Origin of the sequence: Streptomyces sp. NPDC002669 (assembly GCF_042889165.1) — a bacterium.
In the GTDB taxonomy this organism is placed as follows: domain Bacteria; phylum Actinomycetota; class Actinomycetes; order Streptomycetales; family Streptomycetaceae; genus Streptomyces.
Genome location: NZ_JBIAQQ010000010.1, coordinates 169,697 through 224,663 on the forward strand (window position 1 = coordinate 169,697; position 54,967 = coordinate 224,663).

The following is a 54,967-nucleotide window of genomic DNA, read 5'->3' on the forward strand; positions in this document are numbered from 1 at the left end:
CGCCAGGTCGTGCCGGGCGTACTCGGCGACCCGCTCCGGGTCGGTCTCCTCCGCCTGCGTCGTCACCAGGAGGAAGGTCGACGCCGCCGTGTCGTGCAGCAGCGCGAGGTACTCGCGTTCCTGCCGGTGCCGCGCCAGGGCGGCGGCCTCCGCGCGCACCAGCGCCGACCGGCGTTTCCGCAATTCGTCCACCCGCCTGCCCGACCGGCGGAGCAGTACGAAACCCAGTCGCGCCAGCAGGCACTCGAACACCAGGCGCGGCAAGAGGGTGCCGACGACGCCGGTCCCCGCCGCGGCCAGGTCGACGGCGAGCAGCCCGGCCGTGACGGGCACGGAGACCGCCGGGGACCACTCCCACTGGAGTGTGATCGCCGTTGTGGTCAGCACGTTCAGCGCCCACGGGTTCAGCGGTCCGCCGGTCCACTCCTGGGTCGCGCAGACCGCCACCACCCGCAGCACGGCGAACACCAGCGACCACGCCGCGCCCCGCCCCGTGAGCCCCGCCCAGCAGTCCACTCCGGCCCCCACGAGCACCAGCCCGAACAGGGCGAATCCCAACGGCAGGGCCCGGTCGGGCACCGCGAGGAGACCGAAGACACTGATGACGGCCACCGCGACGCCGCGGACGGGAGGGGCCAACTGGTGGGCGGACGCCAGGAACCGCGTCTCGACACCGCAGGATGACGGTCCGGGCATCGGATCACCGCCCTCCCGGATCGAGCCGGTCATCTCGCCTGCCGGGCACGGACCCGGCGACGCGGGACTATACCGAAGCCGTACGACGAATCCTCACGCCGGACGCACGAAGTGCCGCACGCACGAAGCGCCGGATGCGCGGAATGTCAGGCGCACGAAACGGCGAACACGCGAAACGGCGGACATGTCGCATCCCGTACGTCGGTCGAACGTCCGATGCCGAACGGGCCGTCCGTTGCTACTTTTCGGCGCGCAATGCTCCTCGGCGCGGGAGCCGGGTCGACAGTGGGAGTCGGGTTGATATCAGCAACGGGAATCAGTCGTGCATGGATCGCGATCGTCACGGTATGCGCGGCCCTGGTGGTCTCACTCGGCCTCGTGAGTCCGGCCACCGCCGCTCCGGCCTGGCCCGTCCTCGACAACGGCACGACCGGGGCCAACGTGGCCACCGCCCAGTACCTGCTGCGCGGTCACGGTTACGACATCTCGGTCGACAGCGACTTCGGCCCGGCGACCGAGAACACGGTGGTCGCCTTCCAGGAGTCCAAGGGATACGCCGCGGACGGTGTCATCGGGGCGGAGACCTGGCCGGGCCTGATCGTCACGGTTCGCGAGGGCGAGAGCGGCGACGTGGTCGCGGCGGCGCAGACCGCCCTGAACAAGTACGGGTACGGACTCGTCGTGGACGGGCAGTTCGGGCCGGCCACCGCCTCCGCGGTCACCTCCTTCCAGAGCGACAAGGGGCTGGCCGTGGACGGTGTCGTCGGCCCCGAGACCTGGCGGAACCTCGTCGGTCTGGGCGGCGGCGGTGGCGACGGGGGCTGCACGGTGCCGGACGACCCCGACCCCGAGGTGCTCCGGATCGTCTACCGGACCGGCGTCGAACTCGGCGTCAGCGACAAGGTGCTGCTCGCCGGGTTCGAGGCGGGCGTGGTCGAGTCGAACATGAACAACCTGGACTGCGGCGACCGGGACTCGCTCGGGGTGTTCCAGCAGCGCCCGTCGCAGGGCTGGGGCACGCCGGAACAGATCATGGACGTGTCGTACGCGTCGAACGCGTTCTTCACCCCCGCCATCCGGGTGGCGGCGAACAACCCGGACCTGTCCGCGGGCGAGGTGGCGCAGACCGTGCAGGTCTCGGCCTACCCGGACCGCTACGACGCCGTGGAAGGCACCGCCCGCGCCCTGATCGAACGTGCCAAGGAACTCTTCGGCCGGCCGTAGGCGGCACGGGACGGCACCGGAACGGTACGAGGACGGCACCGGAACGACATGGGAGCTGCGACATGACAGGATTCCGGTCCCGATCCCCGGGCGTCACGACCGGGGGCGGCCGCACGGCGCGCCCCCACGGCCCGGGGCCGGGCGGTGCACGGTCAGGCAGGCGTCGCCACGGCGACGGCCGGCCGAGGTACGGACCCGGTGCCGTCCCAGGACAGCACCGGCCGCTCCTCGTACCCCTCGGGCCGGGCGATGGGATGGTCGAGGAGGACGCCCTCGACGACGGCGAACGCGGCCACCAGCGTTTCGGCGTGCGGCACGAGGGCTGTGACGACGCCTTCGGAGGCGTCCTGCAAATCCCTCACCTGCGCGCCGGTCAGATGCCCGTCGGCGAGCAGATCACCACTGTGCGCCATGACCTGACGCAATGCGAACAGCCGGTGAAGCAAGGCGAGTTGCTGCCGCGCATCGTCGTCGGTGGCTTCCGCCGCCGCGTCCAGGAGGGCCTGGCCGGCCTGGCGCACCGCATGGGCGTCGACCAGCTTCAGGGCCGAGTTGACGGTGTTGTTCCACCGGTTGAGCGGATCTCCCGGCGGGCTGCTGCGCAGGCGTCTGCGCGCCCGCTGGTGCCAGATGCGCTCGATGTCGCCCAACAGGTCCTGGAGGAAATCGTTGTCGGCGAGGTCCCGGGCCCCGGGGTCCCGGTCGCAGGGCTGCTTCGGGGTGAAGTGGCCCAGGAGCATCTCGCCGGCCGCCTTCACCCAGATCACCAGGTTGTCGCCCTCCGCGGTGATCGTCCCCTCGTTGGCGGCGAGCTGGCCGGCGATGCCGTTGGCGAGGAAGAGCCCCTGGGCGCCGCAGCGTTCCCGGCACTCGGTCATGACCTCTCGCGCCTGCCAGGTGATCCAGCCCTTCGTTATCGCCGTGAACCGCTCGCTGTCTTCCCGCTCCGACTCCTGCCCGTGCTCCGCCGCCTCGACCCAACGCCGGACCGCGGCCCGGTGCAGCAGCGTCGCCGCGTAGGTGGTGGCGACGGATTCGAGGAGCGGGGTGTGATGGCTCCGGTGGGCGAACAGCGGCACGCTGCCACCGGACGTCACCCCGGCCGTCCGCCGGTTGAAGGCGTGCCGGACCGCCACCGCGACCGCGTGCCGGGTGACCCCGAGGCTGTAGCCGCTCATGCACAACTTGCCGACCGTCACGCGGCCGATGGACTTCAGGAAGCGCCTGCGGGGGCTGCCGATCGAGCTGACGAAGGCGCCCTCCGGAGTGAGGCGCCCGTACTCCGACTCCAGCAGCGCCTCGCGCGGCAGCCGCACGTGGTCGAACGAGGTGATGCAGTGGTCGACCGGCGCCGTGGCCGTCTGCGGCAGCCTGCGTATCTCCACGCCGGGCAACGCGAGCCCGTTCTCGTCGCTGAGCGGGGTCAGGAACAGGAAGACGCCCCGGTCCCTGCCGTCCACGATCAGCCGGGCGGCGACCACGGCGGACTTGGCACCGCCCGTGGAGCTGGTGTTGGGCATGAACTTCCGTGCGTCCGCGTGGGGAGTGTGCAGCACGAACTCACCGGCGGCGTGGTCGTACGTGGCGGTGGTCTCCAGCTGTGAGGCGCTGTTGCCGTGTCCGGCCTCCGTGCACAGGAACGTCCCCGTCCGCCGCAGTTCGGCGAACTCCCGCAGGTCGTGCTCCGGTTGACCGAGGGAGTGGTCGAAGAAGCTTCCGAGGAACAGGTTGTAGTGGATGCTCGCCACCGTCCCCAGCCCCGGATCCACGGGGCCCACCCACTCGTGGAGCGCCGTCAGCCGCTGCACGTCACCGGCGAAGTCGACGGGATCGTCGAGGGCGGCATTGACTAACCCCAGCCGCTCGTACGACAGAGCGGAACGCTCCTCGGGCGACAGACCTTCCCGGAAGCGGAATGGTTCCGTGCCGAACAGTTTGCGCCACGGCTCGTGATGCCGATCCAGTTGTTCGCCGAACAGCGCCCGGGTGAGCGCTGCCGTCGTCGTGATGGCCCGGCCGGAAGGAGGGCAGGAGATGATCATGACTGGGAACGGTAGTCCATGGGATTGACCGGTCCGGAGTGATGATCGACACGATTGAGAGTGCTCCGATCACGGTACGTGCTCACTTCTGCGTGCCCGTAACCCTGCTTCGGACGATCTTTTTGGATCAGGTGCCACCGGCCGGGTGGCACCCCCGTGCGGCGGGAAGCGGAAGAGGAAAACCCGTACCGGCCGACCGGTCTTTCGGAATCCGGGAACGGCCCGGCCCGGACGGTCGGCCAACGGTGAACGGCTGTCAGGAAGGTTCCGTCCCGAGGTCATCGCGGTGGCGGGACCGTGCGTACGGAGCCTGCGCGACCACGGCCCCGGCACGGCCTGACAGCTTCCGGCCACACCATTTCTTGACTGGACATTGACAGCGATTTGGTCGACTCGCGAGGCTGCGTCCCTGACCATGTCGCCCGTTCGAACAGAGGCCCCCACATGACATCGCGTTCATCCCTGTTGCTCGCGTCGGCCCTGGCCGGCGTCAGCTTGCTGTTCACCGTTCCGGCGTCCGCCTCCGCGAGCCCCGCGCCCGCCTCGGCCTCCGCCGGTGTCGCACCCGCCAACTCCTGCTTCAGCTGGGGCAGGTCCCTCAGCGAAGGGACGTCCGGCGAGGACGTACGACAGCTCCAGATCCGGGTCGCCGGCTACCCCGGATTCGGCGGAGAACTGGCCATCGACGGCGAGTTCGGCCCGGCCACGAGAGCCGCGGTGGAGCGCTTCCAGGCGGCGTACGGCCTGGAGGCCGACGGCATCGCCGGCCCGCTCACCTTCGGCAAGATCTACGAACTCCAGAAGGGCGACTGCTCCCCGGCCAACTTCGACTGGTCGGAACTCAACCAGTGCGGCACCGACTGGTCGGGCGGCCAGGTCGACGCCGCCACCGTCCAGGCCAACGTCCTGGTCACCATGTGGAAGCTCCAGGCCCTGCGGCACGCGATGGGCGACCGGCCCATCGGCATCAACGACGGCTTCCGCGACCACGCCTGCAACGACGCCGTCGGCGGCGCTTCCGACAGCCTCCACATGTACGGCCTCGCCGCCGACATGAGCGCCGGCTCCCAAGGCTTCTGCGCCCTGGCCTTCGAGGCCCGCGAACACGGCTTCACCCAGATCCTGGGCCCCGGCTACCCGGGCCACGACGACCACGTCCACGTCGCGGGCGGCACCGGCCGGTACTGGTCCGCACCCAGCTGCGGCCTCTGACCCCACACCCCCACACCCCACCCCACGTCACGCGGATACCGAAACCCCACCGCGCGACGGAAACACAACGGGCGGGCCTGGCCGGGCCGTACGCCGGGAAAGCCACCCCGGCACCCCGGCACCCCGGCCGCACCCCACCCCGCGCCCGCCACGGCAGGCCCGCCCGCCCGTAGAGAAAGGGACACCACCCATGCTTTCCAGAACATCCGTGAGGACCGCCCTCGCGGCCCTCGCCGTCACCGGGCTGCTCGTCGCCGCCCCCTCGGCGACGGCGGCCACCCGGGACTCGGCCACGACGCCGGCGAGCACCGCCCAGCCGCCGTCCGCCGGGGTCACCGTGAAGATGCCGTCCGCGGTCGCCGACCGCCTCGGCACCGACCGCCGGGCGCTGGTGGACGCCGTCTCCGCCGACGTCCTCTCCCGGTCCCACGACGCCAAGGGCCTCGCCCCGAAGGCCGCCGTCGACAAGCTCGCCGACGAGGGCCGCAAGGTGGTCGTCGACGTCCGCACCGTCTCGCGCGACTGGGCCCGGGGCGTCGCCTACGTCGAGGCGTCGCGCACCCAGCACGGCGAGCCGGAGGGCTGGCTCTACATCGCCCACCGCGAGGCCGGCCGCTGGGTCTCCGGCCTCGAGGGCGACCGCGAGTTCGCCGACCACGTGGCGAAGTCCCCCCTGGTCGGCAAGACGGAGCGGCAGACCATGACGGCGTACGCGCAACGCAAGGCGACGCCGCAGACGCAGACGTCGTCGGTGGGGGTCCTGGCCAACACCAACGGGCTGCTGCTGCCCTGGATGCCCGACTACTACATGACCCTGACCGGTGGTGCGCACTCCAGCTCCGGAGGGACCGGCTACTGGAGCAGCCTCGACTTCGCCGGTGGCAACGCAAGCGGCCGGGTCCGTTCGTCCCGTGAGGGCACGGCGACCTCGATGTGCGGCGCCGGCGGCGGCTGGACCAGGGTGATCCACCCGGGCGGCTTCTCCACGGACTACTACCACATGTGGAACGCCACCTACTACAACGGGACGTCGATCGCCCGCAGCGCCCTGCTCGGCAACATCGGCACCGACACCTGCGCCGGCGGTTCCGCGACCGGAGCCCACGTGCACTGGAGCCTGCGCACGTACGACGCCAACTACAACGGCCAGTACACCTGGCTGAACGGCCGCACCATCGGCGGCTGGGCCTGGTGGAACGGCTCCAGCCAGTACACCGGCTGTGCCACCCGCCTCGGCGTCACCGCCTGCCCCGGCACGGCGATCTACAACCGCACCAGCTGACCCCGCCCCGAGCCTTCGCACCCGGTCCCCCCACCGGGTGCGAAGGCGCACGGACACCGCACCGCCGGGCCCGTACGGTCGCGGCGGTCAGGCGGGCCAGCCCCCGGTGCGCCACTCCTGGCGCCCCTCGGCCGCTTTGCCCCGCGAGGTGCGGGCGGCGAGTGCGGCGGCCAGGTCGCAGTGGACGGGAACGGCCGGGTCGTCGTCGCCCGGCACGAGCGAGCCGTCCGCCGGGATCGCGGCCAGCTCCATGGGACGCCCGGCGGCGGCGAGACGGCGAGCGGCCTCGGCGACGGCGAGCCGGCCCTCCGTGGACCAGCCGCGCAACTCGGTCAGGTCGACGACGACCGGCCCGGTGCCACGGGCCAGCACCCAGCCGACAGCACCGATGAAGCGGTGGGCGGCGTCGGGGCCGAGGTGACCCGCGACGGAGAGGATGCCGAGATCCTGCTCGATGCGGTAACGCCACTCAATGGTCACGGTCGTCAACTGCCTTTCGTACGCGGTCGTTTCCGCGGAGACGGACCCGGAAACGGAGACGGGAGCGGATACGGACGCAGGCGCGGGTCACGGGGAGCGGCGGTCACCGGGCCCCTCTTTCGGTCCGCGCCGCCCGGAAGCCGCTCACCGACTGCGGGCTGATCCACAACAGCGTGTCGTGCGGGCCGTGCGCCCAGCCGGGCAGAGTGCGCCGGTAGTGGGCCGCCTCGTCCGGATCGGTGACCGGTTCGGCGGGACCCGTCGCGGTGACGCTCCAGCCGGGACCGGCCGGGGCGGGGAGCCCGTCCACGTGGTACGTCACCGTCACCCGGCCGCACAACGCGGCCTCCTGCACGGGACTTCGTACGATCAGCCGGCCGTGGGCGAGGACGTGAACGGCCGGGCGGACGACGGGAGCGCCCCTGGACACGTGGACGAGCCGGCCTGTGCGGCTGCCCTCCAGCAGGTACAGGGCCTCGGCCCCGGAGACCTCGACCAGGTGGTGCGGGGCGAAACCCCCGGTGCCGTCCGTGCGGGCGTCGGTCATCGGGCGGATTCCTCGTGTGCGGCGGTCCCGGTGGGGCCCGGCTTCCGGGAGGAGTCCGGGGGCAGGACACCCGCGCGCTCCAGATGGCTCCGGGCGCCGGCGATGGCCTCGGGGGTGGTGGCGTACTCGCGGCCCTCGTGACGCAGCAGGGCGAGCGCACCGACGGAGTCGAGGACCTGGCGCTGGCCCGGCCGTATCCCGGAGGACATGACGACGATCCCGCGCCGGTTCAGCTTCTCGATCGCGTCCTTGAGGACGAGCGCACCGGTCGCGTCCATCGTCATCACCCGGGACATGCGCAGGATGACGACGCGGACGTCGGCGACCTCGGTCAGTTCGAGCAGGAAGCGGTGGGCCCCCGCGAAGAACAGCGGCCCGTCCATGCGGTAGGCGACGATGTGCTCGGCCAGCAGCGCGTGCTCCTCCGCGCTGTGCTCGCCCTGATCGAGCGGCACCCGGTCCGTGCGGGTCTGCTTGGCGATGGCGCGCAGGGCGAGGGCACCGGCCACGACGAGCCCGATGACGACCGCGTAGACGAGATCGAGGCAGACCGTCGCCACCGCGGTGAGGACCAGGATCAGGGCGTCGGAACGGGTGGCCCCCACCATGGCGCGCAGCGAGCCGACCTCGACCATCCGGATCGCGGTCGCGATCAGTACGCCGGCCAGCGCCGCGAGCGGGATCCTCGACACCAGCGGGGCGGCGGCGAACACGATGGCCGCGAGGACGGCGGCGTGGGTGAGGGAGGCCAGGCGGGAGGAGGCGCCGGTGCGCACGTTGACGGCGGTACGGGCGATGGCACCGGTCGCGGGTACGCCGCCGAACAGCGGGGCGGCGATGTTGGCCAGGCCCTGTCCGAACAGTTCCCGGTCCGGATCGTGCTTCTGCCCCACCGTCATGCCGTCGGCGACGGACGCGGACAACAACGACTCCAGCGCGGCCAGTGCCGCCACCGCGACGGCGGGTGCGAGCAGCGAACCGAGCGTCCCGGGATCGAGGAAAGCCGGAGAGGGCGCGGGCAGGCCCGCGGGCAGGTCCCCGATGGGCGCGGCCGCGTCCAGGTGGAAGACCTGCGCCACGACGGTGGCGGCGATCACCGCGACGATCGAGACGGGGACCGTCGGGCGCAGCCGCGCGCCGACGAGCATCACCGCGGCGACCGCGAGGGCGAAGGCGACCGCCGTCCAGTTCGGTGCCCTCACGAACTCCTCCACGGCCCGCCAGGTGACCACGAGGACCTTGTCGCCCTCCGGCTTGGCCACCCCGAACGCGTTCGGGACCTGTTGCAGCCCGATCACGCAGGCGATGCCGAGCGTGAAGCCCTCGACCACCGGTGCGGGTACGTACTGCATGTACTTGCCCGCACGCAGCGCCGCGAGCGCCACCAGCATGAAACCGGCCATGAGGCCGACGGTCAGGACACCGCCGGGGCCGTACTGGGCGACGATCGGCACCAGGACGACGGTCATCGCACCGGTCGGCCCGGACACCTGCAGGTTCGATCCGCCGAAGACGGCCGCCAGGGCTCCCGCCACGACCGCCGTCGCGAGGCCCGCCTCCGCGCCGAGCCCGGAGGTGACACCGAAGCCGAGGGCGAGCGGCAGCGCCACGATCGCCACCGTCAGACCGGCGAGCAGGTCATGACGCGGATCACGGCCCATCTGCGCCAGATCGGCGCGGGTGGGCAGGAGGGAACGCACGGAACTCAGGGCCCGGCCCAGCAGGGAACTCATGTGGCCGCGACCTCCGCGGTCCGGCCTTCCCCGGCCCGGTCCTGCTCGGACCGGATCGGGGTGGCCCGGTCCTGTTCGCTCTCGCGCAATTCGGCGAGGAGCTCGTTCTGTCCGGCGAGCATCTCGGTCAGGATCCGCCGGGCGGCCCGCATCAGATCGGCCACATCGCCCCCGGCCAGGGCGTACACCACGGTGGAGCCCTCGCGCCGCGAGGCCACGATCCCGGAGCGGCGCAACACCGCGAGCTGCTGGGACAGCGCGGAGGGTTCCACCTCGATCCGGGCCAGCAGGTCCCGCACCGGGGTCGGCCCCTCCTGGAGCAGTTCGAGCACGCGTATGCGTACGGGGTGGCCGAGCATCCGGAAGAATTCGGCCTTGGCCTGATACAGCGGAACCGACACGGAATCCTCTCCTGGATCGGCGCCCGCGAGGGCGCGCGCACGACGGGCAGCCGCGTCTCCGTGCGAACGGCACCGGGTGAGGAGGCAGGGGCGCGACCGTCTTCAGCTTCTAACGACTTGCGAAATTTCGCAATTCACTAGTCGATTCATAGACTACGGCCGTGAGCGAAAATCTTCCCCCCTGCCCCGAGTGCACGAGCGTCCACACCTACGAGATGGGCGCCCTCCTGGTCTGCCCCGAGTGCGGGCACGAATGGTCCCCGGCGTCCGCCGGGGCCGCGCCCGCCGACGCCGGTGCGCACGTCATCAAGGACGCGGTCGGCAATGTCCTCGCCGACGGCGACACCGTGACCGTCATCAAGGCCCTCAAGGTCAAGGGGCACCCCACCGGCATCAAGGCCGGCACCAAGGTCCGGGGCATCCGCCTCATCGAGGACGGCGTCGCCGGCCACGACATCGACTGCAAGATCGACGGCTTCGGCGCGATGCAGCTCAAGTCCAGCGTGGTCAAGAAGGCCTGATCGCGGGCCGGACGGCGCCGCGGAACGACGAAGCTCCCGGTGGCGGGGCGCCCGGCAGGAGCCGCGCACACCCACCGGGAGCTTCGCGCGTTCCCGGTCCTGCGGCGCGTCGGCCGGTCTCATAACCCGGCGACAGCGCCCTCGGCCTCCCCGCACCGGATCCGAGAGGCCGTGAACCGGGGCCGAGGGGCCGTGAACCGGGGCCGAGGGGCCGTGAACCGGGGCCGAGGGGCGATGGCGAGCCGGCCGTCGTTCAGCTGGGGCGGTTCCGGATGCTCGTGAGCAGTACGGAAAGGCGCTTGAGACCCGGACCGCCGTCCTCGTCCCGGTGGGCGCCGTGAGGGGCGAGGGCGGGTTCGGCGGGGACACCCTGCGGGCCCCGCGAAACCGCCTCGTCGGCCGGGGCGGCCCGCAGGAAGGCGTCCCCGGGAGGCCGTCCGGGAAGTACGGCGTGTGACTGCTGCTCCGAGGCCCTCTGCTCGCGCCGGGCGCGCACCGCCGCCCCGATGATCCACGAGCCCGCCACCGGGGAGATCCGGGACGGGGCGTCCTCCCGCGCGGGCACGGGCGCGGGGCGGTGGACGAGTGCCGCGGCGCCGTGGTCGCCGTCGGCCTCCACACTGGCCGGCGGTGCGTGGACGGCGAACCGGGCCGCGCCGGGGCCCACGAGTTCGACGGCCCTCCCGGCACCGGCTCCGGCGACCGCACCAACCCCGGCGACCGCACCGGGAACCGCGCCGTTCCGGACCGGGGCGTCGGCACCGGTGCTCCCCGTCAAGCCCCTGTCACCGGCGCCCCCGGCCTGTTCTTGGCGCAGTTGCTCCCGCAGCGCCGCGAACGCGGACTCCAGCCGCCGGTGCCGCTCGGCGAGGGCCTCGTACTTCTCGTTCTGCCGCGCCATCTCGACGGCGTGCTCGCCGATCAGCTTCTCCACCGGGCCGCGGTCGGTGAACGCCATGATGGTGCCCACGAGCCGCTCGCCGTCCCACACCGGAACGGTGGTCACATCGGCGGACACCCGGTCACCGTCCTTCGTCCACAACACCTGGTCGTGGGCCCGGCACTTGAGCCCGGAGACGAGCGTGGCGGCCAGGGGCGTCTCCAGGTACGGGTTCGGCTCGCCGTTCGCCCGCGAGTGCAGCACCAGCGGATGCAGCTTTCTGCCGTCGAGGTCGCTCGCGCGGAAGCCGAGGATGCGCGCGGCTGCCGGATTGACGAGGACCACCCGCCCCTCGGTGTCGGTGCCGATCAGCCCCTCGGTCGCCGCACGGAGGATCACCTCGGTCCGCCGCTGGGAACGGACCAGGGCGGCTTCCGCGTCGTGCGCGTCGGTGAGATCGCGGACCACGAGCAGCAGCGCCCCGCCGTCGGAGCGGTCCCGGCCGGGACCGTGCGGCTCGCGCCCGCTCCCGAGGTCCGTGGTGACCACCTCGGCGGGGAACTCGCCGCCGTCCAGCCGACGGGCCGTCATCCGGAGCGGGGCCCCGCGCCCCCGCCGGACGGTGCGGCCGTCGGCGGCGCGCGGCGTCCCCGGGGCCGCGCACGATCCGTGGTCCGGCAGCAGACCGGGCAGTCCGTGTCCGACGAGCGGGGTCCCGGGCGCCCCGAACATGTCCTGGGCGGCGTCGTTCGCACTGACGACGGTCCCGTTCCGGTCGATGAGCACGATGCCGTCGGGAAGGGCGTCGAGTACGGCGGCGAGTCGGGCGCCGCCTTGGAATGACCTGCTGTTCACGACAGATACTCCTCCCCGGGCCCGTGTGCCCGGCACCCGTTGTGGACACGCCTTCGTGCGCCGGTGGACACGGGTGTGGAAACACAACGGTGACGTGACCGGCAGGCTCTGACAGCAACAACCTAACCCCGTCGCACACCCCGGAAAGGCGGCTCGGACGCCGCCCGGAGCATTCTTACGGCTGCCTTAATCATCGGATCAGGTTGGGCTAACGAGGCCGGTATGTCCGCCCTTCCGGTGTCAGTCGTCGCCGCGCAGACTCCCGGTGGGAAGGCCGAGTTCACGCTCGGCCGTCGCGACCACGAGGGTGTCGAGCACGGGATGGGCGAACGATTCGTCCCCGTTCGCGTACGAATCGAGCCCGTCGATCGCCACCAGGATCACCACGCACGCCCCCAGCGGGTCGTCGGTGGTGAAATCGCCGGTGCGCACGCCCTCCTCGATCACCGAGGTCAGCGCGTCGCGCATGACTGCCTCCTGCTCGCCGACGACGCGCCGGAGGTTCGGGCGGTAGCGCGAGAGGTGACGGGCGTTCAGCCAGAGCCTGCCGAGGTCGGCGAAGTCCTCGTCGCCGATCCGGCGCAGGAACCGGCTCAGCCGCCGCGCCGGAGGCAACCCGGCCTCGCCGTCCGGCAGGAGCGCTTCGCGCTCACGGGCGGCCGCGCGGGCGAACGCCTCGCACAGGAGGAGATCCGCCGAGGCGAAGTAGTGGCTGATCAGCCCCGGCCGCACGCCGAGCTCCTCGGCCACGAGCTGCATGGTCACCCGCTCCAGTCCGCGCTCCAGGGCGAGGCGGGCGGCGGTCCGGAGGATCTCCGCCCGCCGTTCCGCGGGGGACTTGCGCGCTCGGGGACTCCGGGGGGTTGACGTCATGGGGATCACGCTATTGGATACGGCACCAACAGGGTATTGGTGTCGACACCAATAAGCCTGGTCGTTCCGGCTGCGTGTCGTCGGTCACCGCAGCGTCGAGGATCTCTCGCCCTTTCGCCCTGCTCGAAGGAACCAACACCCATGAAGCGTCCTCCCGCGGTCGTCGTCGTGACCGTCCAGGCTGCTGAGCCCGATCGCACCGGTGGCATCGAGACCCGGGGCATCGACCGCGTGCCCGACGACGAACGGCACGGGTCGCCACGTGAGCTCTTCGCGATCTGGGCCGCGCCGAACGTGAGTTACCTCAGCTTCGTGGTCGGAGGCACACTCATCCTGCTGGGACTGTCACTTGCCGAGGCGATCGGCGTCATCGTCGCGGGCAACCTGCTCTGGCTCCTGACCGGTTTCATGGCCGTCAGCGGCCCCGTCACCGGAACGTCGAGCTCGGTGATCTCCCGGGCCATGTACGGCGTGATCGGCAACAGGGTGATCGTCGCGGTCACGGGATGGCTGCTCTCCGCGCTCTACCTGGCGCTCAACTGGTCGGCGGCCTCCGTGGCCGCCCTCGGCATGGCGGGCCAGCTCGGCCTGCCCGACACACCCGTTCTCGGCGCCGGAGTCATCTGCCTGATCGCCGGCCTCACCGTCCTCATCGCGATCTACGGCCACGGCACCATCGTGCGCCTGTACATGACCCTGACGATCCTGCTCACCCTCGTGTTCCTCGCCGTCTCGGTGTGGACGCTCGGCCATGTGAACTGGTCCTACGCACCCGCGGAGCCGCCGACCGGGTACGAGCACCTCGTCGTGCTGGTCGCGGGCTTCACCATCGTCGCCTCGACCCCGTTGTCGTACGGCAACAGCCCGGACCTGACGCGCTACCTCCCGAAGGACACCAGTGGGCGGGCCGTCGCACTGTGGACGGCGTCCGGGGCCTTCCTGCCGAGCGTCGTGTTCACCACGGTCGGGGCGCTCGCGGCCACGACCCTCGACATGAGCGATCCGCAGGCCGCGCTGGAGAGCATCATGCCCGTCTGGTTCGTGCCCACCTTCGTCGCCGCGGTGGTCGTGAACACCATCGCGAACAACGGCATGACGGCCTACAGCGCCGGCCTGTCGATGCAGTCGATCGGAGTGCGCCTCCCGCGAGTGTCCGCCGTGCTCGTCGTCGGCGTCGTGGGTACGGTCATGACGCTGTTCGCGATCCTGGTCTTCGACTTCCTCTCCTCGGTCAAGGCCATGATGGAACTGGTCGTGGTCGTCACCGGACCCGTCGTGGCCGTCTACGCCACTGATGTCGCCCTGCGGCGCAACCGCTACGACGGGCACGCCCTGCACGACCAGAGCCGCACCGGCCCGTTCTGGTACCGCGGCGGGGTCAACTGGGCCGGTGTGCTCGCCGTCTGCCTCGGCGCCTCCGCGGCAGCCGCGTGCGCGAGCTCCAGCTTCTGGGCCGGGCCGGTCTCCGACGCCATGGGCGGCCTCAACCTCGCCGTTCCCGTCGGCGTCCTCGGCTCGGCGGCCCTGTACTGGGCACTGTCCCGGGCCCTTCGCACCCTCCCCGCCGTCGCGGCCCGCCGCTGAGGGAACGCCGCGCGATCACGCCCGTGCGCCATGACGAAGCTCCGGACCGGCCCGACGGACAGGCCCCTCCCGCGTCCGAACCCCCTCGCGCGAAGGGACGTCGGCATGCGCCGAAGCCCTTCGACCGGATCATCCGGTGAAGGCGAACGGGTTGCCGTCCAGCGTCCAGTGGGGGTCGGGAGTGATGCCCAGGGCGGTGTAGACGTGGGCGGCGACATCGGCGTGGTGGAGGGCCGACGGAGTCCTGCCCGGGGACAGACCGGGGCCGCACGCGGCGATCCAGGCCGTGCGCTCCAGTGAGCTGCGGCCACCGTGACCTCCTTCGTCGCGGTGGCCGTGATCCGTCACCACGATGATCGTCCACCGCTCGTGCCGCGGGCGCTGTCGCACGGCGGCGACGAGCCGGCCGAGGCGCCGGTCCGCCGCCTCGATCGAGCGGCGGTACTCCTCCCCGCATCCGAGGAAGTGGGCGGTCTCGTCGACGGCGCCCAGATAGACGAAGCCGGCGTGGAGTTCCTCGTCCAGGCCCAGGATGTGTTCCGCCTCGACACCCACCCGGTCGTCCACCTCCTCCCACGCCTCGGGCGTGTCCGCGCGCGGAGCGACGTGACCGAGCCGGGTGGGGGCGACGAAGAGCGGGCCACCCTCCCGGGCGAGGAAGAGCGGTGCCCAGCCACCGACGGCGAAGGTCCGCCGCCCGCAGTCGGCCGCGAGGCGGGTCGTGAAGTCGGGGAAGACGTCGAGGCGGTTGCCGTCCAGACGATTGGCCCACACCCCGTGCTTGGCGACCCCGACGCCGGTGACGATGGTGGTCCAGCACGGGCCGGACATCGTCGGGGTGTCGGCGTCCACCTCGACGGGAGCGAGGAAGCCCGCGCGGGCGATCCCGTCGAGGTGGGGCGTGTCGAGCTCGGGGAGCAGATCGAGGCGTACGCCGTCGATGCCGATCACCAGTACGCAGGAGGTGTCCATGGAGGGTCCAGAGGTGTTGTGGGCGGGAGGGGGAAGGCAAGCCCGGCGGAGGCCGGGCCCGGGGCGCGGAGGCCGCTCGGCGGGCTCTCAGGGCCCGACACGGCGCAGGCGTATCAGACTGCTGGCGTGGTCGCCGTCCGGGAGGCGCGGGTCGATGCCCCGGGCGACCAGGACGGCCCCGCTGTACTCCTGCTTCAGGTCCGGGTCCAGATAGCGCGCCCCGGGGTCGAGCGCGGGCAGCCGGACCGGGGCGGGGCGGTGACCGAAGCGGGTGGTGGGGCGCCAGACGAGGAGCACGTGCTCGCTGTCGTCGGGGGCCGCGTAGTGGACGGCGGCCATCGGCCCGGGTACGACGACGCGGTGCTGGACGCCCCGCTGCACGAGCGGGCGGACCCGCTTGTAGTGGGCGACGAGTTCGGCGGCCTCCGCGAGTTCCTCCTCGGACCAGGACGTCAGGTCCCCGCCGATCCCCAGCGCCCCGGCCATGGCGACGTGGAAGCGGAAGCGCAGCGGGGTGCGCCGACCGGTGGTGGTGTTGGGGCTGTCGGTGACCCACGCGGCCATGGTCTGGGCGGGGAAGAGCTGGGAGAAGCCGTGCTGGATGCCGATCCGGTCGACCGGATCGGTGTTGTCCGAGGTCCAGGCCTGGTCGGTACGGGCGAGCATGCCGAGGTCGACGCGGCCGCCACCGCCCGCGCACGCCTCGATGCGCAGTCCGGGATGGTCGGCGCGGAGCCGGTCCATGATCCGGTGGACGGCGCGGGTGTGACCGATCCACAGGCGGTCCGGGTCGGGGTGACCGTCCCAACCGGCCTCGGTGAAGGGACGGTTGGCATCCCACTTGAGCCAGTCGACGTCGTGTTCACGGACCAGGTGGCCGAGGGTTTCGTAAGCCCATGCCTCGACCTCGGGCCGGGCGAAGTTCAGCACCAGCTGGTTGCGGAGCTCGGTGGCGTCGTGGTGAGGGGAATGGATGACCCAGTCCGGGTGGGCGCGGTACAACTCGCTGTCCCGGTTCACCATTTCCGGTTCCACCCAGAGTCCGAACCCCATGCCGAGGCGGTGCACCTCGTCGGCGAGCGGACGCAGTCCGCGGGGGAACGCCCCGGGCCGAGGGGTCCAGTCGCCGAGCCCGGACCGGTCGTCGCGGCGGGTGCCGAACCAGCCGTCGTCCAGGACGAAGAGCTCCGCGCCGAGCCCGGCGGCCAGGTGTGCGAGGCGGATCTGGCCGGGCTCGTCGACGTCGAAGCCGGTGGCCTCCCACGAGTTGTAGAGGACCGGACGATCCCGCTCCGGCTCCGGCAGCACGTGCCGGCGCACATGGGCCTGCCAGGCGCGACTGGCCCCGCCGAACCCGTGCGGGGTGTAGAGGCCCGCGTACACCGGTGTCCGAAGGCTCTCGCCGGGCCGTAGGGTCCAGCCGATCCCCTCGTGCCCGAAGCCGCCGGTCCAGGTGGTGCGTCCGACCGGATCACGGTGGACCGTGACGCGCCAGCTCCCGCTCCAGGCGAGCGCGGTGCTCCACACCTCGCCCCGCTCCTCGCCCGCGGTGCCGTCGTCGACGGCCAGCCAGGGGTTCGTGTGGTGACCGGTCAGCCCCCGACGGCTCGTCAACACGGTCTCGGCCACGGGCAGTCGGTCGCGCTGGAGCTGGAACTCGCTGTTCCAGCCGCCCACCAGATGGCTGAGCCGGTAGTCGGCCAGCGGGGGAGCGGTCCAGGAGGCCGAGTCGAGCCGGTCGACAGCGATCGGACCGCCCCCGGCCTCCAGGTGGGTCAGTTCCGTCCAGCGCTCGATGACGTCGGTGCCGGGTCGGACGCGGTAGCACAGTTCCGCCCGCAGGGGGCGACGGCGGTCCTCCAGACACAGCCGCAGTTCGCCGCCGTCGGCGGTGTGGCCGACGAAACGCCACTGGACACCGCGGGTGCCGTCGGCGAAGCGGACCTGAAGGCCGGCCGGCCCGAAGCGCGCCCCGGTCTGCGGCGCGAGTTCGTCGGCGGCGGCATCGGCCTCGAAGCTGCTCGCGGCGGGGGAGGCGGCCTCCGGCAGTCCGGCCAGGACGTCGGTGCCGAGTGGCCGGCCCCAGTACACGTGCCGGGGACTGCCGTCGGGGGCGACGCGCAGCGCGTACACGCTGTTCGGTGTGCGCAGGACCGCGAAGCCGAGGTCGGGAACAAAGGTGACGGGTGGAAGCGTGGTGAGCACGGACGGATCCCCATGACGTGCGGAGAGGAACAGGGCTGCATCCAAGGAGATGTGGCCGAGGAAGGGCCACGTCGCGATCCTTTGCCGGAGAGGGGCGAGGAAGCGGCCCGAGCGTAGGGCAGCCCCAACTCCTAAATCAATACTGGAAGAAGTTATTTATTTGCTCTACATTGCCTCCGTGTTTCGACATCACTCCCAGCCTCTGGTCAGTGCCCCTGCCGAGACCGCGGTCCTCGCACTGCTCCTTGCGGAAGGGCCGCTCAGCAGAGTGGAACTGGCCCGGCGAACGGGGCTCTCATCGACGGCCGTCACCAAGGCGGCCCGACCTCTCATCGACGACGGCTACCTGTACGAACTGCCGCCGGAGCGCACCGCACCCGGTGCGGGCCGGCCGGTCTACCCGCTCTCGGTCGCTCCCGACCGGGAGTACTTCATCGGACTGAAGATCAGTTCCGACGAGCTCTTCGGCGCCGTCTGCGACCTGCGGGCCGGCATCCGGGCCACGGCGGTCCGGCCCCTCGGTACCTGCGCGCCGGAGGACGTCGCCGTCCTGGTCGCGGAGCTCGTCGACGAACTCCTCGATGTCGACCCCGCGTTCCGGGACCGTACGCGCCACCTCGGTGTCGCGGTGAACGGCGACGTGGACCGCGACAGCGGGCGGCTTCGCCACTCCGGTCTTCTCGGCTGGAAGGACGTGCCACTGGCCGAACTGCTCGCCGCCGCCACCGGCCTGAGGGTCACCGTCGAGAACGACGTCAGGGCCCTGACCGTTGCGGAGCACTGGTTCGGCGAAGGCATCGGAACCGGCTACTTCGCCCTGGTCACCATCGGATCGGGCATCGGTTCCGCCCTCGTCGTCAACGGGCATCTGCTGCGCGGGGCCCACGGCGTCGCGGGCGAGGTCGGACACATCTGTGTCGACCCGGCCGGACCGCGCTGCCGCTGCGGTGCGCGCGGCTGCGTCGAGGCGATCGGCTCGACCGACGCCATCCTCGCCGCGGTCCGCCGGGCCGCCGCGAATCCGCGCCTCACGTTCCACGAGGTCGTCGAGATGGCCCGCGAGGGCCACCCCGAAGCCCGGGACGCCTTCGCCAGGGCCGGACGGGCCATCGGCGTCGGCATCGCCGCACTGGTCAACCTCGTGGGTCCGGAGCGGGTCGTCGTCAGCGGCGAAGGAGTCGACGCATACGACCTGTTCAGCCGCCACATCCAGGAGGCCTACAGCACACACGCCTTCGGAGCGGCGTCCCGGTGCCCGCTGTCGCTGCGCCCGCTGCCCTGGGAGGAGTGGGCCCGCGGAGGAGCCGCCGTGGCCATCCAGGCACTCTTCCCCCAGCCCGCGGCCACCTCCGCAATCGGCGCCGGCTGACCGACGAGGCGGCCCGCCGCCCCCGCGCAGCCGCCGCACACGACTCCCCGACCGCCGCCCTCCTCCGCCTGCAAGCAATGACGAGGGCGTCGGCCAGGGAACACATCTGCCCCGCACACACCCTCGCAGAAGGACACGCGACATGAGCATACGCACATCCGAGCTTAGCCGACGGGGATTCCTCACCGGATCGCTGCTCGTCGCCGCGGGAACGGTCCTCACGACCGCCTGCAGCACCGACCCCACCAGCGGCTCCTCCTCCGGCACCGGCACCACCCTCAACGTCTGGTACCACGCCTACGGCGAGGCCGGAACCCAACAGGCGGTGCTCCGCTACGCCAAGGCATTCACCAGGGCAAACCCCGATATCGCCGTGAAGGTGACCTGGGTCCCCGGCGACTACGCGGGCAAGCTCAACGCCACCCTCCTGACCGACGCGGCCCCCGACGTCTTCGAGACGGGCGACTTCAGCGAGCGGTTCGCCCGCGGCGGCCAGATCGCCGCCCTCGACGACGTCTACGGCAACGCCAGGAGCGACTTCAACACCAACGCCCTCGACTCGGTCACCGTCGAGGGCAGGCCCTACGGCGTCAAGATGATCGACGACGTCATCATGCTCTACTACCGCAAGAGCGTCCTGTCCAAGGCCGGGATCACCCCGCCCGCCACCTTCGACGCACTCGCCGCCGCGGCGAAGGAACTGACCACGAAAAAGAACAAGGGCCTCTTCGTGGGCAACGACGGCATCGGCGACTCCCCGAGCAACGCCGTCTGGTCCAACGGCGGCGACCTCGTGACCCCCGACGGCAAGGTGGCGTTCGGATCGGACCGGGCGCTGGAGGCGATCACCGCCCTGAAGCGCCTGCACGACGACAAGTCGTTGCTGCTCGGCTTCACCACCGACTGGTGGGACCCCTCCGCCTTCGCCCAGGGCGTCGTGCCGATGCAGTGGTGCGGCCTGTGGGCGATGCCCGCCGTCCAGTCCGCGCTCGGCGACGACTTCGGCGTCCTGCCGTGGCCCGCCCTCAAGTCCGGCGGCACCCCTGTCGTGCGGGTCGGCGGCTGGACCGGTTGCGTCAACGCCAAGGGCCGGAACGTGGCCGCGGCGAAGAAGTTCGTCCAGTGGCTGTGGATCCAGCAGTCCGACCTCCAGAAGGACTTCGCCGAGAGCTACGGACTCCACGTCCCGCCCCGCAAATCCGCCGCGGCGACTGCGAAGAAGCTGTCCACCGGCCCCGCCAAGGAGACCGTGGAACTGGCCGCGAAGTACGGGAAGAGCAACCCGGGCACCTGGGACACGGCGGTCAGCAGTGTGTTCAGCGCGGCCGCGGCGAAGATCGTCGGCGGCCAGGGCGACCCGGCCGCCCTGCTCGCCGTCGCGGTGAAGAAGGCCCAGGGCGAGATCGACAAGCAGCTCGGCCGATGAATCCGGCGACCGGCACCCCACCCGCGCCCGAGCACGCCGGGCGCCCCGCCGAAGTCCCACGGCGGGGCGCCGCCCGCGTCGGACGGCCCCGCGTCGGCCGGTCCGGCTGGATCGCGTTCATACTGCTCACCGCGCCGACACTGATCGGACTCGGCGTCTTCAAGTACGTCGCGATCGGCTGGAGCTTCCTGCTCAGCCTCAGCGACGCGCGCGGCACCATCTCCCTCGGCAACTGGGTCGGGCTCGACAACTACCGAACACTCCTGGCCGATCAGGCCTTCCGCGACTCACTGCTCCAGATCCTGCTGTTCACCGCCTTCATCGTGCCCGTCACCTTCGCCGTGTCCTTCGGACTCGCCCTGCTGGTGCACCGCGTCCGGCGCGGCCGGGCCCTGTTCCGCACCACCTTCCTCATACCGGCGGCCGTCTCGTATGTCGCAGCCTCACTGCTGTGGAAGATGTGCCTGTTCAACGGCCTGCCGACCGGCATCGCCAACATGATCGGAGGCTGGTTCGGCGCGGAGCCGGCTGCCTGGATCCAGTCCACCTCACCACCGCTGTACTGGATCGTCCTCGTCACACTGCGCCTGTGGCTCCAGGTCGGCTTCTACATGGTGCTCTTCCTCGCCGGACTCCAGGCCATCCCCAAGGAGCTCTACGAGGCCGCCGCACTCGACGGCGCCGCGGGCCGACGACTGCTGACCGGGATCACCCTGCCCATGCTGCGCAACACCGCCGTCGCCGTACTGCTGCTGCTGTTCATCGCCGCCTTCCAGGCCTTCGACGAGTTCTACAACCTGTTCAACAGCGGGCTCTCCGGCACCGGCGCCGCCCCCGTACAGACCCCGCTGGTCCACCTCTACAACACCGCCATGGGGAGCCAGAACTACGGTCTCGGCTCCGCCGGAGCCTTCCTGCTGACCGCCCTCATCGTCGGGGTGACCCTGCTCCAGGGGCGGCTCACCGGATTCGGCAGGAGCGGGGAGTGAGAAACGCATGACCACCACCTTGCCCGGACTGTTCCGAGCCGCTCGCACCCTCGCCCGCGGCCTCCTCGTCGGCCTCCTCACCGCGGCCTTCCTGGCGCCCTTCTACCTGATGCTCCGCAACTCCCTCATGGACTCCCAGGGCCTGACGGCGCCGGAGTGGACATGGTGGCCCTCGACGATGCACTTCGAGAACTTCACCGCCCTGTTCGACGACCCGGCCGTCTCCATGGGCCCGGCCCTCGGGAACTCCCTGCTGATCGCCGCCGTCACCGCACCGGTCTCCACGCTCCTCGCCTCGGCCGCCGGTTACGCCCTCGCGAGGATCCCGGTCCCCGGACGTGGTGTGCTGCTCGCCCTGATCGTGGCCACGCTGATGATCCCCGGCTCGGTCACCTTCGTACCGACCTTCGTCGTCGTCGGCTCCATGGGGGGCGTCAACACGCTGTGGGGCATCATCGTGCCCGGCCTGTTCAACCCGTTCGCGATCCTGCTGTTCCGCAACTTCTACCTGCAGTTCCCGAGCGAGACCGAGGACGCCGGACGGCTCGACGGACTCGGCTGGCTCGGCCTGTACCGCCGGATCGCGCTGCCGAGTTCCGGAGCGATGCTGGCCTCGCTCGGGGCGCTGTCCTTCATCGACAGCTGGAACGCCTTCCTGTGGCCCCTGGTCATCGGCCAGGACCCGTCCGCCTGGACCGCGCAGATCGCGCTGTCCACCTTCCTCACCTCCCAGACCATCAACCTCCCCGGCCTGTTCGCCGGCGCCGTCGTCACCATCACACCCCTCGTGGTCATGTTCCTCGTCGCCCAGCGGTACATCGTCGAAGGCATCGCCACCAGCGGCCTCAAGGGCTGACCCACCGCACTGTCCCGCACCACGCACAAGGCAGGCACACGTCACCTTCCCGCAAGGAGCTTCCCGTGACCCCTCGCATCACCCTGCTCCGACGCGCGACCGCGGCCCTCGCCACGTCGTCCGCGCTCCTCCTCTGCACCCTCGTCCCCACCGCCACCGCGGCGGACCCCGGGACGGCACCACCGCCCCCGGCGCTCACCGGCGCGCAGCTCGCCGCCTCGTGGACCGCCCCGCTGTCCACCCGGGACCGGTACGTCGTCGACGCCGACGGCGACCGCTTCAAGCTCAAGTCCGGGAACTGGGCCGGCGCCCAGGGCACCTGGCAGGGCAGCGGCGACGTCGGCGACGTCGCCAACCACCAGGCGAGGCAGATGTCGAACAACATCCCGCTCGGACTGGACCGGAAGCCGATGTCCCAGATCCTGGCCGACTTCCACGCCCTGGGCCTGAACAGCATCCGGCTGCCGTTCGCCAACGCGCTCGTCCACGACACGAGCACCGTCCCGGACTCGGCCGTCACCGCCAACCCGCAGCTCAAGGGCAAGACCCCGTTGCAGGTGCTCGACGCCGTCGTCGCAGCCCTGACCGCGGACGGCTTCGCCGTCATCCTCAACAACCACACCACCAGCTACCGCTTCTGCTGCGGCCTGGACGGCAACGAGCGCTGGAACAGCGGCCAGTCGACCCGGCAGTGGATCGACGACTGGGTGTTCCTGACGAAGCGCTACCGGGCCGACAAGCGGGTCGTCGGGGCCGACCTGCGCAACGAGGTCCGCCGCGACACCTGGAACGACGCCAACTGGGGCTGGGGCGACGACCACGACCTCAACAAGGCCCTGGAAGAAGCGGGCAACGAGATCCTGCAGGCCAACCCGGACATGCTCGTCATCATGGAGGGCATCAACTGGCAGGGCATACCGACCGACCTGACCCCTCACGGCCGCCCGACACTCACCCCGGTCGCCACCCTGTCCAACACCCTGATCCGCTCCGACAAACTCGTCTACGCGGCCCACTTCTACGGCTACACCGGCCCGAACCACACCGGTGCCACCGGGACGGGCGAGACGCACGACCCGCGTTACGAGGAACTCACCCCCGCACAGCTCGCCCAGGTCATCGACGACCAGGCCCTGTTCGTCACCCGGTCCGGCCAGCACTTCACCGCACCCGTGTGGATCAGTGAGTTCGGCGCCGCCGGCCGCGGCGACACCGACGCCGCGGAACGCGCCTGGTTCGCCAACTTCACCGACATCCTGGTGAAGAACGACACCGACTTCGCCATCTGGCCCCTGGTCGGCTGGACCGACGCGAACGGCACACCGCAGGACAACTGGGCCATGGTCAACTACAGCGCGGACGGCACCCGGCTCGGTGTCATGGACGCCGGCGACTGGCGCGTCACCGACTGGAACAAGCTCGTCAACGCCCCCGGCAGGACCGGCCGGATCGCCCCGGCCCCGCGCTGGAACATGCTCAACCTGGACCACTCCGACTACAACGTCTCCACCACCATGTCGGCGAAGCCCGACTGGTCGCCCGGCAACCGCAAGGGCAACTGCCCCGACACCCAGCGCCTGGTCGGCCTCGGCCGCAGCGACAGCCGCGGCCTGTGCACCGACGCCGGCCAACCGGCGAAGGGAAGCGGGGACTGGACCGTCGTCACCGACGAACGGTACGTCACCGGCGGAGACTGGGCGAGCGGCTACAACAAGCTCCAGTGCCCCGACCGCACCTTCGCCGTCGGCTACAGCGTGCGGAGCAACGCGATGGCCGCCCTCCTCTGCGCCCCCGCGGCAGCCTCCCTGCCCACCTCCGGCCGCGTGCTCTGGTTCGACCGCGGCGACAACCGGCCCCCCACCGGCGGCTCGAACGCCAGCGACTGGGCACCCGGCCACTACAAGGGCCAGTGCGCCGACGACGAATACCTCGCCGGCGTCGCCTTCACCTGGAAGTGGAACCACGGCGGAGTCCCCGACTCCCTGCTCTGCCGCCCGCTCGTCTGATCGCTTCCCCCATCCACACCTAGGAGCACTTGGCATGCCCCGACTGGAGATCGCCGAGGACGGCTTCCGCCTCGACGACCGGCCGTTCCGCATCATCTCGGGCGGACTGCACTACTTCCGTGTCCACCCGGAACAATGGGCCGACCGGCTCCGGAAGGCACGCCTGCTGGGACTCAACACGGTCGAGACCTACGTCCCCTGGAACCTCCACGCCCCCCGGCCCGGTGAATTCCGGCTGGACGGAGGTCTCGACCTGCCCCGCTTCCTCGACCTCGCCGCCGCGGAGGACCTGCACGTCCTCCTCCGCCCGGGCCCCTACATCTGCGCCGAATGGGAGGGCGGCGGCCTGCCCCCGTGGCTGCTCGCCCAGGACGGCATCGAACTGCGCAGCCGCGACCCGCGCTTCCTGGAAGCGGTCGACGGCTATCTCGCCGCGCTCCTTCCCCCACTGAAGCCGTACCTGTCCAGCGCCGACGGGCCGGTCATCGCGGTACAACTGGAGAACGAGTACGGGGCCTACGGCAATGACACCGGCTACCTCGCGGACCTCGCCGGCCTGCTGCGCGCCCACGGAGTCGACGTCCCGCTCTTCACCTGCGACCAGCCGGCCGACCTCGCCCGCGGCGGTCTGGACGGCGTACTGCGCACCGTGAACTTCGGCAGCCGCGTCGAGGAGGGCCTCGACCGGCTGCGCCGGCTCCAGCCGGCCGGGCCACGGATGTGCTCCGAATTCTGGATCGGCTGGTTCGACCGCTGGGGCGGAATCCACACCACCCGCGACGCCGCGGACGCGGCGGCCGACCTGGACCGCCTGCTCGCCACCGGCGCCTCCGTCAACATCTACATGTTCCACGGCGGCACCAACTTCGGCCTCACCAACGGGGCCAACGACAAGGGAACCTATCGCCCCACCGCCACCTCCTACGACTACGACGCACTCCTCGACGAGGCCGGCGATCCGACCCCCAAGTACGAGGCGTTCCGCGAGACCATCGCCAGGTACGCACCCGTCCCGGACGAGCCGATCCCGGCGCCCGGCCCGAAGCTTGCCCCGACCGTCGTCGAACTCGAGGCGTCCGCCGCCCTGTTCGACCGGACCCACCTGTTCGGGCGGCCGGTCCTCGCCGACCGCCCGCAGACCATGGAAGAACTCGGCCAGTCCTTCGGCTTCGTGCTGTACGAGACGGAGCTGCCGACCGCCGGACCGGCCGTGCTGCGGGTGGACGAGGTCCGCGACCGGGCCCAGGTCTTCGTCGACGGGCAGCCCGTCGGCGTACTGGAACGGGAGAACCACGAGCACGCCCTCGCGTTCGTCGCACCCAGGAGCGGCGCCCGGCTCGCGGTCCTGGTGGAGAACCAGGGCCGGGTCAACTACGGACCCGGCATCCACGACCGCAAGGGCCTGCTCGGCCGGGTCACCGTCAACGACGAGGAACCCGCCGGCTGGAGCAGCAGCCCGCTTCCGCTCGACCGCCTCGACGACCTCGCCGCCGCCCCCGCCGGACCCCTCGTCGGCCCGGCCTTCCACCGCGGTTCCTTCGAGCTCGGCCGACCCGCCGATGCCTACCTCGCGCTGGACGGCTGGACCAAGGGCCATGCCTGGATCAACGGCTTCCCGCTCGGCCGGTACTGGTCCCGGGGCCCCCAGACCACCCTGTACGTACCCGCGCCGGTCCTGCGCCCCGGCCGCAACGAGATCACCGTCCTCGAACTCCACGCCACCACCACCCGCACCGTCGAACTGCGGGACCGGCCCGGCCTGGGACCCGACCAGGACTGACATCCGCCCAGGACCGACACCCGCCCGGGAAGCCCGGCATTCCCGGGCGGCCGACGCCACCTCCCCGGACCGACACCACCGCCCGTACCGACACCCGCCCCGGAGCGCCCCGTGCACAGCAGACAACGCCTCGTCGAGCAACGCCTGAAGCGGGTGCTCAAGGAACGCATCCGGCCCGCCGTGCACGCCCGGACGGTCCCGCTCCGGGTGGAGGTGTGGGACGCCCCCGGCGAACCGGTGCCGGTCGCCGCCGGCCTGGCGGCGCCGTACCGGCCGGTCCAGGTCGGGCACCGCTGGGGACCGGCCTGGTCGACGAGCTGGTTCAGGATCAGCGGCCGGATTCCCGAGGAGTGGGCCGGACAACGCGTCGAAGCCGTCCTCGACCTCGGCTTCGACGTCACCGGCGCAGGCTTCTCCACCGAGGGACTGGTGTACCGGCCCGACGGCACCGTACTGAAGGCGCTCAACCCCCGTAACAACTGGATCCCGGTCGCCGACCCGGCCCGGGGCGGCGAGGAGTTCACCCACTGCATCGAGGCCGCCGCCAACCCGGCGCTCTGCGACAGCCACGAGCCGACCCCGCTCGGGAACCAGCCTGCCTGGATCACCGGAAGCGGCCACACCGGTGACCCCCTGTACCGACTGCTCCGCACGGACCTCGCCGTTTTCGACACCCAGGTCTGGGAACTCGCCCAGGACCTGGACGTCCTCGGCGAGCTGATGCACGCGCTCCCCGAATCCGACCCCCGCCGCTGGCAGCTCCTGCGGACGATCGAGCGGGCCCTGGACGCCATCGACCTCCAGGACGTCTCCGGCTGCGCGCCCGCCGCCCGCGAGGTGCTGCGCCCCGCCCTGGCGGTCCCGGCCGCACCCAGCGCCCACCGTGTCTCCGCCGTCGGACACGCCCACATCGACACCGCCTGGCTGTGGCCGCTGCGCGAGACGGTCCGCAAGGTCGCCCGGACGCTCTCCAACGTCACCCAGCTCATGGACGACCACCCGGACTTCCGCTTCGCCATGTCCCAGGCCCAGCAACTGGCCTGGCTCAAGGACCGGCGTCCCGAGGTCTACGCCCGGGTCCAGGAGAAGGCGAGGACCGGTCAGTTCCTGCCGGTCGGCAGCCTCTGGGTGGAGCCCGACACCAACATCACCGGAGGCGAGGCGTTCGCCCGCCAGCTGATCCACGGCAAGCGCTTCTACCTCGACGAGTTCGGCGTCGAGACCGAGGAGATGTGGCTGCCCGACACCTTCGGCTACAACGCGGCCATGCCGCAGCTGATGAAACTGGCAGGCGTGCGCTGGTTCCTCACCCAGAAGATCTCCTGGAACACCACCAACAAGTTCCCCCACCACACCTTCCGCTGGGAGGGCATCGACGGCACCCGGATCTTCAGCCACTTCCCGCCCGTCGACACCTACAACGCCGAGCTCACCGGAGCCGAACTCGCGCACGCGGTGAGCAATTTCCAGGACAAGGGAGCAGCCAACAGCTCGCTCCTGCCCTTCGGGTACGGCGACGGCGGCGGAGGCCCCACCCGCGAGATGCTGGCCCGTGCGGCGCGTCTGGGCGACCTGGACGGCTCGCCCCGGGTGGTCGTCGAGCGGCCCGCGGACTTCTTCGCGCGCGCCGAGACCGAGTACCCCGACGCCCCGGTGTGGCTCGGCGAGCTCTACCTGGAGTTCCATCGCGGCACGCTCACCAGCCAGCTGCGGACCAAGCAGGGCAACCGGCGCAGCGAGCACCTGCTGCGCGAGGCCGAGCTCTGGTCGGCCACGGCGGCCGTCCGTACGGACTTCCGCTATCCGTACGAGGAGCTCGACCGGCTCTGGAAGACCGTACTGCTGCACCAGTTCCACGACATCCTTCCCGGCTCCTCCATCGCCTGGGTGCACCGCGAGGCCGAGCGGACCTACACCGAGGTCCTTGCCGAACTGCGTGAGATCGTCGCCTCGGCACAGCGCGCACTGGCGGGCGACGGCGATCTGACCGTCGTGTTCAACGCCGCCCCGCACACCCGCGGCGACGTCCCCGCCCTCGGCGCGGCCGTCCGCCCCACGGCCACCGACCCGACCGTCGGGCCGGTGCCGTCCGGTGACGGCTTCGTCCTCGACAACGGCCTCGTACGGATCGGGATCGACGCCCGGGGCCTGGTCGTCTCCGCGATCGACCTGGCGGACGGCCGTGAGGCCGTCGCCCCCGGCGAGGCGGCCAACCTGCTCCAGCTCCACCAGGACTTCCCCAACGAGTACGACGCCTGGGACATCGACGCGTTCTACCGCAACACGGTGCGTGACCTGGACGGCGCCGACTCCGTGACCGCTCTGGCCGAGGGCGTCGAGGTCGTGCGCACCTTCGGCTCGTCACGGATCCGGCAGCTGTTGTCCCTGCGGGAGGGCGCGCGGCGCCTGGACATCGACACCGACATCGACTGGCACGAGCGGGAGCACCTCCTGAAGGCGGCCTTCCCCCTGGACGTCCGGGCCGACCACTCGACCGCCGAGATCCCCTTCGGCCACGTCGGGCGCCCGACTCACACCAACACCAGCTGGGACGCAGCAAGGTTCGAGATCTGCGCCCACCGCTTCCTCCACGTCGGTGAACGGGACCGGGGCGCGGCGCTGGTCAACGACTCCACCTACGGACACGACGTCACCCGTGACGTACGGCCGGACGGCGGCACGACCACGACCATACGCCTCTCCCTGCTGCGCGCCCCCCGCTTCCCCGACCCGGACGCCGACCGGGGAACACACCGCCTGCGCTACGGTCTGGTCCTCGGCGCGGACATCGCCGACGCGGTGCGCGAGGGCTACGCCTTCAACCTGCCGGAGCGCTCGGTCACCGGCAGCGAGCGGGAGGTGCCGTCCCTGGTCACCACCGGCGACGACGGTGTCGTCATCGAGGCCGTCAAGCTCGCCGACGACCGTTCCGGCGACATCGTCGTGCGCCTCTACGAGGCCCATGGCGTACGGGCCCGCACCACGCTGACGCTCTCCGCCCCGTGGCGTACCGCGACCGTCACGGACCTCCTCGAACGCCCCCTGGCCGGGACGGACCCCATCCGGCCGGGAGCGGAGGAGGACAGGTCGCTCCACCTCGCCCTCCGGCCCTTCGAGATCCGCACCCTGCGGATCGGCCTCCGGGGGGACCGATGACGCACACGACACCGCCACCACCCACCAGGGGGGACCTCGTGCCCGCAGAACTCCAGGCCGTCCTCTTCGATATGGACGGCACACTCGTCGACACCGAGCGCCTCTGGAGACAGGCGGTCGAGGAGGAGTGCCTGGACCTCGGCCTCACCCTCACGGAGGCGGACCTCCCGCACGTCATCGGCCGCGCGACCGAGGACACCGCCGCCCACCTCGCCTCCCGCACGGCCGGCCGGGCCGAGCCGCTCCGGCTGGCCGGGTCCCTGGAACGCCGCTTCATCCACCTCGTACGAGGTGACGTGGTCCCCCTGCCGGGAGCCATGGACCTCCTGGCGGCGCTGGACGCGGCAGGCATACCCACGGCCCTGGTCTCGGCCTCGCCCCGCCCCGTCGTGGACACCGTCCTCGCCGCCCTGGGGCGCCACCGCTTCACCACGACCGTCGCCGCCGGCGAAACCCCCCGCACCAAGCCCTTCCCCGACCCCTACCGGGCGGCCCTGACCACCCTGGGCGCCTCGCCGACCGCCTGCGTGGCCGTCGAGGACAGTCCGACGGGCATCGCCTCCGCGGAGGCCGCCCGGTGCACGGTCCTCGCCGTTCCCTCTCTCGCTCCCGTCCGGCCGGCCCCGCACCGGACCGTGGTCCACAGCCTGCGGGACGTGGACGTCGCCCTGATCCGGCGCCTGGCCGCGAGATGCTGAGAAGGCGTTCCCCCACGAGGAGACGGTGCCGGTCCGGCCGAGTGCCGGCGCCGGCCGCCGTTCGCGCGGCGCCGCAGCACGGTGTGCAGCATGTCGTCGGTGATGACCGGCGGCCGACCGTCGTGCCTGCCCTTGCGAGAGGCGGTGTCGAGCCCTTCCAGTGCGACCCGCGGATGTTCCCCCGCTCGGCACCCTGCGGGAAACGGCAGCTCAGCCGACGCGCGCAGTCCACTCCGGCGGCGTCCACAACCGGGCATTGGCGCTGCCGACCTGGATCAGCGTTCCGGTATGCCGATCCTGACGCGCCGGGCGGAACCCGTCGATCGCGAACACCTGCTGTCCGCTGGTGATGTCGACGCCCTGCAGACCGGCCTCGTCGGCGATCAGCAGATGCTCTCCGTCGGTGAAAAAGCCGAAATCGCCGACCGGCCAGGGGAACGTCGCGACCGCCTTGATCCATCGGACGCCCGGCGAGCGCAGTTCGACCGAGGTGGGGTCGAGGACGTGGACGGTACCGCTGCCGGCACCGTCCCGGTCATACACCGCGATCCGCCCGTCGTCGATCCACACCACCGGCCAGTTCCACTCCGAGACCTCGGGATACACCGCATGGCTGGGCCCGTCCTCGGACTCATACGGGTTGTCGTGCAGCCAGGCGGTCAGGCTCCACACCGCCGGCATCCCCCACGGCTGCCACACCCAACCGCCGTCGTAGACACGAGTCCCGTCAGGACTCAGCGACAGCGCGCCGTGGAAGTAATCGAGGTCGTACTCCGCGTCTTCCTCATCTCCATCCGGGCGGTCCCGCGCCGTAAGCACCTCGCCGGACGCGAGATCGGTGACATCCAACCGGTTCCAGTCAGTGCGATGGACGACAACCGGCCGGCCACCGTGTTCGGCGAACGCCAACGCGAACGGGACGGTTCCACAGCAGTAATCCCCGCCGTCCAACTTCAACGCCGGCGAACCGGTGGTGAGATCGACGACGGTGCCGTACCGACCGCGGTCCTGAACCACCGCCGCCCAACGGCCACATCGAGAGACATGAAGCCGCAGTCGAACGCCGCCACCGTATTCGGACGCCGGCCTCTCCTCCCGATACCGGGCCACGTCCTGCACCTCGCCGGTCGTCGGCGTCCACCGCGCCAGCCGTCCGTCCTCGGACAGCACCAGCCACGCCGGCCCCGCGTCACCGAGGGCCGGCAACGCTGCCACATCCACGACCGGCCGCAGCACGTCGGGAACCGCCACGTCCACCGTGATCGTCGCCATATTGATCCCCTCGGTGCGCCCGTGCGACCCCCCCCCGCGGCAACGTGAACAGCCAGGTGATACGGCACCGTATCGGCAAAGTCGGTGAGCGCCGCGATGCCGGTCACGGCGGTGAGGTCAGCACGGATCTGGTCCATGTCGGGCTCATTCTCGCGCAGGTCCGCCTCGGTTGGTCATGAGCGTGATCGCGGCCCAGGTGATGAGTGATTCCGAGTGCTGGATGAGGCGTTCGTAGTCGCGCGTGTCGGCGGGAGTGCATGACCCGGGCGGGTGAGCGTTCGACGACCCAGCGCCGGGGCAGAACGACGAATCCGGAAGCGTCCTTCGGGCGGCCGACGGTCTTGATCGTCAGGTTCAGGCAGGTCTTCGCCCAGGTCACGAGCTGTTCGGCATGGGCGGAGTCGGCCCAGACGATGGTGTTCTCGGGGTGCGCCGGCCGCAGCTGTTCACCGCAGCCCTCGCACAGTCGTTCCCCGCCCCCCCGGCGCCCTTGGACACCCCGCCGACCCAGGGCTCGAAGCCACTCAGAACCGGGGATCGGAAACAGGTACTCACCTTGTCGTTTAACCTCGTCTCCGTTGGGGGTGGGGATGGAGCAGGCGGTTTTTGAATCCGTCAGGTACTCCGCGGAGTGCCCGGACTGCGGTGCGGAGCTGGAGTGCTGGGGAGTTCAGGCCCTGGTGGACGGCCGGTTGCGATGGGACGTTGAATCAACCTGTTCCGCCTGTGGATCTGCGGCAGCCGTGTGCGGTGGCGACGTGCCGGCCGAACGGCGGGATCAGATGCTCTGCGAGCATGGACCCGCGAGGCTGCAGGTGAGTAGTCCGCCGACGAAAAGCGTCGCCATCATGCGCGTGCTGCGGGCAGAGCTCGGCATTGACCTGAAGAACGCCAAGACTGTGCTGCGCCGCGTGCTGGACGGTGATTACTCAGGAACGCTTCCCGAGATGGAACACCTGGCCCGCACGCTTCGGGAGGCCGGCATCGCTGCTGCCGCTACTCGCCCTTAAGGCGTCTGAACTGGTAGCTCCGTGATTGTTCGCCTGGGTTTGGTGCCCTTCTTGCGGTGAGCCGGGCGGCTGTATGCCTGTCCGGTGGCGAGGACTCGGCCCACGTCGTGAGGGGTGGCCGTGCGGTGGTTTTTCGAGCCGAGCGGTCGGCCTGGGCCGGGTCGGGAGGGTTTCGGTGCCTCGGCTGGAGAGCCGGTCTTCGCGCGCAGGTTTCTGAACCCCCTGCGGACTTGGGCGGGCGTGAGTGAGTTCGTTCGGCGGGGTCGGCTTCTTCCAGGGCCGCCGGAGGTCGGCGGCCAGCGGGCGGGCCGGCCGGAGCTGGGCACAGGCCGCGATCACCAGCCACGTCCACCGGTCGGCCGCATCCGAGCTGCGAAGCCGGGGCTTCGTCCAGCCGAGTGTCTGCTTGAACAAGCGAAATGTGGGCTCCAGGTCGAAGCGGCGAAGGAAGGACTGCCAGCACCGTTCGACGTCCGCTGTGGTGGCGCCGGTGCCCGACCACCACAGCCAGACCGGCTTGTTCACTCCGCCGCTGGGCGGCTTTTCGACGACCAGGCGGACGACGGTGCCGTCGATGATGGGCAGCGGTCCGTCGTGATCGAGCCATGCCGCCCGGCGCGTCAGCCGCGGGTGCAGCCGGTCCCACGCCTGCGCGGTCGCCTTCCCGTAGAGACGGGTGTCCGTGACGGTCACGGCCTGCTCGGTGCCCCAGGTGGCAGAGTCGCCGAAGACGAACTCGTTTCCGTGCTTGGGCGGTCGGCCGCCTTTCGGGTCGTGGACGCGCGGCGGTGTCGGCCGCCGCATCACGCGGTCGGAGCGGAGGCGGCCGAGGACCTGCACCGGCAGACCCTCCAGCAGGTGAGCGATGCGGGGAGCGTCGTATCCGGCGTCCATCACCACCAGCACCTCCGGGTCGCCCGGCTGCCACTGCCCGGCATCCACCATCCGCTCGACGACCTCGCGGATCTGGACCGTGGTCACCGCGGCGACGTCCGCCCCGGGCTCCAGGCGGACCGCGTCCAGCACCGCGGTCCAGGAAGTGCGGCCGGTCTCCAGCGCGGCCACCACCGAGTAGGGCCGGCCCGGCACCATTTGGTGCTTGCCCTCGCCACGGCCGAACGTGTGGCAAAAGACCCGGTCAGCACAGGTGTTGGCATCCGGCCGCAGCCACGGCGAGACGTCCACCGCCAGCACCAGCCCGCCGTCCGCAGCCCGTGGCAGCGGCACCCCGGCCAAGGCCCGGCGAAGCCGGGCGATGTCGATCTGCCCCTGGTTGAGTCCTCCGTACAGGGCTCCGTGACCACGACGGTGTTCAGGCGCGAGGGCCAGGTCGACCAGCGTCCGCACCGGCCCGTCCGTACACAACAGCGCGTGACACAAATCGAACAACGCGCCGCCCCGAGCGGTCGGACACGCGTACAGCTCCGACCGGAAGTGTGACGCTTCCGCGAACGCGTCCCGGAGGACGCTCTGATGCACCGAACTCACGACCACGGCCTTCGGCTGTTCCTCTGCCTCTATGACGGAGCAGAGGATCAGCCGAAGGCCGCTTCCACGTCCGGTGAACTGCGAAAACCCTCACCAAGTTCGAGCCGCGTTCGACGGCGGACCATAAACGACGAGCTCACGGGCCCGAGCCGGAGAGCCGGGTCGGGCCCGTGACACGCGGCGGATCGGACCGCGGCTCCCCGGGGCGCGGGCCTCACCCGGTCGCGATGCCCGGGTCGCTCGTGCCGGCCTGCCCGTTCTCCACGTGCCCGGCCAGCCGCCGCAGGTATCCGGCGTTGCCCTCGACGACGACCGTCAGGTCGTACCAGCGTTTGGTGGCGCGCAGGTCGACGCTCTGCTCGACGGTGGCACCGGCGCGGACCGTGCAGCTCAGGGGAGTGCCACCGTAGGCGTTGGTCACGGTGAGGTGCGCGTCGGCGGCCGACGGGTTGGTCAGGACGAGCCGCAGATTGCCGGTGGCACCGTCGTGACGTGCCGTCACCTCCGGCTCGGCGGCCTTGTTGTTGCCCAGGAAGGCGCGCAGGAAACCGTTCGGGCCGTGCACCGTGAGGTCGTAACCACCGCCGGAATAGACCGAGTTCCAGCTGTCGGAGACCGGCTTGCCGGCCGCCGCCGTGTATGTCCACGGGCCGTCGGTGCGCTTTTGCGAGCGCACCTGGAAGGCGGCCCCCGCCCGGTCCCCCGCGCCGAACGTCAGCCGGTACTTGCCGGTCGAGAGGTCCGCGGCCCCGTCGACGTAGGGCTCGTACGCGAGCGGACGGCTCGGCCGTGCCCCGGCCTCCTGCCGGGGCAGGGCGCCCCGGGCGGGCGGCTTCGGGACGTAGCTGTCGTGGCGGTCGCGGTCCGGCGGGGCGTAGCCCGCGGTGTCCGGCAGGTCCGCCGGGTCCGTGGCCCGGAGGGAGAAGTCGAAGGCGGACGTCAGGTCGCCGCATATGGCGCGCCGCCACGGCGAGATGCTGGTCTCCGTCACCCCGAACCGCTTCTCCATGAAGCGCAGGATCGAGGTGTGGTCGAAGGTCTCCGAGCAGACGTACCCGCCGGTGGACCACGGCGAGACGACGATCATCGGGACGCGCTGCCCGAGCCCGTAGGGACCAGCGGCGTACCCGATGCTGCCCTTGTAGTGGTCGAGTGCGGTGTCGACGGTGGACAGCCCCTGGTTCGCCGAGGCCGGCGGGTAGGGCGGCACGACGTGGTCGAAGTAGCCGTCGTTCTCGTCGTAGGTGATGAACAGGGCGGTCCTGCTCCACACGTCGGGGTTCGAGGTGAGCGCGTCGAGCACGCGCGAGATGTACCAGGCCCCGTAGTTCGCCGGCCAGTTGGGGTGCTCGGAGAAAGCCTCGGGAGCGGCGATCCAGGAGATCTGCGGCAGCTTCCCGGCCTTGACGTCGGCTTCCAGGATGTCGAAGTACCCGTCTCCAGCCTTGGCGTTCGTGCCGGTGCGGGCCTTCTCGTACAGGGGGTCGCCGGGCTTGGCGTTGCGGTAGTTGTTGAAGTACAGCAGGGAGTTGTCGCCGTAGTTGCCGCGGTACGCGTCGTCGATCCAGCCCCAGCCGCCGGCCGCGTCGAGGCCGTCGCCGATGTCCTGGTACACCTTCCAGGAGACGCCCGCCTTCTCCAGCCGTTCGGCGTACGTCGTCCAGCCGTAGCCCGCCTCCTGGTTGCCGAGGACGGGGCCGCCGCCGGTGCCGTCGTTGCCGACGTGGCCGGAGAGCATGTAGTAGCGGTTCGGGTCGGTCGCGCCGATGAACGAGCAGTGGTAGTCGTCGCAGACGGTGAACCGGTCGGCGAGGGCGTAGTGGAACGGGATGTCCTCGCGGGTCAGGTACGCCATGGTGCCGGTGCCCTTGGCCGGTATCCAGTTGTCGTACGTGCCGTTGTTGAACGCGCTGTGACCGCCGGCCCAGTCGTGGTCGAGACCCGCGATGAACTGCATGCCCAGGTTCTCGGCGTCGGGGCGGTACGGCAGGGTCTCCTTGCCGCCGCTCGTCTGGTGCCAGACCGGTTTGCCGCTGGGCAGCGTCACCGGGCGGGGGTCACCGAAGCCCCGGACGCCCCTCATCGTCCCGAAGTAGTGGTCGAAGGAGCGGTTCTCCTGCATGAGGACGACGATGTGTTCGACGTCCCGGACGGTTCCGCTGCGGCGGGTCGCGGGGATGGCGGCGGCCCGTTCGACGGAGCCGGAGAGGGTGGCGAACCCCGTGGCGGCTCCGGCGATCTGGAGGAAGCGACGCCGATCGATCCCGGTCATGAGTGGGGTCCTCCTGTTGCCTCGGTGCTGTTCGTCCACGAAGGGGGCAACGGGAGTATTCAAGAGGGCTCCGCACGAGGGAAGACGGGCAGCGGTGACGGTCGCGCAAAATGTGGGCGACCGGTGTGCGGGTGTTGTGCACACCATGCGTGCGGGCCAGGTTCACGGGCATGCGTACGGCCCCGGGCAAGGTGCTCCGGGGCCGTACGGACGGTGTGTCAGGTCACCACCGGGGGCGGCCGTCGACCGTGCGGATGGTTCACCGGCCGGTGGCCTTCTTCCGGCGGAGGAAGAACACGGCGCCACCGCCGAGCACGACGAGTACGGCGGCGATGCCGGCGATCACCGGGGTGGCACTGGAGCCGCCGGTCTCGGCGAGGTCGCCCTCGCCGCTGGGGGAGTCGGCGGAGACGTCGGTGTCCTCGTCACCGGGCGCCGCGTGGGTGGGCATGGCGGAGGGGGCCTCCGACGGCTTGGTGCCGGGGGTGGCCGTCTTGCAGTCGAGGACGCCCCGGAAGGTCTTCTCGAAGCCGTTCGGACCGGTGACGGCGAAGTCGTACGTCGCGTCCTCGGCGACCGGGACCGTCACGGTCTTGGTCCCACCGGGGGCGACGGTGTGCTGAGCGCCCTTGAGGTCGAAGGTCCACGCCTCGTCGCCCTGGTTGGTGGCGGTGACGTCGACGCCGCCCTTGGCGCAGTTGTTGGCGACGGTGACGGCGGGGACGGCGCCCTTCTTGGCCCAGGACGCGGACGCCCCGGCGGTGACGGCGGCATCGCTGGACCCGGCCAGGATGAGGGTCTGGCTGGGGCCGTCGGTGCTGACGAAGGCGCGGCCGAGCGGAACTCCGGTGGTGGCCCGGGCGGTCAGCTCCGCCGAGCCGTCGGGGGTGCCGGCGGGGACGTCCAGGAAGACCTGGTCGCCGTTCTTCGCCGCCGTGACGGGCGCCCCGTTCGAGCCGACGATCCGGATGCCGGCCGGGGCGCCGGGGGCGAGCGCGAGGGCGACGGTCGACGCGCTCGTGGCGACGGTGAGCGGACCGACGCGGTCACCGGACTTGCCCGCGACGGACGAGGGGGAGAGGGTGAGGGACTCCTTCGGCTCCTGGAGGCTCTCCGCCTTGTCGAGCAGGTAGTCGGTCAGCAGCTTGGCATCGGCGTCGGCCGGGGTGGCCGTCACCTTGTCCGAGAAGTGCCAGATCGCTGCCTGCGTCGCCGCGGCGGCATCGTTCCGGTCGAGGCCCTTGGCTCCGACCTTCTCGGCCAGGTCCTTCACCGCGACCTCGGGGTAGGAGTTCTTCAGGACCCACAGGATCTTCCCGGCGTCGCCGTTGTCGTGCAGGGAGGACTGGTCCCAGCCGACCTCCTTGTAACGGAAGTCCTGTCGCGCCCCGGTGCGCAGGTCGATGCAGTAGGTCGAGAGCGTGCCGCCCTGCTCGGTCCGCATCTCGAACAGGCCCGCGCGTCCGACGGACCACCGGCTCCCGTTCGCCTCCTTGATGTCGACCGGGCCGGAGTCGGTCAGGCCGCCGAGCTTCGCCGTGGCGCCACCCGCGCCCCGGTCGCCCTGGTCGGCCGCGGCGGGGCCGGCGAGGGCTATCGCCCCCGTCGCGACCAGACCCGTGGCCAGGGAAACGGCGGCCAGGCGGGCGGTGCCGCGTCTGAAGACAGAAAACATTGAATTCCCCTCGAAGGCAGGCTGCTCCGCGTCGTCGGTTGTTGCACACGGAAAAAGGAGCCTGCGGCAGACGTGCCGAATCGAGCGGAGCTGACGCACCACCCGAATACAGGGGAATCCTAGGTTCGCGATTCATGCCGATTGCCGGTCATAGGGATGAGATAAGGGTAGCGAGTCGTAATCGTTACCGGTCGTGCCCAACAGCGGTGAGAACACGGGCAGAAGGCGTGAAGGAGCACGGTGCGACCCGTCACCGGCACGGGCGGACCGGGCCGGCCCGGTTTTGTGTGAGTGCAACCTGAGGTGTTCCTTAAGGCATCCATAAGAACCTCGCTCCGGCTTTCCGGAAGGGCGGTCGGCACGGCTTTCGGGGTTAGGTTGCTGATCGCCGGGCCGCGGGGAAAGCGTGCCGAGAAGGCCGCCTCGCCGCCCTGTCCCCCGGACATCAACGTTGGTGAGGAGCTCTTCCCATGACCATTCGTCACAAGGCCGCCGCGTGCACCGCCGCAGGTGCCGCATCGCTGGTTCTGGCCGCGCTGTCGAGTGTTCCGGCGGCGGCGCACGGGTCGATGACGGATCCGGTGAGCCGGGTCTCGGCCTGTTACGCGGAGGGTGTGGAGTCGCCGCAGTCGGCGGCGTGCAAGGCGGCTGTCGCGGCGAGCGGGAAGCAGGCCTTCTACGACTGGAACGCGGTCAACATCGCGAACGCGGCGGGTAAGTCGAAGCAGATCATTCCGGACGGCAAGCTGTGCAGCGCGGCCAACGAGAAGTACCGGGGCCTGGATCTGCCGCGTGCCGACTGGCCGTCGACGAAGATGTCCGCGGGCGGCCACACCTTCCACTACAAGGGCACCGCCCCGCACAAGGGTTCCTTCGCGCTGTACATCACGAAGGACTCCTACGACCCGACGAAGCCGCTGAAGTGGTCGGACCTGGAGGCGAAGCCCTTCGTGGAGGTCGCCGACCCGAAGATGGAGAACGGCGACTACGTCTTCCAGGGCGATGTTCCCGCCAGGTCGGGCCGTCACCTCATCTACTCGATCTGGCAGCGCTCGGACTCCCCCGAGGCGTTCTACACCTGCTCGGACGTCGTCTTCGGCAAGGACAGCGGTGCCAAGGGTTCCGCGCGGAAGGCGACCGCCCCCACCGACGAGGAGATCGCGGCCGGGGCCGGCAAGTCCTCCGTCACGCACCGGGGCCACGGCGGCGGCGCCCCCGCCCCGGCCGACCGGGGCGGGGACACCAGGAAGACGGCCGGGGCGGCACCCGGTACCGCGACGGGCGGGGCCGACGCGCCCGAGGCGAACAGCGCGGCCGAGAAGCCCGGGATCGAACTCGCCGAGACCGGCGGCGACAGCACCACCCCGGTCATCGCGATCGCCGGCGCAGCGGCCCTGGCCGTGGGCGTGACCACGGCGCTCGTCTTCGGCCGACGCCGCTCGGCGGCGGGCAGCCGCTGACGTCCCCGGGCCCCGGCGCTCCCGCACCGGGGCCCGTCGAGCGGCACCGCGGCGGTCCGAACCGCCCGCTGCCGCCCACCCGCAGGGGCCGGCCCCGGAAGCGGGCGAGGGAACGGACGGAGGGGGTGAGGCGCAGCTCCTCACCCCCTCCGTCCGTTTCCGCTGCCCTACTGCTCCTTGAGCGCCGCCGGTTCGCCCTCGGCACGCGGCCGTTCCTCGGCCATCCGGCCCCAGACGATCATCCGGTACGTACTCGTGAACTCCGGTGTGCAGGTCGTCAGCGTGATGTAGCGGCCCGGTCCGGTGAATCCCGAGCCGGCGGGCACCGGGTCGAGGACGGCGATGTTCTTCGGCGTGGTCTGGGGCAGGATGCTCGCCATCTTGTACACGTAGTACGTGTCCTGGGTCTCGACGACGATCGGGTCGCCCGGCTCGAGGCGGTTGATGTACCGGAACGGCTCGCCGTGGGTGTTGCGGTGTCCGGCGATCCCGAAGTTCCCCGTCCTCGCCCCGGGCATCGCGGTGGGGATGCTGGCCTTGTCGTAGTGGCCGACCATGCCCCGGTCCAGGACCTTCGTCTTGCCGATGCCCTCCGCGATCGGCACGACCACGTCCAGCTTGGGGATGTGCAGGATCGCGAAGCCCTTCCCCGGTTCGAACGTGTCCGGGCCGCTCGTGCCGTCCGCCCACTCACGCTCCAGATCGTGGCGGGCGCTGCCCGTGATGCTGTGGGCGCGCACGTTCGACCACCACAGCTGATACGTGGTGAAGAGCAGCATCAACACGCCTGTGGTGATGAGGACTTCGCCGCCCAGCCGGCCCACCACCGTGGCGGCGCCGGGCTTGCGCGCCCGTGCGGCGCGCCGGGCCTCGACGCGTGTCATGGGAGGTGGGGTGGTGGAGGGTGCCGGGGACGCGAGCGGGGCACGGGCCCTGGAAGGGGCGCGGCGCTTCGCGGCGCGCCTGGGGGACGGCGCGGCACGTCTCGGGGACGGCGCGGTGTGTCTGCCGCCCCGCTTCGCGGCCTTGCGACGGGCGGCCCGCCCGCCCTCGGGCAGCGGCCCCGTCATGCCGCGGCCTTCGGCAGGGCCGGCCGGTGAGAAGGGGCACGGCCGGTGCCGGGGAGCGCCGCGGCGCGGGGGAGGGGGCGAATCACCATCGGTCGTTCACCGTCGCACCGTCGAAAGGCGGAGCCGGCTCGGAACGGCGGAAGGCGTGCGGGGCACCATGGACTGCCCCGGACGCCGACGCACCCGAAAACGGCGCCCGGCGCCATGGATTTCCTGGCAGAAGCCGCCCTGTCCAGTCGCGCATGACTTTCCTTGTTCCTGACTTTCCTTGTTCCTGATCCTGCTCACTTGCCGGGACACGTCCCACCGATTCCCGGGAAGTTTTTCTGCCGCAGGTCGGAAGATGTACGGGGCTCACGGACGACTCGATCGGCGGTTCCTGACGGCTCATCGACCGTCGGCTGCCGACGATATCCGATTCCGGCGCCCGGAGTTCACCCCGGTCCAGCCTTTTCGACGGGGATACGGGGCGGCGTTCCATGATGTGCGGGGCGATTCTTATGCGACCCGAAAGCAGGGTTCAAGAGAACCTTAAGAATCTCCCGGACGGCCTCCGGAAGCGTTTCTTCGAAATCCGATCCGCTAGGTTCGGTTCCGCGGGAATCCGGGACCGGATCCGGTGCCGGGGCGTGGGACTGGGGCCCGGGTCCGGTCCCGGTCCCTGGGCGGTCGAGGACCGGCACACCGCTCGGACGGCCGGGTCGTTCGGTCGGGCGGGGCCGAGGGCCGTCGCGCGCCGGGCGGTGTGGAGGAGAACAGGTGCCGCCGGCCCCGCGTGGAGCGTCGGGGCCGGCGGGCGGCTCAGCCGCGCTGGGCGCGGATGAGGTCGCGGTACCAGGCGAAGGACGCCTTCGGGGTGCGGACCTGGGTGTCGTGGTCGACGTGGACGAGACCGAAGCGCTGGTGGAAGCCCTCCGCCCATTCGAAGTTGTCGATCAGGGTCCAGGTGAAGTAGCCGCGTACGTCCACGCCCTGGGCCACGGCGGCGTCGACGGCCCGGATGTGGCTGTCCAGGTAGTCGATGCGGTCGAGGTCGGGAACGGTGCCGTCCGCGGTGACGACGTCCTCGACCGAGCAGCCGTTCTCGGTGATGTGGACCGGCGGGAGCGCCGGGTAGCGCTCCTTGAGGCCGACGAGCAGTTCCCGCAGACCGTCGGGGACGACGGGCCAGTCGAAGGCGGTGCGGCGGTAGCCCTCGATGGGGGCCTCCTCGAACGGCAGCCCCTCGGACGTCGGCGCCTGGATCCGGGTCGGGTTGTAGTAGTTGATGCCGAGCGCGTCCAGGGGCGCCGAGATCAGTTCGAGATCGCCGTCCCGGACGGAGCCGCCGAGGGTGGCGTCCGCCCCGAAGGCCGACAGGTCGGGGTAGGCGCCCGTGAGGATCGGGTCGTTGAACAGGCGGTTGTGCAGGTTGTCGTAGGCCTGCGCGGCGGCCAGGTCGGCGGGGGAGTCCGAGGCGGGCCAGACCGGGGTGCAGTTGTTGGCGATCATCACCTGGAGGCCGCGTGCCCGCAGTTCCTCCGACGCCAGGCCGTGGCCGAGCAGTTGGTGGTGGGCGACCGGCAGGCAGTCCAGGAACAGGGCACGGCCCGGCGCGTGGATGCCGAGGCCGTAACCCCAGACCATGTGGATGAACGGCTCGTTGAGCGTGATCCACTTCCGGACGCGGTCGCCCAGTCTGTCGGCCATGACGGCGGCGTACTCGGCGAAGCGGTGCGCGGTGTCGCGGTTCAGCCAGCCGCCGTCGTCCTCAAGACCCTGCGGGAGGTCCCAGTGGAACAGGGTCGGGACGGGTTCGACGCCGCGCGCGAGCAGGCCGTCGACCAACCGGTCGTAGAAGTCCAGACCTCGGGGATCGACCTCGCCCCTGCCGGTCGGCCGGATTCGGGGCCAGGCGATGGAGAAGCGGTAGCCGGTGAGGCCCGCCTCGGCCATCAGCGCGAGGTCCTCCTCGTACCGGTGGTAGTGGTCGCAGGCCACGTCGCCGGTGTGCCCGTCGCGGATCGCGCCGGGGCGGGCGGTGAAGGTGTCCCATACCGACGGTCCGCGGCCGTCCTCCTTGGTGGCGCCCTCGATCTGGTACGACGCCGTCGAGGCGCCCCAGATGAAGTCCGCGGGCAGATGGTCCAGTGTCACGCCCAACCTCCTGAAACATGAGTAGTGCTCATGTTAATCCGTCCGGTGGGATGATGGAAGCGTGAATCAAGATCGCACCGCAGGGACGCTGCGCCGACTGCCGGTCCAGAAGCGCAGCGTCGAACGCTTCGAACGGCTGCTGGACGCCTGCGCCGAGACCCTGGACGAGGTCGGTTATGCCGCGCTGACGACCAAGGAGGTGGCCCGCAGGGCCGAGGTGCCCATCGGCACCCTCTACCAGTTCTTCTCCGACAAGGAGGGACTGATCGGCGCGCTCGCCGCCCGCAACCTGGAGACCTTCCTGGAGCGGGTCGCGGCCCGGCTGGAGCACGAGAAGCCCGAGGACGTCTCCGGCCTCGTGGACGTGACCGTCGACGAGTTCGTCACCATGCGCCGGACCATCACCGGTTTCGGCGTGGTCGACTTCGGCGCGGTGGGACACGACCACACCCTGGAACCGGTCCTGGACAACAACACCGCGGTCGCCGAACGGCTGCGCGCGCTGACCGCCACCCTGACCGGCGTCCGGGGCGACGCCGACCTCGAAATCACCGTGCGGGTGGCGCTGGAGTGCGCGGACAGTGTGCTGCAACTGGCCTTCCGCACCGACCCGCAGGGCGACTCCCAACTGATCGCCGAGTGCAAACGGGTCCTCAACGGCTATCTGAACGGCCGGATCCGGCCCGTCGGTGACCGACCGGAGCGGCAGGACGGGCGCTAACGGACGTCCTTGACCTTCCAGACCAGTGCCGCGCCCAGCGCGGACATGGCCGCGGAGCAGAGGAAGAGCGAGCGGTAGCCGCCCAGGCCGCCGAGCACGGCCGCCGCGATCGGAGGGACCAGGACGTAGGGCAGGGAAGTCATCAGGTTGGCCAGGGCCATGTCCTTGCCGCGGTCCGCCGAGGCCGGGAGCACCTCGGTGACCAGGGCCGTGTCGACGGCCAGGTACACGCCGTAGCCCAGCCCCATGATGGCGGCCGCGACCAGCGTCATGGTCCACGTGGGCGACAGCGCGAGCGGGACCGCGGCGACGGCCATCGTGACGCCGCCGAGGAAGACCGGCATGCGGCGCCTGCGCAGCCGGTCGGACAGCCAGCCGCTGAGGACGACCGTCGAGATCGTGGCCAGGGAGTTGACGCCGATCACGATGAGCAGGCCGTCCTCGGTGGACTGTCCGGGGAACAGCTGCTCGTAGTGCAGGACGTCGTCCAGGAAGTACGGCATGTAGAGCGTGCCCAGGCCGTAGCCCAGCCCCATGATGAACCGGGAACCCATCGCCCAGACGAAGTCGGGGTGTTCGCGCGGGCTGATCCGGTAGCCGTCCAGGAAGGCGCGCAGCGAGAACGGTTCGCGGTGCCGGCGGGGGAGCGGCGGGTCCTTCATGGCGGCCGCGAACAGCAGTATCAGCAGCGGCAGCGCGGCCATCAGCAGGTACTGTGCGGGGAAGCCCGTGACCAGCCCGATCAGCAGCCCGCCCGCGACCATGCTGATGGCCTGCGGGACCATGGCCCAGCCCAGCACCACACCGCGCTGCCCGGCCGGGACCAGGTCGGGCACCACCGGGGAGAGCCCGGCGCCGATGACCATGAAGGAGGCGGACAGCACGAGGGAGCCGAGCGCGACCCCGACGACCGTCGTCTGGACGCCGAGGCAGATCAGTGCCGTCATGCAGATCAGCGAGCCCACGACCAGCCACGGCCGGCGGCGGCCGAACCGGCTGGTGGTGCGGTCGCTGAGCGCGCCGGCCAGCGGTGCGATGACGATGCCCGAGATCGCGCCCATCATGCTGACCCAGGCGTAACTGCCGACCTTCCCCGCCGGGTCGATCCGGGCGATCTGCTCGGGCATCAGGAACGTGGTCGGCGCCTGCATCGGGATGAACATCCCGATGTTGGCCAGGACGTACAGGGCGACCCAGCCGGGGCCGACCCTGCGGGTCGGCTCGGCGAGGGCCTCGGGCCGTTCGGAGGCGAGGGTCATCGGGGCACTCTCCTGAGGTGGACGAGATCGCTCGTCCAGTCGAAGGACAGCAGCGGCGGGAGGCCGTGGCAGAGCAGGACGGCCCCCTCGTGCACGGCGCCGGTGTCCTCGTCCCGGTAGCGGGCGTCGGGGTCGAGGCCCTTCAGCCGGGTACGGGCGGTCGTACGGGTCAGCGCGGACGGCTGGAACCGGAGGACGACGACCTCGTCCCCGGCGATGTACTGCACGGCGTGGTGCTCCAGGCGGTACTGGACGCCGCCGTGCACCACGGGCCGGATCCGTTTGTACTGCTCGACCAGCATCCGGGACCACGCGAGGTCCTCCTCGCTCCACTTCCGAAGGTCGCCGCCGATGCCCATCGCCCCGGCCATCGAGACGTGGAAGCGGTACCGGATCGAGGTCGGGCGGGCGCTGAAGCTGTTCGGGCTGTCGGTGACCCAGGCGCCCATGGTCCGGGCGGGCAGCAACTGGCCGTACCCGTGCTGGATCGCGACCCGGTCGGCGGCGTCGGTGTTGTCGGACGTCCAGACCTGGTCCGCGCGGGCCAGTACGCCCAGGTCGGCCCGGCCGCCGCCGCCCGCGCACGACTCCAGGTACAGGCCGGGGCACGCGGCGCGCAGCCGGTCCATCACCTCGTGGACGCCTCGCGTGTGCCCGATCCAGACCCGGTCGGGATCGGCGTCCCCGGGCCGCCCCGCCTCGCTGAAGGGCCGGTTCATGTCCCACTTGAGGAAGACGACGTCCAGCTCGGTGACGGTCCTGACCAGCCATTCGACCGCCCACTCGCGGACCTCGCGACGGCCGAAGTCGAGCACGTGCTGGTGGCGGCGCCGCGTGCGGGTGCGGCCGTCCTGGCAGAGGATCCAGTCGGGGTGCGCGCGGAACAGGTCGCTGTCGGGGTTGACCGCCTCGGGCTCGACCCACAGGCCGAAGCCCATGCCCAGCGCGCGGACGCGGTCGGCGAGCGGGCCCAGGCCGTTCGGGAAGCGGTCGGGATTGGGCCACCAGTCGCCGAGCCCCGCCGTTTCGCCGGTGCGGGCGCCGAACCAGGCGTCGTCCACGACGAAGACCTCGACGCCGAGCCCCGCGGCCAGCTCGGCCAGTTCGGTCTGCTGCCGCTCGGTGACGTCGAACCCGGTCGCTTCCCACGAGTTGAAGATCAGCGGGCGTTCGGCCGGCCGGTCGGGCAGTACCCGGTCCTCGACGTAGGCGTGCCAGCGGCGGCTGGTGCCACCGAAACCGTCGGGGGCGTACAGCCCGGTGAAGACGGGGCTCTCCAGGCGCTCGCCGGGGAGCAGCTTCCAGACCAGGCCCTCGTGGCCGAATCCGCCCGTCCAGGAGACGCGGCCGTAGGGGTCGCGACGCAGGGTGATCCGGCGGCTGCCGCTCCAGGCCAGGGACGTGCTCCAGACCTCGCCGTGCTCCTCGGCGGCGTCATGCGCGTCGAGCATCAGCCAGGGTCCGGCGTGCGGGCCCGTGATGCCGAGGCGGCTGGTGAACACGGTCTCCCCGACGGGCACCCGGTCTCGCCGGAGCTGGAACTCCCGGCCCCATTCCCCCACCACGTGGCTGACCCGGTAGTCGTCGCGGGCGGGCAGCGTCCAGGCGGCGGAGTCGAACCGCAGGACGTCCACCGGCTCCCGCGCGGTGAGGACGGCCCGGCGCTCGATCTGGTCGTGGCCGTCCCGGATCCGGTAGTGCAGGTCGAGGTCGAGGGAACGGACGCGGTCGGTGAAGGAGAGCGTGAGCCGGTCGTCCTCGACCGTGTGCGAGGTGAACCGCCACTCGAAGCCGCGGACGCCGTCGTCGAACCGGACGGTCAGCGACGGCGCCCCGAAGCGCAGGCCGCCCTCGACCGCGTACTCCTCACCGCCGGGATCGTCGCCGCCGGGGTCCTCGGCGGGCAGGTCGGCCGCGATCGCGACGGCCTGCCCCAGGGACAGCGGCCTGCCCCAGTGCACGTGCCGGGGCACGTCGTCGGTGTCCAGCCGGAAGGCGTAGGAGGTGCCGGGGGTACTCAGGAGCCAGAGGCGGGCTTCGGAGTGGTGAGTGATCACGCGGATCCTTAAATGTGAGCAGGGCTCATGTTCTGCTCGTACATTAGGCATGCGAGCTCGCGACGCCAACCCCCCTGACAGGGACTGCTGAACGCGCTCCGCGCCACGGCCGACGAACCCGCCGGGAAGCCGGCCGGGGCCGGGAAAGCCGGACGGGGAAAAGCCGGTCGGGTTCGGGAAAGCCGACCGGGTTCGGGAAACTTGCCGGGGGTCGGAAAGTCGGCCGGGGCCGGCCGGATCGGGAGAACTGATCCGGCCGGCCCCGGCCCCGGGCGCCGTCGTACTGCCGCATCGGCGTTGCCAGTTGCCGCGAGCGCCGTCGCGCTGGTGCCGTCAACCGCTCCGGGCGCCGCCGCATCGGTGCTGTCAGCCGCCGTAAACGCCGACCTCCCGGAGCGAGTAGCCCCATTTGGTGCCGCGCTCCAGCCCCTGAATCCGCACATGGCGTGCGCGGGTCGCGTCGAACCGCGCCGTGTCCAGGCCACCGTCACCGGTGGTCGTGGACCACACCGTCTTCCAGTTCGTGCCGTCCTCCGACAGCTCGACGCGGTACGACTTCGCGTACGCCTCCTCCCAGTCGAGGGTGACGCGTTCGACCGGGGCCGTGGAACCGAGATCGATCCGCAGCCACTGGCCGTCGTTCCACTCGCTGGCCCAGCGGGTGCCCGTGTCGCCGTCCACGGCCCGGCCGGGCGCGAAGTCGACGAACGGGTTCCACCACTGCGACGAGGACGCCGAGGCCGTCGCGCCCGAGGCCAGGTTCTTGCCGGACCTGTGCTTCTCGGAGCTCCCCCAGGTGCGGAGGTAGGATTCGGCGCCCGCGAAGAGGTCGTCCACGACCTCCTGGCCGCCGACGATCCGGATGTCCTCGATCCAGTCCGGGACCATGCCGTAGTGCGCGGCGCCGGTGGTGTTGAAGTCCCATGTGCGTTTGCCGGTGGTCTGCTTGTCGATCACCGAGCCGCCGTCAGTGCTGCGGAAGGGGTACTTCACCGGGTTCGGGGTGTCCCCGCCCCGCGGGGCCGGCCAGCCGCCGACACCGTTCATGTCGGTGCCGTAGCCGTAGCCGACGCCGTACTTCTCGCGCAGCGCGTCCGTACGCCTGGCCTCCGCGCTGAACGCCTCGGAACCGCTCATGTACTGACCGGCGAACCCGCCGAGCTTGTAGAGCCGCTCGGTCCAGCCCGCGTCCATCCAGCTGTGCGAGGAGATGACACCCGGGTACGACTCGGACTCCAGGATGTCCAGGGCCCGGCCCACGGCCTTCACGCTCATGTGGTCGAGCTCCAGCATCATGCCGCGCTTCATCATGCCGCGCACCGCGTACTCACCCAGGTCGGTCAGCCCGCGGGTGTTGCACTGTGCGTCCGAGGCGTACGCGGGGACGGCCACGCCGGCCGGGAGCCGCTTCTCCGCCTCCGGCGCCGCCGCGTTGCCGATGGGGTTGTCGTGCTGCGGGCCCCGGCAGGTCTCCGTCTTCCAGAAGGTGCCGGTCGACAGGAACTGGCCCACGTTGATGGCCGTACCGAGGGTGCCGGAGTCGTAGCGCACCCCGCACAGGGCATTGTCGAACTTGTGGCACAGGAACATGCTGCGCACGCCCAGCCCGTACAGCTCGTCCAGGCCGCGCTCGATGTCCTCCTTGCCGCACTGCGCGACGTCCAGGATCTGCTTGCAGCCGAACGGTTCGGAGGTCTCGACCCCCAGGACGACGGCCAGCTTGCCCTGTTCGATGACCTCGCGGGCCTGCTTGCTGTCGGTGACGATCCGGAACCACCCCTTGCCCGGACCGCCGTACATCTTGTCGACGAAGGCCTGCATGTCGTACGACTTCTGTGCTTCCAGACGGATGGCGGTCATCTCGTCGCAACCGCGGTCCTTGAAGAAGTAGACCGAGCAGATCACGCCGTTGGTGACCAGGTCGTTGACCAGTACCCGCTGGCCGCCGCGCCACGCCCGCTCGATCCAGGCGTAGTAGTTCTGCTGGTGGGTCAGCGAGTCGTGGGCGGGCCAGTCCTTGAACGTGGGCCACCCGTCGGGGTCGTGCTTGCCGTCGCCGCCCTTGGTGATCATGTCGAAGATGGCGAGAGAGCCGTCGGGGTAGTGCTCGGGGCAGTCCTTGAGGGCGTCGGCGACCCCCTGCTCCGAGAACGGCTTTCCGCAGATCAGCCGGCCGCCGAAGCCCTCGTTGGACATGATGTGGTCGTGGACATCGGCGAAGCCCCTGACCCGCCCCTGGGCGTCGGTGCCCTTGAAGGGCTCGCCCGTGACGCCGACCTGAGAGTCGGGCGCGGGCCGCGCGACCGGATCCCACCAGCCGGGCTCCGCCGCGGAGCTGGGCCTCGGAGCGAGCGCCAGAGCCATCACGGTGAGGAGCAGTGACACCACCGCAAGGGACCTGAGTCTGTGGCGCAGAGGTTGAACCGTGGTCATCACATGAATCCTTAAATGTGAGTTGGGCTCATGTTCCACTCATACGTTAGGCACGCGAGCCTGCGGCGCCAACCCCCTGGACAAGGGCTGTGGCCGGGAACTGGCGATGAACATTCCCAATGTGGTGGGAAGTTGGGCCTTCGGGAGCAGGAGGTCGAAGGATGGTGACGTGTGATGCCGACACGGTTCTCGTCGCCCGGACGGACGGGGCGATCGTCGGAACCCTGACTCTGGTGATGCTGCCCTTGCCGTCTGGTGTGTGGGCCCACATCGAAGACGTGGGCGTTGACGACGCGGCGCGAGGCCGGGGAGTCGACCGTCTATCGCTTCCCGCTCGATGGGCGGAGGAACCCGGCCGGTACAGCCGTCCAGCACCCCTGCGCCCTCAGCGGCGCGACTGGGCTCGCTGGGACGGAAGGCCGGACGAATCGGTTCGTCGCGGGACGACTCGATCGAGCGAGACGGGGCCATGCCGCCCGGGTCGGGCTCCGCTGCACCTTGAGCACGCTCCGGGAGGACAGCGTGAAGGAACGCCTCGGGCGTCATCGGTGGTCATGGTGCTGCCGGGGGCGGCGGTGGTCTCCGCCTCCCACTTTCCTTCCTGGAAAGGGCGTCCAAGATGCAACCAAACCATGTCGGACCAGGCCAGGCCGTAGAGAACGAGGTTCTACGCGTACGCCCCGGCCCCGGTGGCCGTGAAGGCGCGGCTTCATATCGCATGGTCCCCGTGCCGGAACTCGGAGCAGTCGCACGAACCGCCGTACGATCGCTGGCTGTTGCCGTAGCTGTCGTTGTTCCAGCTGCCGTGCCCGTAATCGTGGAGGCATCGGGCCGGGTTGCCCCGGGAGTGCTCGGGCTGGGCGTGCCCGCACGTGGCGCACAACGGGTGCACGACCACCGGGGGCAGGATGGATCCGCTCCGCAGAATCATCACGATGGCCGCCACGCCCGCGATGATCACGATCATTCCGACGAGACCTACGACATGCTCCGCGCTCATGTTCCGCCCCCGTTACCGGTGCCGGTCGGCCCTGCGATCAACCTGTCGACCAATGGCTTCCACGCTACGCGACCGGACTGACAGTCACCTCGGGCGCCGGGAACACCCAGGCCACCGCACACGGTACGGTCCGACAACCCGGCTGCGGACGGATCACGGTCCCGCTTGGTCAGCCGCTACCGCTACCGCGAGCGTGCCGTGTGCGGCACGCGACGCTCACGGCGCATAGGCGAGTTCCGTGCCGCCACTGGCCTCGATCAGCCAGAACAGCGAACCGCTGCCGAACGGCCAGCCGGTGGTGGCCACCTGGACCCAGCCGCCTCCCGGCTCGTCGGTTCCCGCGTGCCACCACCACCAGCCGCGATCGTCACCGGCCCCTTCCTCGGTCGGGTCGAAGCAGTGCAGCCAATCCGACAACGACCACGGCCCCTGGCAGGCGGCCCTCTTCTGTTCCGGCGTCATCGTCCGCCACTGCCCCAGCCATGCCTCGGTGTCGAAGGACGCATCGGGCTCCGGCTCGGCGGGCTCGGGCGCGCACCGCTGGACGAACCGCTCCGGCAGCAGCTGAGGCCACCGCTCGAATACGGGCCAGTCGCCCGCCCGCTCGACCACGCACGCCAGCGCCGCACGCGCATCGGCAATGACCTGGCCGGGATCCTCGGCGACGAACCGGACCCGTACGAGGAACGGCTGCTGCCGACCGTCCTCGATTCCCGGGCCGGACCGAAGACGCCGTAGCTCGCCCTTCATGATCTCCACGGTGAAGAAGTGTGCACCACCACTGCCCCCGTCACACCTCAATAACGCCGGACCACGAAGCCCGGCCACGACCCCGCCGTCGCCGTACACGTGCGCGAGGCAATCGCACGACACGGTGGTCGAGTTGAGGTCGACGTGCTCGGGCACGTACAACAAGGACAACAGAGCCTCCTGGAACCACTCGGAATGGGATCGCACCCCGAGCTACCTGGAAGCCCTGCTTTCACGCGGAAACCGCCGCAGCCCCCCGATCGGGACTCCCGTTCGATCGACAGCCTTCGAGATCGGTACGGGCAACAGCCACTTACGTGCCGGGATGCTCCGGCAGGGCGAGCCAGTCCGACCAGGAGATCTCGCGGCCGAGGAAGCGCGGCTGCTCGAACGGCCAGTCGGCGGCGATCCACTGCGGCACCAGCGCGTCGAGGGCCTGCTCGACCTTGCTGCCCACCAGCTCGTCCACCACCCACCAGGAGATCTCGCCGTCCGCGCCGGCCCGTTCCGGCGGGTCGATGTAGACACAGCCGAGCAGAGCTGTCTCCGCCGTGTCGAGCAGCGCGTAGTTGAAGGACTGGTGTGCGGCGATCTCCTTCTCGTGCCGCAACAGGTCGGCCCGGTCGGCTTCGTAGGTCATGGTGGCCGCGGGCCAGCCCCAGGCCGGCCCGAAGATGGTCCACAGCCGCTCGCGTGAACCCATCACCGCCGGGTAGTCGAGCGGGGTGTCCGCCTCCCGGATCGGCCGCAGGTGATGGCCACCGCCCGGCAGCGGTACCAGGACGGGGTGGACGAAGTCATCGGGAAGCCAGCTCATGGCGCCCGACCGTAGCAGCGCGCGGCCGTCCGTTCCCCTGGATTTTCCCCGCATACCGCCAGGCCCTGCTCTCATGCCGGGCAGGGTCCGCGATCACCCGATCGGGACTCCCGTTCGCGCGACGGACTGCATGTTCGGTAGGGCAACGGCTTCTCAGCCCAGGCAACTTTTCCGGCCCGTCATCTGGATCATCGACCGTGGCCCCGCCCGTTCAGAGGCGGGGTCGCCGCCCACCTCCTTCGGTCGGCCGTTGTCATTCCGGAGGGCGTCGGGCCCAGAACAGGACGTGACCGTCCTCGCCCTCGGGCACGAACTCATCGTGGACCACGTCGAGACCTGCCCGTGCGAGCCATGCGCGGTTCGTTTCGGCGTCGGCGTGACTCCACCACATAGGAGCCCCGCCGCCCAGCCAGTTCTCGTGGGTCCCGGTCCAGGCGCGATGCCCGGTGGTGCTCAGGAACCAGCCTCCGGGCCGTAGCCAGGAAGCGATCCGCTCCAGCAGGGGCGGCTGTTCCTCCACCGGTACATGGATCAGGGCGTACATGCAGACGACTGCGTCGAAGTTCCCTCGGGGGAACTCCAGCGCCGTGGCATCGGCCCGGACGAAGTCGGCGCCCGACACGAGCTCCCGGGCCCTGCTGATCTGGACCTCGCTGATGTCGACGCCCGTCACGCGGTGGCCCGCCGCCACCAGGGACCGGGCCACGGGAACGCCGTTGCCGCACCCGACGTCCAGAACCGTGCCCGCCCCGGGAAGCCGCCCGAGCAACTCCCCGATCCACGGCCCGTACTTCGTCTCGCTGCCGAACGCCCGCTCATAGTGCTCCGAGAGCGCGTCGTACCCGCGCCGGACCATTTCCTTCGGATCTCCCATGCCCACGCGCGCACGCTATGGCGCGACTGTCGGGAGCGCGACGGTTTTTCGCCCAGGTCCGTGGCCGGCTCTCGACTTCTCCAGTGGAGGCTCCTCCGCCTTTGCGCCGGTTCCTCTCGGGGCGACTGGACGGTGTACGAGTTTCCCCGGCACGACCCCTACTATCGTCCCTTCGGCCTCACCCCTTCGGCCCCATTCCACCGTCCCGGACCCGGAAGGCCCCCCATGACGCACCCACGTCCCCACCCGTCCCTGATCGCGCCGTCGTGGCCTCATTGCAGCCACGGTTCCAGCGAGCAGGACCCGGTCGGCTGCCGAGGCATACATATTCCTGGGCACACGGCCTGCCTCACCCACCTGACCTCCACCGACCGTCGCGCCTATCTGGACGGCCTGCGCCCCGGCGCGGATCTCGACCTGCGCGGTACCACCTTCGAGGACCGTCTCTGGGAGTCCCTGCTCGATACCCTGCGCGACAGCTTCGCCGGCGGGGAGCCCGTCATGGGTGACGCCCGGTTCACGTCGGCGGTCTTCGAATGCAACGCCTGGTTCGATGCGGTGACCTTCGGAGGCAACGCCGTGTTCGACGAGGCGGCCTTCCAGGACGACGGCTGGTTCGAGGGAGCGACCTTCGAGTCACCGGCATCCTTCGAAAGGGCGGCCTTCAAGACCTACGGAGGCTTCCAGGACGCAACGTTCGAAAGCAGGGTCTCGTTCAAGGGTGCGACCTTCACCGGCATGGCCGCCTTCGACCGGGCGACCTTCGAGGGCGCGGTTTCGTTCGAGGGCGTGACCTTCAAGGAGTTCACCCGATTCGACGAGGTGTCCTTCAGGTCCACCGTCGACTTCACGTCGACGACCTTCGGGGCAACCGCCACGTTCCGGGAGGCGACTTTCGACGGCTCCGCCACCTTCGATTCGGCGACCTTCGAGGGCTATGCCCGGTTCACGGAGGAAATCCTCAGCGCTGTCGAGGGCCTGCGCTCGGCCACGTTCAGACACGATCCGAGGGCCTGAGGAAGTGCCCTCCGCCTTGTCATCTTTTGGCGTTCATGGTTCGGGGGTGGTGTGGCCGGGGCGGGAAGGTTCTTCGGGACGTGGGTGTGGCGGTTCGGCGCCCCACGTTCCCACTCCCGCCTCGTACCGGGTGGCTTGTGCTGATGTCCCGGTGTCTGGCCCGGTTGAGGCGGTGTGCGTCTTTGCTTGGGTTCTCGACCTGGTGACGGGTGTGGGTTGGTTGTGGGGGGTGTTGGGTTGTGGTGGTGTGTGGGGGTTGTTGGTGGGGGGTTTCAGCGTAGTCCGTGGTAGAGGGTGTTGTGTGTGGTGTCGGGGAGGTAGAGCACGTCTTTGCTGTCGGAGTTCTGTCGTACTGCGAGTCGGTCTGTGGTTATGCCTGGTGCGGCGGGTTGTGGGGTCCAGGTTCCGTCTGGGGTCTGGGTGGCGGCGAAGATCCGGTCGGTGCCGGTGGTGGTGATGTAGTAGATCCGTTTGGTGTCTGTGGGGTGCCAGGTGATGCCCAGGGCTGGTGTGGTCTGGCCGTCTGCGTAGACGGTTTTGCGGGTCCAGGTGTTGTTGCTGGGGTAGGCGTAGTACACGTGGAAGTTGCTGTTGCTGTCGGCCGAGCGGTAGCGGTAGGCGATTTTCGGGGCGGAGCCGTCCAGGGTGAGTTTGGCGCTTTGTACGGCCGGGCCGGTGTAGGTGTTGTCGGTGCTCCATTCCTCGCCCGTGGTGAGGTCCTGGATCACGTCGGAGGTGGCGGGGGTGACGGGGGTGGTGAGGGTTGTGCCGGTGCTGTCGGTGAAGGTCCCGGTCGCCGGGTCGTAGCGCAGGTAGGACAGTTGGTGGCGGAAGGCGGTTGCCGGGGCCTTGGCCCATTCGTACAGCAGGTGCACGCGTCCGGCGGTGTCCACGGTCAGGTCGTCGGGGTACACGGACCGGTTCAGCGCCCCGGCGAAGGTGGCCACCGTGCTCCAGCGTGCGGCGGCGTTGTCCCAGCGGTACAGCTTGCCGGGCCGCTGGTCGGCGCCGGAGCCGGCCCGGGCGGCCAGGTACAGGTCGCCGTTGGGTGCGGTGGTCACGACGGGGTAGGTGATGCCCACGCCCTGGTCGGGCAGTTCGGCCGCGTGGTCGGTGACGTCGGTGCCGGGGGCCTCGGTGCGGAAGTAGCGCCAGGAGTTGGCGTGCATGGAGGCGAACACGTGCAGGCGGCCGCTGCCGTCGCGTGCCATGGAGGGCTGGTTGTGCCCGTTGTCGTCGGGGAACTCGGCCTGCTGCCCGTCACTGTTCAGCAGCGGCAGCCGGCTCCAGAGCCCGTCGGGGTCGCGCCGGGCGATGGCCGGGCGGTGCGTGGCGGCCGTGGAGCCGGGCTCGTTGAAGGCGAAGTACGTGTACTGGCCGCGTCCCTTGTAGGTGGCGACCGGCGTCCACCAGGCGGCCTGGTTGGAGGAGTCCATCGCGTAGGGGACCTTCTCGATCACCGTCGCCGCTGCCGCCGCCCCGTCGGCGCTGTCGGGGCTGTCGGCGTGGGCGGCCGGCAGGGCCGTGAGCAGGGCGGCCAGGGCCGCGGCCGGGGCGGCGTACGCGCGTGCGGTGGGACGTCGCAAGGTGAACTCCTTCGCGGGCGTGGGGTGTGGCGGACGGGAACGGGCCTTGCAGGTTGGCCCGCCCCCGTCCGCTGCGCCGGGAGCCTACAGTGAATCCCGGATGATGAACAGGAGTTGCACAATGCGGATTCGAAATACGTGTTGAGGGATGCGTGTGCGGAATGGCCGGGGGGGGGGGGGGGGGGGGGGGGCGCGCCCGGGGGGGGCCGCGCCCCCCGGCGGGCGGGGGGGGGGGGGGGGGGGGGGGGGGGGGGGGGGGGGGGGGGCCGCGCGGGGGCGGGGG

The 54,967-nt window shown here is 70.8% G+C and carries 40 protein-coding genes and 3 pseudogenes (1 of these 43 only partly in view); 18 read left to right on the top strand and 25 right to left on the bottom strand.

Annotated features, from left to right (window positions below; all coding sequences use genetic code 11):
* Positions 1–696, bottom strand: the 5' portion of a protein-coding gene (locus ACFYW1_RS17775) for a sensor histidine kinase (RefSeq protein WP_388993221.1). 420 nt of this gene lie to the left of the window's left edge; only the first 696 of its 1,116 coding nucleotides appear in the window; the start codon lies at positions 694–696; the stop codon falls past the left edge of the window.
* A 378-nt stretch (positions 697–1,074) separates the two neighbouring features.
* On the opposite strand from ACFYW1_RS17775, the gene ACFYW1_RS17780 reads away from it, so the two are divergent.
* A complete protein-coding gene (locus ACFYW1_RS17780; RefSeq protein WP_388993224.1) occupies positions 1,075–1,920 on the top strand; it encodes a peptidoglycan-binding protein in 846 nt (281 codons plus the stop codon).
* Between the two features lie 152 nt (positions 1,921–2,072).
* On the opposite strand, the gene ACFYW1_RS17785 is transcribed toward ACFYW1_RS17780, so the two are convergent.
* Positions 2,073–3,962 (bottom strand): acyl-CoA dehydrogenase, encoded by a 1,890-nt coding sequence (locus tag ACFYW1_RS17785; protein WP_388993227.1) that lies wholly within the window; start codon positions 3,960–3,962, stop codon positions 2,073–2,075.
* Positions 3,963–4,406: 444 nt separating this feature from the next.
* On the opposite strand from ACFYW1_RS17785, the gene ACFYW1_RS17790 reads away from it, so the two are divergent.
* Both ACFYW1_RS17790 and ACFYW1_RS17795 read left to right on the top strand, forming a co-directional pair.
* Positions 4,407–5,174 (top strand): D-Ala-D-Ala carboxypeptidase family metallohydrolase, encoded by a 768-nt coding sequence (locus ACFYW1_RS17790; protein ID WP_388993230.1) that lies wholly within the window; start codon positions 4,407–4,409, stop codon positions 5,172–5,174.
* Positions 5,175–5,364: 190 nt separating this feature from the next.
* Positions 5,365–6,456 (top strand): M23 family peptidase, encoded by a 1,092-nt coding sequence (locus ACFYW1_RS17795; RefSeq protein ID WP_388993233.1) that lies wholly within the window; start codon positions 5,365–5,367, stop codon positions 6,454–6,456.
* 87 nt (positions 6,457–6,543) lie between these two features.
* Here ACFYW1_RS17795 and ACFYW1_RS17800 read toward each other — a convergent pair whose 3' ends face one another.
* The 4 genes from ACFYW1_RS17800 to ACFYW1_RS17815 form a co-directional block, all read right to left on the bottom strand.
* Positions 6,544–6,936: an anti-sigma factor antagonist gene (locus ACFYW1_RS17800; protein ID WP_388993236.1), complete on the bottom strand. Its 393-nt coding sequence runs from the start codon at positions 6,934–6,936 to the stop codon at positions 6,544–6,546.
* Positions 6,937–7,039: 103 nt separating this feature from the next.
* Positions 7,040–7,483, bottom strand: coding sequence for a pyridoxamine 5'-phosphate oxidase family protein (locus tag ACFYW1_RS17805; RefSeq protein ID WP_388993239.1), 444 nt, complete (start codon positions 7,481–7,483; stop codon positions 7,040–7,042).
* A complete protein-coding gene (locus ACFYW1_RS17810; RefSeq protein ID WP_388993242.1) occupies positions 7,480–9,216 on the bottom strand; it encodes a SulP family inorganic anion transporter in 1,737 nt (578 codons plus the stop codon). Before ACFYW1_RS17810 ends, ACFYW1_RS17805 begins: the two co-directional genes overlap by 4 nt.
* On the bottom strand, positions 9,213–9,617 hold the full coding sequence (locus ACFYW1_RS17815) for an ArsR/SmtB family transcription factor (RefSeq protein WP_388993245.1): 405 nt from the start codon (positions 9,615–9,617) through the stop codon (positions 9,213–9,215). The genes ACFYW1_RS17810 and ACFYW1_RS17815 overlap by 4 nt, the downstream gene beginning before the upstream one ends.
* A gap of 161 nt (positions 9,618–9,778) precedes the next feature.
* Here ACFYW1_RS17815 and ACFYW1_RS17820 point away from each other — a divergent pair, with 161 nt between their 5' ends.
* Positions 9,779–10,138: a zinc ribbon domain-containing protein YjdM gene (locus tag ACFYW1_RS17820; protein WP_388993248.1), complete on the top strand. Its 360-nt coding sequence runs from the start codon at positions 9,779–9,781 to the stop codon at positions 10,136–10,138.
* Positions 10,139–10,391: 253 nt separating this feature from the next.
* Here ACFYW1_RS17820 and ACFYW1_RS17825 read toward each other — a convergent pair whose 3' ends face one another.
* Both ACFYW1_RS17825 and ACFYW1_RS17830 read right to left on the bottom strand, forming a co-directional pair.
* On the bottom strand, positions 10,392–11,873 hold the full coding sequence (locus tag ACFYW1_RS17825; protein ID WP_388993251.1) for a PAS domain-containing protein: 1,482 nt from the start codon (positions 11,871–11,873) through the stop codon (positions 10,392–10,394).
* Positions 11,874–12,113: 240 nt separating this feature from the next.
* The gene (locus tag ACFYW1_RS17830) at positions 12,114–12,746 is read right to left on the bottom strand and encodes a TetR/AcrR family transcriptional regulator (protein ID WP_388993254.1); all 633 of its coding nucleotides are present in this window, start codon (positions 12,744–12,746) and stop codon (positions 12,114–12,116) included.
* Between the two features lie 141 nt (positions 12,747–12,887).
* Here ACFYW1_RS17830 and ACFYW1_RS17835 point away from each other — a divergent pair, with 141 nt between their 5' ends.
* Positions 12,888–14,330: a purine-cytosine permease family protein gene (locus tag ACFYW1_RS17835; protein ID WP_388993257.1), complete on the top strand. Its 1,443-nt coding sequence runs from the start codon at positions 12,888–12,890 to the stop codon at positions 14,328–14,330.
* Between the two features lie 129 nt (positions 14,331–14,459).
* Here ACFYW1_RS17835 and ACFYW1_RS17840 read toward each other — a convergent pair whose 3' ends face one another.
* A complete protein-coding gene (locus ACFYW1_RS17840) occupies positions 14,460–15,302 on the bottom strand; it encodes an alkaline phosphatase family protein (RefSeq protein ID WP_388993260.1) in 843 nt (280 codons plus the stop codon).
* 87 nt (positions 15,303–15,389) lie between these two features.
* The gene (locus ACFYW1_RS17845; protein ID WP_388993263.1) at positions 15,390–17,507 is read right to left on the bottom strand and encodes an alpha-galactosidase; all 2,118 of its coding nucleotides are present in this window, start codon (positions 17,505–17,507) and stop codon (positions 15,390–15,392) included.
* Between the two features lie 178 nt (positions 17,508–17,685).
* On the opposite strand from ACFYW1_RS17845, the gene ACFYW1_RS17850 reads away from it, so the two are divergent.
* The 8 genes from ACFYW1_RS17850 (at position 17,686) to ACFYW1_RS17885 (ending at position 29,787) form a co-directional block, all read left to right on the top strand.
* A complete protein-coding gene (locus ACFYW1_RS17850; protein WP_388993266.1) occupies positions 17,686–18,876 on the top strand; it encodes an ROK family protein in 1,191 nt (396 codons plus the stop codon).
* Between the two features lie 142 nt (positions 18,877–19,018).
* On the top strand, positions 19,019–20,302 hold the full coding sequence (locus ACFYW1_RS17855; protein WP_388993269.1) for an ABC transporter substrate-binding protein: 1,284 nt from the start codon (positions 19,019–19,021) through the stop codon (positions 20,300–20,302).
* Positions 20,299–21,291 (top strand): carbohydrate ABC transporter permease, encoded by a 993-nt coding sequence (locus ACFYW1_RS17860; protein WP_388993272.1) that lies wholly within the window; start codon positions 20,299–20,301, stop codon positions 21,289–21,291. The genes ACFYW1_RS17855 and ACFYW1_RS17860 overlap by 4 nt, the downstream gene beginning before the upstream one ends.
* Positions 21,292–21,298: 7 nt before the next feature.
* Entirely contained in the window at positions 21,299–22,147 is an 849-nt protein-coding gene (locus ACFYW1_RS17865; RefSeq protein ID WP_148832834.1) for a carbohydrate ABC transporter permease, read from the top strand.
* A gap of 65 nt (positions 22,148–22,212) precedes the next feature.
* Positions 22,213–24,153 carry a glycoside hydrolase family 5 protein gene (locus tag ACFYW1_RS17870; protein ID WP_388993277.1) on the top strand — a complete coding sequence of 647 codons (1,941 nt, stop codon included), beginning with the start codon at positions 22,213–22,215 and terminating at the stop codon, positions 24,151–24,153.
* Between the two features lie 34 nt (positions 24,154–24,187).
* Entirely contained in the window at positions 24,188–25,933 is a 1,746-nt protein-coding gene (locus ACFYW1_RS17875) for a beta-galactosidase (protein ID WP_388993280.1), read from the top strand.
* A 111-nt stretch (positions 25,934–26,044) separates the two neighbouring features.
* Positions 26,045–29,089 (top strand): alpha-mannosidase, encoded by a 3,045-nt coding sequence (locus ACFYW1_RS17880; protein ID WP_388993283.1) that lies wholly within the window; start codon positions 26,045–26,047, stop codon positions 29,087–29,089.
* A 38-nt stretch (positions 29,090–29,127) separates the two neighbouring features.
* The gene (locus tag ACFYW1_RS17885) at positions 29,128–29,787 is read left to right on the top strand and encodes an HAD family hydrolase (RefSeq protein ID WP_388993286.1); all 660 of its coding nucleotides are present in this window, start codon (positions 29,128–29,130) and stop codon (positions 29,785–29,787) included.
* 210 nt (positions 29,788–29,997) lie between these two features.
* Here the strand turns inward: ACFYW1_RS17885 and ACFYW1_RS17890 are convergent, their stop codons facing one another.
* Positions 29,998–31,059 (bottom strand): hypothetical protein, encoded by a 1,062-nt coding sequence (locus ACFYW1_RS17890; RefSeq protein ID WP_388993289.1) that lies wholly within the window; start codon positions 31,057–31,059, stop codon positions 29,998–30,000.
* Positions 31,060–31,224: 165 nt separating this feature from the next.
* A pseudogene (locus ACFYW1_RS17895) lies at positions 31,225–31,504 on the bottom strand (transposase); the annotation flags it as partial.
* Positions 31,505–31,907: 403 nt separating this feature from the next.
* Between ACFYW1_RS17895 and ACFYW1_RS17900 the strand changes: the two are divergent.
* On the top strand, positions 31,908–32,069 hold the full coding sequence (locus ACFYW1_RS17900) for a hypothetical protein (protein WP_388993292.1): 162 nt from the start codon (positions 31,908–31,910) through the stop codon (positions 32,067–32,069).
* Here the strand turns inward: ACFYW1_RS17900 and ACFYW1_RS17905 are convergent.
* The 3 genes and pseudogenes from ACFYW1_RS17905 to ACFYW1_RS17915 all read right to left on the bottom strand — a co-directional run bounded on the left by ACFYW1_RS17905 (position 32,066) and on the right by ACFYW1_RS17915 (position 37,504).
* Positions 32,066–33,557, bottom strand: a pseudogene (locus ACFYW1_RS17905) (NF041680 family putative transposase). The gene ACFYW1_RS17900 and the pseudogene ACFYW1_RS17905 sit on opposite strands and share 4 nt — an antisense overlap.
* Before the next feature lie 214 nt (positions 33,558–33,771).
* The gene (locus ACFYW1_RS17910) at positions 33,772–35,829 is read right to left on the bottom strand and encodes a phosphocholine-specific phospholipase C (RefSeq protein ID WP_388993295.1); all 2,058 of its coding nucleotides are present in this window, start codon (positions 35,827–35,829) and stop codon (positions 33,772–33,774) included.
* A 259-nt stretch (positions 35,830–36,088) separates the two neighbouring features.
* The gene (locus ACFYW1_RS17915) at positions 36,089–37,504 is read right to left on the bottom strand and encodes an LAETG motif-containing sortase-dependent surface protein (RefSeq protein WP_388993298.1); all 1,416 of its coding nucleotides are present in this window, start codon (positions 37,502–37,504) and stop codon (positions 36,089–36,091) included.
* A 470-nt stretch (positions 37,505–37,974) separates the two neighbouring features.
* Between ACFYW1_RS17915 and ACFYW1_RS17920 the strand changes: the two genes are divergently transcribed.
* On the top strand, positions 37,975–38,964 hold the full coding sequence (locus tag ACFYW1_RS17920) for a lytic polysaccharide monooxygenase (RefSeq protein ID WP_388993301.1): 990 nt from the start codon (positions 37,975–37,977) through the stop codon (positions 38,962–38,964).
* Between the two features lie 167 nt (positions 38,965–39,131).
* Here ACFYW1_RS17920 and ACFYW1_RS17925 read toward each other — a convergent pair.
* Positions 39,132–40,112: pseudogene (locus tag ACFYW1_RS17925) on the bottom strand (class E sortase); the annotation flags it as partial.
* Positions 40,113–40,835: 723 nt separating this feature from the next.
* Complete coding sequence (locus tag ACFYW1_RS17930; RefSeq protein ID WP_388993304.1) at positions 40,836–42,170, bottom strand: GH1 family beta-glucosidase; 1,335 nt, start codon at positions 42,168–42,170, stop codon at positions 40,836–40,838.
* Positions 42,171–42,231: 61 nt separating this feature from the next.
* On the opposite strand from ACFYW1_RS17930, the gene ACFYW1_RS17935 reads away from it, so the two are divergent.
* Positions 42,232–42,891 carry a TetR/AcrR family transcriptional regulator gene (locus tag ACFYW1_RS17935; protein ID WP_388993307.1) on the top strand — a complete coding sequence of 220 codons (660 nt, stop codon included), beginning with the start codon at positions 42,232–42,234 and terminating at the stop codon, positions 42,889–42,891.
* Here ACFYW1_RS17935 and ACFYW1_RS17940 read toward each other — a convergent pair.
* The 3 genes from ACFYW1_RS17940 to ACFYW1_RS17950 all read right to left on the bottom strand — a co-directional run bounded on the left by ACFYW1_RS17940 (position 42,888) and on the right by ACFYW1_RS17950 (position 48,640).
* Positions 42,888–44,150 (bottom strand): MFS transporter, encoded by a 1,263-nt coding sequence (locus ACFYW1_RS17940; RefSeq protein WP_388993310.1) that lies wholly within the window; start codon positions 44,148–44,150, stop codon positions 42,888–42,890. The genes ACFYW1_RS17935 and ACFYW1_RS17940 overlap by 4 nt on opposite strands.
* Complete coding sequence (locus ACFYW1_RS17945) at positions 44,147–46,207, bottom strand: alpha-galactosidase (protein WP_388993313.1); 2,061 nt, start codon at positions 46,205–46,207, stop codon at positions 44,147–44,149. Before ACFYW1_RS17945 ends, ACFYW1_RS17940 begins: the two co-directional genes overlap by 4 nt.
* A 366-nt stretch (positions 46,208–46,573) precedes the next feature.
* Positions 46,574–48,640: a discoidin domain-containing protein gene (locus ACFYW1_RS17950; RefSeq protein ID WP_388993316.1), complete on the bottom strand. Its 2,067-nt coding sequence runs from the start codon at positions 48,638–48,640 to the stop codon at positions 46,574–46,576.
* Between the two features lie 161 nt (positions 48,641–48,801).
* On the opposite strand from ACFYW1_RS17950, the gene ACFYW1_RS17955 reads away from it, so the two are divergent.
* Positions 48,802–49,296: a GNAT family N-acetyltransferase gene (locus ACFYW1_RS17955; protein WP_388993319.1), complete on the top strand. Its 495-nt coding sequence runs from the start codon at positions 48,802–48,804 to the stop codon at positions 49,294–49,296.
* 53 nt (positions 49,297–49,349) lie between these two features.
* Here the strand turns inward: ACFYW1_RS17955 and ACFYW1_RS17960 are convergent, their stop codons facing one another.
* From ACFYW1_RS17960 to ACFYW1_RS17975, 4 genes are all read right to left on the bottom strand, one after another.
* Positions 49,350–49,640, bottom strand: a complete 291-nt coding sequence (locus tag ACFYW1_RS17960; RefSeq protein WP_388993322.1) for a hypothetical protein — start codon at positions 49,638–49,640, stop codon at positions 49,350–49,352.
* Between the two features lie 216 nt (positions 49,641–49,856).
* Complete coding sequence (locus ACFYW1_RS17965; protein ID WP_388993325.1) at positions 49,857–50,561, bottom strand: hypothetical protein; 705 nt, start codon at positions 50,559–50,561, stop codon at positions 49,857–49,859.
* Positions 50,562–50,703: 142 nt separating this feature from the next.
* Positions 50,704–51,207: an N-acetyltransferase gene (locus ACFYW1_RS17970; protein WP_388993328.1), complete on the bottom strand. Its 504-nt coding sequence runs from the start codon at positions 51,205–51,207 to the stop codon at positions 50,704–50,706.
* A gap of 253 nt (positions 51,208–51,460) precedes the next feature.
* On the bottom strand, positions 51,461–52,081 hold the full coding sequence (locus ACFYW1_RS17975; RefSeq protein ID WP_388993399.1) for a class I SAM-dependent methyltransferase: 621 nt from the start codon (positions 52,079–52,081) through the stop codon (positions 51,461–51,463).
* Positions 52,082–52,306: 225 nt separating this feature from the next.
* Here ACFYW1_RS17975 and ACFYW1_RS17980 point away from each other — a divergent pair, with 225 nt between their 5' ends.
* Positions 52,307–53,098 carry a pentapeptide repeat-containing protein gene (locus tag ACFYW1_RS17980; RefSeq protein ID WP_388993331.1) on the top strand — a complete coding sequence of 264 codons (792 nt, stop codon included), beginning with the start codon at positions 52,307–52,309 and terminating at the stop codon, positions 53,096–53,098.
* A gap of 272 nt (positions 53,099–53,370) precedes the next feature.
* Here ACFYW1_RS17980 and ACFYW1_RS17985 read toward each other — a convergent pair whose 3' ends face one another.
* On the bottom strand, positions 53,371–54,684 hold the full coding sequence (locus ACFYW1_RS17985) for a BNR-4 repeat-containing protein (RefSeq protein WP_388993334.1): 1,314 nt from the start codon (positions 54,682–54,684) through the stop codon (positions 53,371–53,373).
* Positions 54,685–54,967 lie beyond the last annotated feature (283 nt).

What these genes read in the sequence shown, in the direction of transcription:
- ACFYW1_RS17785 (WP_388993227.1), bottom strand. Translation starts at nt 3,962, where the DNA reads ATGATCATCTCCTGCCCTCCTTCCGGCCGGGCCATCACGACGACGGCA.
- ACFYW1_RS17790 (WP_388993230.1), top strand. Translation starts at nt 4,407, where the DNA reads ATGACATCGCGTTCATCCCTGTTGCTCGCGTCGGCCCTGGCCGGCGTC.
- ACFYW1_RS17795 (WP_388993233.1), top strand. Translation starts at nt 5,365, where the DNA reads ATGCTTTCCAGAACATCCGTGAGGACCGCCCTCGCGGCCCTCGCCGTC.
- ACFYW1_RS17805 (WP_388993239.1), bottom strand. Translation starts at nt 7,483, where the DNA reads ATGACCGACGCCCGCACGGACGGCACCGGGGGTTTCGCCCCGCACCAC.
- ACFYW1_RS17810 (WP_388993242.1), bottom strand. Translation starts at nt 9,216, where the DNA reads ATGAGTTCCCTGCTGGGCCGGGCCCTGAGTTCCGTGCGTTCCCTCCTG.
- ACFYW1_RS17830 (WP_388993254.1), bottom strand. Translation starts at nt 12,746, where the DNA reads ATGACGTCAACCCCCCGGAGTCCCCGAGCGCGCAAGTCCCCCGCGGAA.
- ACFYW1_RS17835 (WP_388993257.1), top strand. Translation starts at nt 12,888, where the DNA reads ATGAAGCGTCCTCCCGCGGTCGTCGTCGTGACCGTCCAGGCTGCTGAG.
- ACFYW1_RS17840 (WP_388993260.1), bottom strand. Translation starts at nt 15,302, where the DNA reads ATGGACACCTCCTGCGTACTGGTGATCGGCATCGACGGCGTACGCCTC.
- ACFYW1_RS17855 (WP_388993269.1), top strand. Translation starts at nt 19,019, where the DNA reads ATGAGCATACGCACATCCGAGCTTAGCCGACGGGGATTCCTCACCGGA.
- ACFYW1_RS17860 (WP_388993272.1), top strand. Translation starts at nt 20,299, where the DNA reads ATGAATCCGGCGACCGGCACCCCACCCGCGCCCGAGCACGCCGGGCGC.
- ACFYW1_RS17865 (WP_148832834.1), top strand. Translation starts at nt 21,299, where the DNA reads ATGACCACCACCTTGCCCGGACTGTTCCGAGCCGCTCGCACCCTCGCC.
- ACFYW1_RS17875 (WP_388993280.1), top strand. Translation starts at nt 24,188, where the DNA reads ATGCCCCGACTGGAGATCGCCGAGGACGGCTTCCGCCTCGACGACCGG.
- ACFYW1_RS17890 (WP_388993289.1), bottom strand. Translation starts at nt 31,059, where the DNA reads ATGGCGACGATCACGGTGGACGTGGCGGTTCCCGACGTGCTGCGGCCG.
- ACFYW1_RS17900 (WP_388993292.1), top strand. Translation starts at nt 31,908, where the DNA reads ATGCGCGTGCTGCGGGCAGAGCTCGGCATTGACCTGAAGAACGCCAAG.
- ACFYW1_RS17910 (WP_388993295.1), bottom strand. Translation starts at nt 35,829, where the DNA reads ATGACCGGGATCGATCGGCGTCGCTTCCTCCAGATCGCCGGAGCCGCC.
- ACFYW1_RS17915 (WP_388993298.1), bottom strand. Translation starts at nt 37,504, where the DNA reads ATGTTTTCTGTCTTCAGACGCGGCACCGCCCGCCTGGCCGCCGTTTCC.
- ACFYW1_RS17920 (WP_388993301.1), top strand. Translation starts at nt 37,975, where the DNA reads ATGACCATTCGTCACAAGGCCGCCGCGTGCACCGCCGCAGGTGCCGCA.
- ACFYW1_RS17940 (WP_388993310.1), bottom strand. Translation starts at nt 44,150, where the DNA reads ATGACCCTCGCCTCCGAACGGCCCGAGGCCCTCGCCGAGCCGACCCGC.
- ACFYW1_RS17950 (WP_388993316.1), bottom strand. Translation starts at nt 48,640, where the DNA reads ATGACCACGGTTCAACCTCTGCGCCACAGACTCAGGTCCCTTGCGGTG.
- ACFYW1_RS17955 (WP_388993319.1), top strand. Translation starts at nt 48,802, where the DNA reads ATGGTGACGTGTGATGCCGACACGGTTCTCGTCGCCCGGACGGACGGG.
- ACFYW1_RS17960 (WP_388993322.1), bottom strand. Translation starts at nt 49,640, where the DNA reads ATGAGCGCGGAGCATGTCGTAGGTCTCGTCGGAATGATCGTGATCATC.
- ACFYW1_RS17970 (WP_388993328.1), bottom strand. Translation starts at nt 51,207, where the DNA reads ATGAGCTGGCTTCCCGATGACTTCGTCCACCCCGTCCTGGTACCGCTG.
- ACFYW1_RS17975 (WP_388993399.1), bottom strand. Translation starts at nt 52,081, where the DNA reads ATGGGAGATCCGAAGGAAATGGTCCGGCGCGGGTACGACGCGCTCTCG.
- ACFYW1_RS17980 (WP_388993331.1), top strand. Translation starts at nt 52,307, where the DNA reads ATGACGCACCCACGTCCCCACCCGTCCCTGATCGCGCCGTCGTGGCCT.